The sequence below is a fragment of the Clostridium beijerinckii genome (assembly GCF_036699995.1).
GTDB lineage: Bacteria > Bacillota > Clostridia > Clostridiales > Clostridiaceae > Clostridium > Clostridium helianthi.
The window spans coordinates 142,501-200,171 of sequence record NZ_CP144906.1 but is presented as its reverse complement, the minus strand read 5'-3'; the positions used below and the strand labels follow the sequence as shown (position 1 = coordinate 200,171).

The 57,671-nt window shown below is 32.6% G+C and carries 60 protein-coding genes, 3 tRNA genes, 2 rRNA genes, 1 pseudogene and 1 other annotated feature (2 of these 67 only partly in view); of the genes and pseudogenes, 4 read left to right on the top strand and 62 right to left on the bottom strand.

Annotated elements, in window-relative coordinates; genetic code table 11:
• The 41 genes from rpsH to radA all read right to left on the bottom strand — a co-directional run.
• Window positions 1-198, bottom strand: the 5' portion of a protein-coding gene (gene rpsH / locus PZA12_RS00990; RefSeq protein WP_008426597.1) for a 30S ribosomal protein S8. Its footprint begins 201 nt before the window's first position; 198 of the gene's 399 nt are visible here — the first part of the coding sequence; the start codon lies at window positions 196-198; its stop codon lies beyond the left edge, outside the window.
• A gap of 32 nt (window positions 199-230) precedes the next feature.
• Window positions 231-416, bottom strand: a complete 186-nt coding sequence (locus PZA12_RS00985; protein ID WP_009167825.1) for a type Z 30S ribosomal protein S14 — start codon at window positions 414-416, stop codon at window positions 231-233.
• Between the two features lie 16 nt (window positions 417-432).
• The gene (gene rplE / locus PZA12_RS00980; RefSeq protein ID WP_011967520.1) at window positions 433-972 is read right to left on the bottom strand and encodes a 50S ribosomal protein L5; all 540 of its coding nucleotides are present in this window, start codon (window positions 970-972) and stop codon (window positions 433-435) included.
• Between the two features lie 22 nt (window positions 973-994).
• Window positions 995-1,309: a 50S ribosomal protein L24 gene (gene rplX, locus PZA12_RS00975; RefSeq protein WP_011967519.1), complete on the bottom strand. Its 315-nt coding sequence runs from the start codon at window positions 1,307-1,309 to the stop codon at window positions 995-997.
• Between the two features lie 15 nt (window positions 1,310-1,324).
• Entirely contained in the window at window positions 1,325-1,693 is a 369-nt protein-coding gene (gene rplN, locus PZA12_RS00970; RefSeq protein ID WP_011967518.1) for a 50S ribosomal protein L14, read from the bottom strand.
• Window positions 1,694-1,721: 28 nt separating this feature from the next.
• The gene (gene rpsQ, locus PZA12_RS00965) at window positions 1,722-1,976 is read right to left on the bottom strand and encodes a 30S ribosomal protein S17 (RefSeq protein ID WP_011967517.1); all 255 of its coding nucleotides are present in this window, start codon (window positions 1,974-1,976) and stop codon (window positions 1,722-1,724) included.
• 23 nt (window positions 1,977-1,999) lie between these two features.
• Complete coding sequence (gene rpmC, locus PZA12_RS00960; RefSeq protein WP_009167820.1) at window positions 2,000-2,212, bottom strand: 50S ribosomal protein L29; 213 nt, start codon at window positions 2,210-2,212, stop codon at window positions 2,000-2,002.
• Window positions 2,212-2,646 (bottom strand): 50S ribosomal protein L16, encoded by a 435-nt coding sequence (gene rplP / locus PZA12_RS00955; RefSeq protein WP_008426579.1) that lies wholly within the window; start codon window positions 2,644-2,646, stop codon window positions 2,212-2,214. Before rplP ends, rpmC begins: the two co-directional genes overlap by 1 nt.
• A gap of 17 nt (window positions 2,647-2,663) precedes the next feature.
• Window positions 2,664-3,329, bottom strand: coding sequence for a 30S ribosomal protein S3 (gene rpsC / locus PZA12_RS00950; RefSeq protein WP_011967516.1), 666 nt, complete (start codon window positions 3,327-3,329; stop codon window positions 2,664-2,666).
• Between the two features lie 24 nt (window positions 3,330-3,353).
• Window positions 3,354-3,689 carry a 50S ribosomal protein L22 gene (gene rplV, locus PZA12_RS00945; protein ID WP_009167817.1) on the bottom strand — a complete coding sequence of 112 codons (336 nt, stop codon included), beginning with the start codon at window positions 3,687-3,689 and terminating at the stop codon, window positions 3,354-3,356.
• Window positions 3,690-3,709: 20 nt separating this feature from the next.
• Window positions 3,710-3,982 carry a 30S ribosomal protein S19 gene (gene rpsS / locus PZA12_RS00940; RefSeq protein WP_023974821.1) on the bottom strand — a complete coding sequence of 91 codons (273 nt, stop codon included), beginning with the start codon at window positions 3,980-3,982 and terminating at the stop codon, window positions 3,710-3,712.
• Window positions 3,983-4,047: 65 nt separating this feature from the next.
• The gene (gene rplB, locus PZA12_RS00935; protein WP_017209698.1) at window positions 4,048-4,881 is read right to left on the bottom strand and encodes a 50S ribosomal protein L2; all 834 of its coding nucleotides are present in this window, start codon (window positions 4,879-4,881) and stop codon (window positions 4,048-4,050) included.
• Window positions 4,882-4,945: 64 nt separating this feature from the next.
• On the bottom strand, window positions 4,946-5,242 hold the full coding sequence (rplW, locus tag PZA12_RS00930; RefSeq protein ID WP_011967513.1) for a 50S ribosomal protein L23: 297 nt from the start codon (window positions 5,240-5,242) through the stop codon (window positions 4,946-4,948).
• Window positions 5,242-5,862 carry a 50S ribosomal protein L4 gene (rplD, locus tag PZA12_RS00925; RefSeq protein ID WP_011967512.1) on the bottom strand — a complete coding sequence of 207 codons (621 nt, stop codon included), beginning with the start codon at window positions 5,860-5,862 and terminating at the stop codon, window positions 5,242-5,244. Before rplD ends, rplW begins: the two co-directional genes overlap by 1 nt.
• Window positions 5,863-5,888: 26 nt before the next feature.
• Entirely contained in the window at window positions 5,889-6,518 is a 630-nt protein-coding gene (gene rplC, locus PZA12_RS00920) for a 50S ribosomal protein L3 (protein WP_077842562.1), read from the bottom strand.
• 72 nt (window positions 6,519-6,590) lie between these two features.
• Complete coding sequence (rpsJ, locus tag PZA12_RS00915; RefSeq protein WP_002582605.1) at window positions 6,591-6,899, bottom strand: 30S ribosomal protein S10; 309 nt, start codon at window positions 6,897-6,899, stop codon at window positions 6,591-6,593.
• A gap of 456 nt (window positions 6,900-7,355) precedes the next feature.
• On the bottom strand, window positions 7,356-8,549 hold the full coding sequence (tuf, locus tag PZA12_RS00910; protein WP_011967499.1) for an elongation factor Tu: 1,194 nt from the start codon (window positions 8,547-8,549) through the stop codon (window positions 7,356-7,358).
• 187 nt (window positions 8,550-8,736) lie between these two features.
• Window positions 8,737-10,803 (bottom strand): elongation factor G, encoded by a 2,067-nt coding sequence (gene fusA, locus PZA12_RS00905; RefSeq protein ID WP_077837288.1) that lies wholly within the window; start codon window positions 10,801-10,803, stop codon window positions 8,737-8,739.
• Between the two features lie 83 nt (window positions 10,804-10,886).
• Complete coding sequence (gene rpsG / locus PZA12_RS00900) at window positions 10,887-11,357, bottom strand: 30S ribosomal protein S7 (RefSeq protein ID WP_017210137.1); 471 nt, start codon at window positions 11,355-11,357, stop codon at window positions 10,887-10,889.
• A 149-nt stretch (window positions 11,358-11,506) separates the two neighbouring features.
• Window positions 11,507-11,884 (bottom strand): 30S ribosomal protein S12, encoded by a 378-nt coding sequence (gene rpsL / locus PZA12_RS00895; protein WP_011967508.1) that lies wholly within the window; start codon window positions 11,882-11,884, stop codon window positions 11,507-11,509.
• A gap of 256 nt (window positions 11,885-12,140) precedes the next feature.
• Window positions 12,141-15,677 carry a DNA-directed RNA polymerase subunit beta' gene (rpoC, locus tag PZA12_RS00890; protein ID WP_077837289.1) on the bottom strand — a complete coding sequence of 1,179 codons (3,537 nt, stop codon included), beginning with the start codon at window positions 15,675-15,677 and terminating at the stop codon, window positions 12,141-12,143.
• A gap of 21 nt (window positions 15,678-15,698) precedes the next feature.
• Window positions 15,699-19,409, bottom strand: a complete 3,711-nt coding sequence (locus tag PZA12_RS00885; RefSeq protein ID WP_077837290.1) for a DNA-directed RNA polymerase subunit beta — start codon at window positions 19,407-19,409, stop codon at window positions 15,699-15,701.
• Window positions 19,410-19,739: 330 nt separating this feature from the next.
• Window positions 19,740-20,105 carry a 50S ribosomal protein L7/L12 gene (gene rplL, locus PZA12_RS00880; RefSeq protein ID WP_011967505.1) on the bottom strand — a complete coding sequence of 122 codons (366 nt, stop codon included), beginning with the start codon at window positions 20,103-20,105 and terminating at the stop codon, window positions 19,740-19,742.
• 51 nt (window positions 20,106-20,156) lie between these two features.
• Window positions 20,157-20,660, bottom strand: coding sequence for a 50S ribosomal protein L10 (rplJ, locus tag PZA12_RS00875; RefSeq protein ID WP_077837291.1), 504 nt, complete (start codon window positions 20,658-20,660; stop codon window positions 20,157-20,159).
• Window positions 20,661-20,695: 35 nt separating this feature from the next.
• Window positions 20,696-20,821, bottom strand: a sequence feature (ribosomal protein L10 leader region).
• Between the two features lie 43 nt (window positions 20,822-20,864).
• On the bottom strand, window positions 20,865-21,554 hold the full coding sequence (gene rplA, locus PZA12_RS00870) for a 50S ribosomal protein L1 (protein WP_023976910.1): 690 nt from the start codon (window positions 21,552-21,554) through the stop codon (window positions 20,865-20,867).
• A gap of 54 nt (window positions 21,555-21,608) precedes the next feature.
• Window positions 21,609-22,034 carry a 50S ribosomal protein L11 gene (gene rplK, locus PZA12_RS00865; RefSeq protein WP_017210132.1) on the bottom strand — a complete coding sequence of 142 codons (426 nt, stop codon included), beginning with the start codon at window positions 22,032-22,034 and terminating at the stop codon, window positions 21,609-21,611.
• A 78-nt stretch (window positions 22,035-22,112) separates the two neighbouring features.
• Window positions 22,113-22,634, bottom strand: a complete 522-nt coding sequence (gene nusG, locus PZA12_RS00860; RefSeq protein WP_023976911.1) for a transcription termination/antitermination protein NusG — start codon at window positions 22,632-22,634, stop codon at window positions 22,113-22,115.
• Between the two features lie 37 nt (window positions 22,635-22,671).
• Window positions 22,672-22,902: a preprotein translocase subunit SecE gene (gene secE, locus PZA12_RS00855; RefSeq protein ID WP_023976912.1), complete on the bottom strand. Its 231-nt coding sequence runs from the start codon at window positions 22,900-22,902 to the stop codon at window positions 22,672-22,674.
• Between the two features lie 48 nt (window positions 22,903-22,950).
• Window positions 22,951-23,100: a 50S ribosomal protein L33 gene (gene rpmG / locus PZA12_RS00850; RefSeq protein ID WP_002583138.1), complete on the bottom strand. Its 150-nt coding sequence runs from the start codon at window positions 23,098-23,100 to the stop codon at window positions 22,951-22,953.
• Between the two features lie 177 nt (window positions 23,101-23,277).
• Window positions 23,278-24,471 carry an elongation factor Tu gene (gene tuf, locus PZA12_RS00845; protein WP_011967499.1) on the bottom strand — a complete coding sequence of 398 codons (1,194 nt, stop codon included), beginning with the start codon at window positions 24,469-24,471 and terminating at the stop codon, window positions 23,278-23,280.
• Between the two features lie 65 nt (window positions 24,472-24,536).
• Window positions 24,537-24,612: transfer RNA gene (locus PZA12_RS00840), tRNA-Thr, on the bottom strand.
• A gap of 76 nt (window positions 24,613-24,688) precedes the next feature.
• Window positions 24,689-25,336, bottom strand: coding sequence for an RNA polymerase sporulation sigma factor SigH (sigH, locus tag PZA12_RS00835; RefSeq protein WP_023976573.1), 648 nt, complete (start codon window positions 25,334-25,336; stop codon window positions 24,689-24,691).
• A 59-nt stretch (window positions 25,337-25,395) separates the two neighbouring features.
• Window positions 25,396-25,908, bottom strand: coding sequence for an NYN domain-containing protein (locus PZA12_RS00830; RefSeq protein WP_011967497.1), 513 nt, complete (start codon window positions 25,906-25,908; stop codon window positions 25,396-25,398).
• Between the two features lie 13 nt (window positions 25,909-25,921).
• The gene (gene rlmB, locus PZA12_RS00825; protein ID WP_103699160.1) at window positions 25,922-26,824 is read right to left on the bottom strand and encodes a 23S rRNA (guanosine(2251)-2'-O)-methyltransferase RlmB; all 903 of its coding nucleotides are present in this window, start codon (window positions 26,822-26,824) and stop codon (window positions 25,922-25,924) included.
• Window positions 26,825-26,854: 30 nt separating this feature from the next.
• Complete coding sequence (locus PZA12_RS00820; protein WP_077837296.1) at window positions 26,855-27,268, bottom strand: Mini-ribonuclease 3; 414 nt, start codon at window positions 27,266-27,268, stop codon at window positions 26,855-26,857.
• Between the two features lie 49 nt (window positions 27,269-27,317).
• Window positions 27,318-28,718, bottom strand: a complete 1,401-nt coding sequence (gene cysS, locus PZA12_RS00815; protein ID WP_078116888.1) for a cysteine--tRNA ligase — start codon at window positions 28,716-28,718, stop codon at window positions 27,318-27,320.
• A 17-nt stretch (window positions 28,719-28,735) separates the two neighbouring features.
• Window positions 28,736-30,448, bottom strand: coding sequence for a proline--tRNA ligase (locus PZA12_RS00810; RefSeq protein ID WP_077844674.1), 1,713 nt, complete (start codon window positions 30,446-30,448; stop codon window positions 28,736-28,738).
• A 393-nt stretch (window positions 30,449-30,841) separates the two neighbouring features.
• A complete protein-coding gene (gene ispD / locus PZA12_RS00805; RefSeq protein ID WP_078116887.1) occupies window positions 30,842-31,522 on the bottom strand; it encodes a 2-C-methyl-D-erythritol 4-phosphate cytidylyltransferase in 681 nt (226 codons plus the stop codon).
• Between the two features lie 21 nt (window positions 31,523-31,543).
• On the bottom strand, window positions 31,544-32,644 hold the full coding sequence (locus tag PZA12_RS00800; RefSeq protein ID WP_011967491.1) for a PIN/TRAM domain-containing protein: 1,101 nt from the start codon (window positions 32,642-32,644) through the stop codon (window positions 31,544-31,546).
• Between the two features lie 242 nt (window positions 32,645-32,886).
• On the bottom strand, window positions 32,887-33,951 hold the full coding sequence (gene disA, locus PZA12_RS00795) for a DNA integrity scanning diadenylate cyclase DisA (RefSeq protein ID WP_011967490.1): 1,065 nt from the start codon (window positions 33,949-33,951) through the stop codon (window positions 32,887-32,889).
• A 238-nt stretch (window positions 33,952-34,189) separates the two neighbouring features.
• Window positions 34,190-35,566 carry a DNA repair protein RadA gene (gene radA / locus PZA12_RS00790; protein ID WP_078116886.1) on the bottom strand — a complete coding sequence of 459 codons (1,377 nt, stop codon included), beginning with the start codon at window positions 35,564-35,566 and terminating at the stop codon, window positions 34,190-34,192.
• Between the two features lie 483 nt (window positions 35,567-36,049).
• Between radA and PZA12_RS00785 the strand changes: the two genes are divergently transcribed.
• Window positions 36,050-36,277, top strand: coding sequence for a glutaredoxin family protein (locus PZA12_RS00785; protein WP_077840448.1), 228 nt, complete (start codon window positions 36,050-36,052; stop codon window positions 36,275-36,277).
• A gap of 77 nt (window positions 36,278-36,354) precedes the next feature.
• Here the strand turns inward: PZA12_RS00785 and trxB are convergent, their stop codons facing one another.
• The 5 genes from trxB to PZA12_RS00760 form a co-directional block, all read right to left on the bottom strand.
• Window positions 36,355-37,290: a thioredoxin-disulfide reductase gene (gene trxB, locus PZA12_RS00780; RefSeq protein WP_078116885.1), complete on the bottom strand. Its 936-nt coding sequence runs from the start codon at window positions 37,288-37,290 to the stop codon at window positions 36,355-36,357.
• A gap of 125 nt (window positions 37,291-37,415) precedes the next feature.
• Window positions 37,416-39,890, bottom strand: a complete 2,475-nt coding sequence (locus PZA12_RS00775; protein ID WP_078116884.1) for an ATP-dependent Clp protease ATP-binding subunit — start codon at window positions 39,888-39,890, stop codon at window positions 37,416-37,418.
• A 25-nt stretch (window positions 39,891-39,915) separates the two neighbouring features.
• Window positions 39,916-40,929 carry a protein arginine kinase gene (locus PZA12_RS00770; RefSeq protein ID WP_078116883.1) on the bottom strand — a complete coding sequence of 338 codons (1,014 nt, stop codon included), beginning with the start codon at window positions 40,927-40,929 and terminating at the stop codon, window positions 39,916-39,918.
• Window positions 40,922-41,500: a UvrB/UvrC motif-containing protein gene (locus PZA12_RS00765; RefSeq protein WP_078116882.1), complete on the bottom strand. Its 579-nt coding sequence runs from the start codon at window positions 41,498-41,500 to the stop codon at window positions 40,922-40,924. The genes PZA12_RS00770 and PZA12_RS00765 overlap by 8 nt, the downstream gene beginning before the upstream one ends.
• A gap of 14 nt (window positions 41,501-41,514) precedes the next feature.
• On the bottom strand, window positions 41,515-41,970 hold the full coding sequence (locus PZA12_RS00760) for a CtsR family transcriptional regulator (RefSeq protein WP_077844667.1): 456 nt from the start codon (window positions 41,968-41,970) through the stop codon (window positions 41,515-41,517).
• A gap of 169 nt (window positions 41,971-42,139) precedes the next feature.
• Here PZA12_RS00760 and PZA12_RS00755 point away from each other — a divergent pair, with 169 nt between their 5' ends.
• Entirely contained in the window at window positions 42,140-42,790 is a 651-nt protein-coding gene (locus PZA12_RS00755) for an MBL fold metallo-hydrolase (protein ID WP_077844666.1), read from the top strand.
• Window positions 42,791-42,857: 67 nt separating this feature from the next.
• On the opposite strand, the gene PZA12_RS00750 is transcribed toward PZA12_RS00755, so the two are convergent.
• From PZA12_RS00750 to PZA12_RS00720, 7 genes are all read right to left on the bottom strand, one after another.
• The gene (locus tag PZA12_RS00750) at window positions 42,858-43,028 is read right to left on the bottom strand and encodes a DUF362 domain-containing protein (RefSeq protein ID WP_008426524.1); all 171 of its coding nucleotides are present in this window, start codon (window positions 43,026-43,028) and stop codon (window positions 42,858-42,860) included.
• Window positions 43,029-43,150: 122 nt separating this feature from the next.
• Entirely contained in the window at window positions 43,151-43,354 is a 204-nt protein-coding gene (locus tag PZA12_RS00745) for a heavy-metal-associated domain-containing protein (protein ID WP_011967481.1), read from the bottom strand.
• Between the two features lie 11 nt (window positions 43,355-43,365).
• Window positions 43,366-44,271, bottom strand: coding sequence for a PSP1 domain-containing protein (locus PZA12_RS00740; protein WP_078116881.1), 906 nt, complete (start codon window positions 44,269-44,271; stop codon window positions 43,366-43,368).
• 3 nt (window positions 44,272-44,274) lie between these two features.
• A complete protein-coding gene (locus tag PZA12_RS00735) occupies window positions 44,275-45,207 on the bottom strand; it encodes a DNA polymerase III subunit delta' (RefSeq protein WP_078116880.1) in 933 nt (310 codons plus the stop codon).
• 19 nt (window positions 45,208-45,226) lie between these two features.
• Window positions 45,227-45,559: a cyclic-di-AMP receptor gene (locus tag PZA12_RS00730; protein WP_078116879.1), complete on the bottom strand. Its 333-nt coding sequence runs from the start codon at window positions 45,557-45,559 to the stop codon at window positions 45,227-45,229.
• A gap of 73 nt (window positions 45,560-45,632) precedes the next feature.
• The gene (gene tmk, locus PZA12_RS00725) at window positions 45,633-46,274 is read right to left on the bottom strand and encodes a dTMP kinase (RefSeq protein ID WP_078116878.1); all 642 of its coding nucleotides are present in this window, start codon (window positions 46,272-46,274) and stop codon (window positions 45,633-45,635) included.
• 49 nt (window positions 46,275-46,323) lie between these two features.
• Window positions 46,324-46,506, bottom strand: a complete 183-nt coding sequence (locus PZA12_RS00720; RefSeq protein ID WP_077844661.1) for a sigma factor G inhibitor Gin — start codon at window positions 46,504-46,506, stop codon at window positions 46,324-46,326.
• Window positions 46,507-46,912: 406 nt separating this feature from the next.
• Between PZA12_RS00720 and PZA12_RS00715 the strand changes: the two genes are divergently transcribed.
• On the top strand, window positions 46,913-48,073 hold the full coding sequence (locus PZA12_RS00715) for an amidohydrolase (protein ID WP_078116877.1): 1,161 nt from the start codon (window positions 46,913-46,915) through the stop codon (window positions 48,071-48,073).
• 276 nt (window positions 48,074-48,349) lie between these two features.
• On the top strand, window positions 48,350-49,297 hold the full coding sequence (locus PZA12_RS00710) for a magnesium transporter CorA family protein (protein WP_103699161.1): 948 nt from the start codon (window positions 48,350-48,352) through the stop codon (window positions 49,295-49,297).
• Window positions 49,298-49,336: 39 nt separating this feature from the next.
• Here PZA12_RS00710 and PZA12_RS00705 read toward each other — a convergent pair whose 3' ends face one another.
• The 9 genes and pseudogenes from PZA12_RS00705 to PZA12_RS00660 form a co-directional block, all read right to left on the bottom strand.
• Window positions 49,337-50,734, bottom strand: coding sequence for a sugar porter family MFS transporter (locus PZA12_RS00705; protein WP_077844659.1), 1,398 nt, complete (start codon window positions 50,732-50,734; stop codon window positions 49,337-49,339).
• Window positions 50,735-51,449: 715 nt separating this feature from the next.
• Window positions 51,450-51,644: a hypothetical protein gene (locus tag PZA12_RS00700; RefSeq protein ID WP_078116876.1), complete on the bottom strand. Its 195-nt coding sequence runs from the start codon at window positions 51,642-51,644 to the stop codon at window positions 51,450-51,452.
• Between the two features lie 16 nt (window positions 51,645-51,660).
• Window positions 51,661-52,891 (bottom strand): annotated as a pseudogene (locus PZA12_RS00695) (IS91 family transposase).
• A gap of 318 nt (window positions 52,892-53,209) precedes the next feature.
• On the bottom strand, window positions 53,210-53,509 hold the full coding sequence (locus PZA12_RS00685; protein ID WP_103699435.1) for a hypothetical protein: 300 nt from the start codon (window positions 53,507-53,509) through the stop codon (window positions 53,210-53,212).
• Window positions 53,506-54,450 (bottom strand): IS110 family transposase, encoded by a 945-nt coding sequence (locus tag PZA12_RS00680; RefSeq protein ID WP_245160066.1) that lies wholly within the window; start codon window positions 54,448-54,450, stop codon window positions 53,506-53,508. The genes PZA12_RS00685 and PZA12_RS00680 overlap by 4 nt, the downstream gene beginning before the upstream one ends.
• 323 nt (window positions 54,451-54,773) lie before the next feature.
• Window positions 54,774-54,848, bottom strand: a tRNA-Cys gene (locus PZA12_RS00675).
• Between the two features lie 4 nt (window positions 54,849-54,852).
• A tRNA-Phe gene (locus PZA12_RS00670) sits at window positions 54,853-54,928 on the bottom strand.
• Window positions 54,929-54,933: 5 nt separating this feature from the next.
• Window positions 54,934-55,050 (bottom strand): 5S ribosomal RNA (gene rrf / locus PZA12_RS00665).
• A 71-nt stretch (window positions 55,051-55,121) separates the two neighbouring features.
• Window positions 55,122-57,671: ribosomal RNA gene (locus PZA12_RS00660) — 23S ribosomal RNA — on the bottom strand (it continues 361 nt past the right edge of the window).

The window sequence follows — 57,671 nt, the reverse complement described above, 5'->3', positions numbered from 1 at the left end:
ATACTTAAGAGATAATCTTAACATTGGAACAACTCCATCGTTATATTCATTTATTTCTTTTATATAACCCTCTTGTAATAATATATTTGCAATTTCCTTCTTTACGTTTGAAGAAGGTACTTCTACCACTTCATGTCTTACAGCATTAGCATTTCTTACACGAGTTAATAAATCTGCTATAGGATCTGTCATAACCATTTAATGTGCCTCCTTTCGTTACATCGTATATCTTACCAACTTGCTTTTCTACAACCTGGAATTTCGCCCTTATAAGCAAGTTCTCTAAAACAAATACGGCATACTCCATATTTTTTTAATACAGCATGTGGTCTTCCACATATTCTACATCTTGTATAAGCTCTTGTCTTGTATTTAGGAGTTTTGCTCCACTTTTCAATAATAGCCTTACGTGCCAATGTGTTTCCCTCCTTATTATTGAGCGAATGGCATTCCAAGGAATCTTAATAATTCCCTAGCTTCTTCGTCAGTGTTAGCTGTAGTAACGAAGATTATATCCATTCCTCTAACTTTATCTATCTTATCATATTCTATTTCTGGGAATATTAATTGTTCTTTAATTCCTAATGAATAATTTCCTCTACCATCGAAAGCTTTGCTAGAAACTCCTCTGAAATCTCTTACTCTTGGTAGTGCTATGCTCATTAGTTTATCAGCAAATTCAAACATGTTAGCTTTTCTTAGAGTAACTTTACATCCTAATGGCATATTTTCTCTAATTTTAAAGTTAGCTACAGACTTTTTAGCTCTTGTTAATACAGGCTTTTGACCTGCTATTAAAGTCAAATCATTAACTGCTGATTCTAGCACTTTTTGATTTTCCTTAGCTTCTCCAACTCCCATGTTGATTACTATCTTTTCTAGCTTTGGTACTTCCATTATGTTTTTATATCCGAACTTTTCAATCATAGCTGGAACTACTTCTTTTTGATATTTTTCTTGAAGTCTTGTCATATTAGTTACCTCCTTTCAAAATCTAGAATGTTTCTCCGCATTTTTTACATACTCTAACCTTAGTACCATCATCTAAAACTTTGTTACTAATTCTAGTCGCATTCTTACATTTGTTACAATATAACATAACTTTTGAGCTGTTGATTGCTGCTTCTTTTTCAATTATAGCGCTTTCAACTTGACCCTTATTAGCTTTTTGATGTTTTTTAACTATATTAACTCCTTGAACAAGAACTTTTCCTGTCTTTGGATACGCTTTTAACACTTCACCAGTTTTGCCTTTATCTTTTCCAGATATAACAATAACTGTATCATTCTTTCTTACATGTATCTTCAAGTTGGCCACCTCCTCTTATAGAACTTCTGGTGCTAATGATAAAATTTTAGTGAATTCTTTATCTCTTAGCTCCCTAGCAACAGGTCCAAAGATACGAGTTCCTCTTGGTTGCTTATCATCTTTGATTATAACTGCTGCGTTTTCGTCAAATTTAATATATGAACCATCAGCTCTTCTTACACCTTTTACTGATCTAACTACAACTGCCTTTACAACATCACCTTTTTTAACAACTCCACCTGGTGTTGCACTTTTAACGCTAGCAACTATAACATCGCCGATATTACCAAACTTTCTTTTAGATCCACCTAATACTCTGATACACATAATTTCCTTTGCACCTGAATTATCTGCAACCTTTAATAAGGTTTGTTGTTGTATCATTAAATTACCCTCCTTTCAGTTTTAAAGCTTATTTAGCCTTTTCAACTATTTCAACAAGTCTCCATCTCTTATCTTTAGATAAAGGTCTAGTTTCCATTATTGATACTCTATCATTAATTTTAGCTTCATTATTCTCATCATGTACTTTAAACTTTGTAGTTCTATTAACTGTCTTACCGTATAATGGGTGTCTAACCTTAGTTTCAACTGCAACTACAATAGTTTTTTCCATTTTATCAGAAACAACCCTACCAATTCTTTTCTTTCTTAATGATCTTTCCATTAGGGCTTACCTCCTTCCAACTTTTATTGTTCCAATGCTTTTAATTCTTCTTCTCTTAAGATGGTTTTTATTTGGGCTATAGATTTCTTAACTTCTCTTATTCTCATTGGATTTTCTAATTGTCCTGTAGCTAATTGAAATCTTAAATTAAATAACTCCGCTTTAAGATCGCCCAATTTAACTGTTAAATCTTGAGGATTGCTTGATTTCAATTCTTTTAATTCTCTAGCCTTCATTATTCTTCACCACCCATTTCCTCAAAATCTCTTTTTGAAACAAATTTTGTTTTTACAGGAAGTTTATGTGAAGCAAGTCTCATTGCTTCTCTTGCAGTTTCTTCTGGTACTCCTGATAATTCAAATAGTACTCTACCTGGTTTAACTACTGCAACCCAGTATTCTGGTGATCCTTTACCTGAACCCATTCTTGTTTCAGCTGGCTTTTCTGTAACTGGTTTATCTGGGAAAATCTTTATCCAAAGTTTTCCACCTCTTTTAATGTATCTATTGATAGCAATTCTGGCAGATTCAATTTGGTTACTTGTTATCCATCCACAAGTTAGCGCTTGGATTCCGTAATCACCATAAGCTAAGAAATTACCTCTTGTAGCTTTACCTTTCATTCTACCACGTTGCACCTTACGATGTTTTACCCTTTTAGGCATTAACATGATCTATTCCTCCTTTCCTATGCGTTAGCCTCTTCCTTTTCTACTTTCTTAGTTGGAAGAACTTCTCCATTATAAACCCAAACCTTAACTCCGATTTTTCCATATGTTGTATCTGCTTCAGCAAATCCATAATCGATATCAGCTCTTAATGTTTGTAGTGGAATTGTTCCTTCATGATAATGTTCAGTTCTTGCTATTTCTGCTCCACCTAATCTACCAGAACAAGCAGTTTTTACACCTTTTATTCCGTGTTTCATAGCTCTTTGCATTGTTTGCTTCATAGCTCTTCTGAATGAAATTCTTTTTTCTAATTGTGCAGCAATATTTTCAGCCATTAATTGTGCATCAGCTTCTGCACTTTTAACTTCAACTATGTTTATTAAAACATTCTTATTTTCAACGAATTGAGTTAATTTATTTTTTAAAGCCTCAATTCCAGATCCACCTTTACCTATTATAACACCAGGCTTTGCTGTATATATGTTTAATTTTACTCTTTTAGCAGCTCTTTCAATTTCAATTTTAGAAATACCTGCAGAAAAAAGTTCCTTTTTCACAAATTTTCTGATCTTGTTATCTTCTATAAGATTATCAGCAAAGTTTTTCTTGTTAGCATACCATTTTGCGTCCCATCCCTTGATAACACCTACTCTAAGGCCATGAGGATTTACTTTTTGACCCACTTGCTTTTCCCTCCTTTTATCTTATTAAGCTCTTTCTTTAACAACTACTGTTATATTGCTTGTTTTCTTTAATATTTTAAATGCTCTACCTTGAGCATGAGGTTGGAATCTCTTTAATGTTGATCCTTGACCAACGAAACACTCTGAAACATATAAGTTATCAGCATTCAATTCCAAATTGTTTTCTGCATTAGCAACAGCTGATTTTAAAACTTTATTTATAACTACCGCTGCTTCTCTTGGAGTATATTGTAAAATAGCAAAAGCTTCGTTAACTTGTTTTCCTCTTATTAAATCAAGAATTACTCCTACCTTTGTTGGAGACATTCTAATATATTTTGCTATAGCTCTAGCTTCCATTTATGATCCTCCTTTCCAGGCTATCTTTTTGATGTTTTATCGTCATGACCTTTATAAGTTCTAGTTAATACAAACTCACCTAATTTATGGCCAACCATATCTTCTGATATATATACTGGTACATGCTTTCTTCCATCATGAACAGCAATTGTATGACCTATGAATTGTGGAAAAATTGTTGAACTTCTTGACCAAGTCTTAACAACCTTTTTTTCTCCATTACCATTCATTTCTTCTATTTTCTTAAAAAGTCCCTCATGAACAAAAGGTGCTTTCTTTGTTGATCTACTCACTAATATGCCTCCCTTCATAAACACTAAGGTCTAAGTTGTGAAGAGAACTTACTATTCTCCTCAAACTACTTAGCTCTTCTATCTTTGATAATAAATTTATCTGAATATTTCTTAGTCTTTCTAGTTTTGTATCCAAGTGCTGGTTTACCCCATGGAGTAACTGGACTTGGTCTACCAACTGGAGACTTACCTTCACCACCACCATGAGGGTGATCATTAGGGTTCATTACAGATCCTCTAACTGTTGGTCTCCATCCCATATGTCTCTTTCTACCAGCTTTACCGATATTAACAATATCGTTTGTTGCATTAGAAAGTGTTCCTATTGTAGCTCTACATTCGATTCTTACATATCTCATTTCACCTGATGGTAATCTAAGAGTTGCATAATCTCCTTCTTTAGCCATTAATTGAGCTGATCCACCTGCTGCTCTAACTAATTGACCACCTTTACCTCTTTGTAACTCTATATTGTGAATAACTGTACCTACTGGTATGTTCTTTAATGGAAGTGCATTACCAGGTTTGATATCAGCATTAACTCCAGACTCTATTACATCTCCAACTTTTAATCCTGCAGGCGCAAGAATATATCTCTTTTCTCCATCGCTATATATAACAAGAGCAATATATGCTGATCTGTTTGGATCATATTCTATAGTTGCAACCTTTGCTGGGATTTCATCTTTATTTCTTTTAAAGTCTATTATTCTATATTTTCTCTTAACACCGCCGCCACGATGTCTAACAGTAATTTTACCTTGAGCATTTCTACCCGCTTTACTCTTTAATGCAACAAGAAGTGACTTTTCTGGTTCTTGTGAAGTTATTTCTTCAAAAGTTGGCATAGTCATTTGTCTTCTTGCTGGTGTAATAGGGTTAAACTTTTTAACTGCCATTTAAAATTCCCTCCTTCTTCAAGCTTCTCTGGTGTTGATCACCAATAATGGCTTTATTCTACTATTATTGCATTCCCTCGAAGAATTCAATTCCATTACTTTCTTCAGTTAATGTAACTATAGCTTTCTTGTAATCTGATCTCTTACCTACATGTACGCCCATTCTCTTAGTTTTACCTAAGCCGTTTATAGTGTTAACAGATTCAACTTTAACATTGAAAACTTCTTCCACAGCTCTCTTTATTTGAGATTTATTAGCATCAACATGAACTATGAAAGTGTACCTTTTTTCGGCCATAGACGCCATACTTTTTTCAGTTATGATTGGCTTTCTTATTATATCATGGCTTGTTAATTTCATTATGCGTACACCTCCTCAATTTTTGATACAGCATCTTTAGTTATGATTAATTTTTCATATTTTAATAAATCATATACATTGATGTTGTTTGCAGGAATAACACTTATTCCTTGAATGTTTCTTGCTGACTTATAAACAACTTCATTTGATTCAGCTGTTATAATTAATGCTTTATTAGCTTCTAAAGCCTTTAGCATTTCTATCATGCTCTTAGTTTTTGGTGCTTCAAAATTTAACGAATCAAGAACTATCATTTGATTATCTTGAACCTTGCTAGTTAAAGCAGATTTCATAGCAACCTTTCTCATACTCTTTGGAACTGAAACTCTGTAGTCTCTTGGCTTTGGTGCGAATACAATTCCACCTTTGATCCATTGTGGTGATCTGATAGAACCTTGTCTTGCTCTTCCAGTACCCTTTTGTCTCCAAGGCTTGATTCCGCCTCCTCTAACTTCAGATCTAGTTTTAGTTGATTGAGTTCCTTGTCTTTTGTTAGCTAATAATGCAACTACTACTTGGTGCAATGCATATTCATTAATTTCTGCTGCAAATACATTTTCATTTAATTCCATATCTGCAACTTTATTTCCTTCTTTATTAAATACTCCTACTGTAGGCATTTTATTTCCTCCTTTCTTCAAAGAAATTAAGCTCTAACTGTATCTTTAATTACTACTGTACCTTTATTAGGTCCTGGGATTCCACCCTTAATTAGTATTAAATTCTTTTCAGCTATTACTTTAACAACTTCTAAATTAAGTACTGTTGTATTTACAGACCCCATATGTCCTGGCATTCTCTTGTTTTTGAATGTTCTAGACGGATCTGATGAAGCTCCCATTGAACCTGGTGCTCTATGGAACTTAGAACCATGAGTCATAGGTCCTCTTTGTTGATTCCATCTTTTAATTGATCCTTGGAAACCCTTTCCCTTAGATACTGCAGATACATCAACTTTATCTCCTGCTCCAAATACATCAGCTTTTATTTCATTTCCAACTTCGTATTGACTTATATCGTCAAGTCTAAATTCTTTAAGAGTTCTTCTTAAAGTAGCTCCAGCCTTAGCAAAGTGACCTTTTCTTGGCTTGTTAGCTAATTTTTCTCTTATTTCATCGAAACCAACTTGTATTGCTTCATAACCATCATTTTCTAATGTTTTCTTTTGAACAACAACACATGGGCCAGCTTCTACTACAGTTACAGGAATCACTTTTCCTTTTTCATCAAAAACTTGTGTCATTCCTACTTTTCTTCCAATTATAGCTTTTTTCATGTATTTACACCTCCCAAACTAATTAGCGGACTGTTAACAATCATAACTAGCCGTTTTATATTATTTCCAGTACTAAAGCTTGATTTCTATATCAACACCAGCTGGAAGATTTAATCTCATTAATGCATCAACAGTTTTAGGTGATGGATTAACAATATCGATTAATCTCTTATGAGTTCTTATCTCAAATTGTTCTCTTGAATCTTTGTACTTGTGAACCGCTCTTAATATTGTAACAACATCTTTTTCAGTTGGTAGTGGCACTGGCCCTACAACCTTAGCTCCTGATGTTTTTGCAGTTTCAACAATTTTTTCAGCTGATTGATCTAAAATTGTATGATCAAAAGCCTTTAATCTAATTCTTATTTTTTGCTTTGACATTTCATTTCCCTCCTTTTATGTACGTTTTACTTCTAACGCACAACAGCGGCCATTCTGTAAACTGTTCCAGGTGTTTCGTGATATCCAAACTTAATACAGAATCCCTGTCGTCGGATTCTAGATCCAAACTTACTCATCAAGAATTACCCGGAAGTCCGGCAACCTCTTGAATCCTCGCTGTATGCTATGCAACTTCTTAATTATACTATTGTTATATTGTCTTTTCAAGCTTTTTTTTACATTTTCCTATTTTTTTTTAATTCCTGATATTTGGTGATTTTTTAATTATCTTTACTAAAACTTTTATATCATTTTGTCATAATTTATTTTCGGATAATAAATAAATATTTGTGATAACAATCTGATTTCATTATGAAATACTAACTAAATTATACAATTCATAAAATAAAAGCAAGGAAATTATACCTTGCTTTTACTGTCAAATATAAATGTATCTTATTCTACTATTTTAGTAACAACTCCAGAACCTACAGTTCTTCCGCCTTCTCTGATAGCGAATCTTAATCCTTCATCCATTGCGATTGGAGTGATTAATTCAACATTCATATCAATGTGATCTCCAGGCATTACCATTTCCATTCCGTCTGGTAATTTGATTGATCCTGTAACGTCTGTTGTTCTGAAGTAGAATTGTGGTCTGTATCCATCGAAGAATGGAGTATGTCTTCCGCCTTCTTCTTTCTTAAGTACGTATACTTGACCTACAAATTTAGTATGAGGATGTACTGAATTTGGTTTTGATAAAACTTGACCTCTTTCAATATCAGTTCTTTGAACTCCTCTTAATAATGCTCCAATGTTATCTCCTGCTTGCGCTTCATCCAATAACTTTCTGAACATTTCGATTCCAGTTACTACAACTTTCTTCTTTTCTTCTGTTAATCCAACGATTTCTACTTCATCTCCTACATGAAGTACTCCAGCTTCAACTCTTCCTGTTGCAACTGTTCCTCTTCCTGTAATTGTGAATACATCTTCGATTGGCATTAAGAATGGCTTATCTGTTGCTCTTTCTGGAGTTGGGATATAGCTATCTACTGCTTCCATTAAATCCATGATTGGCTTAATTGCTTCTTCATCTGTTGGATTTTCTAATGCTTTTAATGCTGATCCTGTTATTACTGGAATATCATCTCCTGGGAAGTCATATTCGCTTAATAATTCTCTAACTTCCATTTCTACTAATTCTAATAATTCTGGATCGTCTACCATATCTGCTTTATTTAAGAATACTACGATATATTGGATACCAACTCTTGATCCTAGTAGTATATGTTCTCTTGTTTGTGGCATTGGACCATCTGCTGCTGATACAACTAAGATAGCTCCATCCATTTGTGCTGCTCCTGTGATCATGTTCTTAACATAGTCAGCATGCCCTGGACAGTCAACGTGCGCATAGTGTCTGTTTTCTGTTTGGTACTCAACGTGTGCTGTATTGATTGTGATTCCTCTTTCTTTTTCTTCTGGAGCCTTATCAATATCTGCATAGTTAAATGCTTCTGCAAATCCTTTATTTGCTAATACTGTTGTGATTGCTGCTGTTAATGTTGTCTTACCATGGTCTACGTGACCTATTGTTCCAATATTAACGTGTGGCTTACTTCTTTCATACTTTGCTTTTGCCATTATAATTTTCCTCCCTTGATAGACATAATTTAAAGAATCTTTTCGTAAATATTATAACTTATAGATATTTTAATATCTATATTTATTATTCAAGTTTTTTACCATATTATATAAAAATTATTAAAACACATTATATGTTCCATAAAATAATTTAATATACAATATGATAAAAACTTTATATTACTCTTTATTTAGCTCTGCTACCTGCAATTTGTTCTTGAATATTCTTTGGAACTTCATCATAGTGATCAAATACCATTGAGTAAACTCCTCTACCTTGAGTTCTAGATCTTAAAGTAGTAGCATATCCAAACATTTCTGATAATGGAACAAACGCTCTGATAACTTGCGCTCCATTAAGAGCTTCCATACCTTCCATTATACCTCTTCTTGAATTGATATCTCCGATAACATCTCCCATGTATTCTTCTGGAACTGTTACTTCAACTTTCATCATTGGTTCAAGAAGTACAGGGCTTGCTTTAGACATTGCATTCTTGAATGCCATAGAACCTGCTATTTTAAATGCCATTTCAGATGAGTCAACTTCATGGTATGAACCGTGTACTAACTTAACTTTAAAGTTAATAACATTATAACCTGCAATTATACCATTTTTAGATGCCTCTTGAATACCTGCATCGATTGCTGGAATATATTCCTTAGGAATAGCTCCTCCCACGATAGCATTTTCAAATACATATTCACCTTCAGTTGGTTCCATTTCAATTACAGCATGACCGTATTGTCCTTTACCACCTGATTGTTTAGCATATTTAGCTTCTGCTTTAACAGCTGATCTAATTGTTTCCTTATAAGCAACCTGAGGTGCTCCAACATTACATTCAACTTTAAATTCTCTTTGAAGTCTATCAACAATTATTTCTAAGTGAAGTTCTCCCATACCTGCAATAATTGTTTGACCTGTTTCTGTATCAGTCCAAGTCTTGAAAGTAGGATCTTCTTCTGCTAGTTTAGCTAATGCCAATCCCATCTTTTCTTGAGCATCTTTTGTCTTTGGCTCAATAGCTACTCTTATAACTGGTTCTGGGAATTCCATTGCTTCAAGAATTATTGGACTATTTTCTGCACATAAAGTATCACCTGTTGTAGTGTTCTTTAAACCAATTACAGCACCAATTTCTCCTGCTTCTAACGATTCAACTTCTGATCTTGAATTTGAATGCATCTTAACAAGTCTACCAATTCTTTCCTTCTTACCTTTTGTTGAGTTAAGAACATAAGAACCACTTTGCATTACACCAGAATATATTCTTGTAAATGCTAACTTACCAACAAATGGATCAGTTGCTATTTTAAATGCTAAAGCTGATAATGGTTCAGAGTCTGAAGAATTTCTATGATCATCTTCTCCATCTAATGTTGTTCCTTTTATTGCTGGAACATCTAATGGTGATGGTAAATAATCTACAACTCCATCAATCATTTCTTGAACACCTTTGTTTTTGTATGAAGAACCACAAATACAAGGATATATTTCATTAGCAATTGTAGCTTTTCTTAAGGCAGTCTTTAATTCTTCAACTGTAAGCTCTTCGCCTTCTAAATATTTTTCCATTAATTCTTCATCTGTTTCAGCAATAGCTTCTATCATTGCTGCTCTGTATTCTTCAGCTTGATCAGCATATTCAGCTGGTATAGCTTCTTCTCTCATATCTTTTCCAAGATCATCATAGAATATAAAAGCAACATTCTTTATAAGATCAACCATTCCTTTAAAGTCTTGTTCGCTACCTATTGGAATTTGAATCGGAACTGCATTTGCTTTTAATCTATCTTTAACTGTTTGAATACATCTAAAGAAATCAGCACCTGTTGCATCCATTTTATTTACATAAATCATTCTTGGCACGCCATACTTATCTGCCTGTCTCCAAACAGTTTCAGTTTGTGGTTCAACACCGCTCTTTGCATCAAGAACTGTAACAGCTCCATCAAGTACTCTTAATGATCTTTCAACTTCAACTGTGAAGTCTACGTGACCAGGAGTATCTATAATATTAAGTTCATGTTCTTTCCAGAAACATGAAGTTGCTGCAGAAGTAATTGTTATACCTCTTTCTTGTTCTTGAACCATCCAGTCCATTGTAGCTTCACCATCATGAACTTCCCCTATTTTGTGACTCACGCCTGTATAGAACAATATACGTTCAGTAGTTGTTGTCTTACCAGCATCTATATGAGCCATTATACCGAAGTTACGGAATTTATCTAAAGGATATTTTCTAGCCATTTATTTGTCCTCCTCTCAATGAGTAAAATATAATTTAATTTGACAAAACTGCCTTAGCATAAGCCAAAACAGTTTTATAGATATTAGTATCTGTAATGAGCAAATGCCTTATTAGCTTCTGCCATTTTATGAGTATCTTCTCTCTTCTTAACAGCTGCTCCTGTATTATTAGATGCATCTAATAATTCACCAGCAACTCTTTCACTCATTAGCTTTTCGCCTCTTTTTCTAGCTGCTATTAACATCCATCTTATTCCTAATGTCTGTCTTCTTTCTGGTCTAACTTCGATTGGAACTTGATAAGTAGCACCACCTATTCTTCTAGCTTTAACTTCTAGTAATGGCATTACATTGTTCATAGCTTCTTCAAATACTTCTAAAGCTTCTTTTCCACTTCTTTTTGCTATTAATTCAAATGCTTCATAGCATATCTTTTGGGCTACACCCTTCTTACCATCTTCCATTATACTATTTATAAATTTAGTAACAACCTTTGAATTGTATACTGGATCTGGTAATACGTCTCTTTTTGCGATATGTCCTTTTCTTGGCACTTTTCTTCCCTCCTTAACATTTTAAATTTAAGTTCATCGGTACTCGGTATTTTTCATACCGTAAAGTGCTACATCTTTTACATCTATATAAACTCAAAATAAAATCTATAATTTCTGTTGAAGATAAGCACTATTCTTTGTTAAAATCCCTATTTTTTCTTAGGTCTCTTAGCACCGTACTTTGATCTTCCTTGTAATCTGTTAGCTACTCCAGCGCAGTCTAGTGCACCTCTTACGATATGGTATCTAACACCAGGAAGGTCTTTAACTCTTCCACCTCTTATAAGAACAACACTATGTTCTTGTAAGTTGTGACCTACTCCACCAATATATGCAGTTACTTCAAATCCATTTGTTAATCTAACTCTGGCAATTTTTCTTAACGCTGAGTTAGGTTTTTTAGGAGTTGTTGTTTTAACTACTGTACATACACCTCTTTTTTGAGGACACTCTTTAAGTGCTGGTGCAGTTGATTTAACTACTGCTGTTTTTCTGCCTTTTCTTACTAATTGGCTAATAGTTGGCATTTTTTCACCTCCTGAAATTTATTTATCTATTTTAAAATTAAGATAAACACTAATTTATCAAGTTATATGAGTTAGTATATCATACAACTTATCAAATATACCTAAATTTTACACAATAAATCAATATCCTATGTATTAAGCTATAAATTTACTTTTATAAAATGATATATTGACATTAATTTGTGTGATTTCACATTTAAAATCACACAAATTGTATTTTATCATTTAATTTTGCACATGTCAATATAATACATGCTTATTCTTCAACAGTTTCTCCAATAGTTTCTTCAACTAATTCACTATCTGTTTCCACCTTTAAAGATCTATATCTCATCATTCCAGTACCAGCTGGAATAAGCTTACCAATTATTACATTTTCTTTTAATCCAACTAAAGGATCAACTTTTCCTTTAATTGCTGCTTCTGTTAGAACTCTTGTCGTTTCTTGGAACGAAGCTGCTGATAGGAAACTATCAGTTGCTAATGCTGCTTTAGTTATACCTAGTAGAGTTTGTTCTCCTTTTGCTTCTTCTCCACCAAATTCTCTTACTCTAGCATTTTCTTCATAGAAATCAAACATATCAATCATAGTTCCTGGTAATAGATCCGTGTCACCTGAATCAACAATTTTTATCTTTCTAGTCATTTGTCTAACAACAACTTCTAAGTGTTTATCATTAATATCAACACCTTGTAGTCTATAAACTTTTTGAACCTCTGAAAGTAAGTATCTTCTCGCTCCATCTATTCCTTTTATGCTCATTATATCATGAGGATTTACTGAACCTTCTGTGATTTCATCTCCAGCTTCAACATAATCACTTTCATTAACTCTCAATCTTGATCCAAAAGGTATATCGTAGCTACGTTCTTCTCCATCGGCACCCATAACTATTACTGTTCTTTTCTTTTTAGTTTCTTCTATTCTCGCAGTACCAGCAATTTCACTTACTATTGCAAGCCCCTTCGGTTTTCTAGCCTCAAATAGCTCCTCAACTCTAGGTAAACCTTGAGTAATATCTGCTCCTGCAACTCCACCAGTATGGAATGTTCTCATTGTAAGCTGTGTTCCTGGTTCTCCAATTGACTGAGCCGCTATTATTCCAACAGCTTCTCCAATATCAATCTTTTTAGCTGTCGCCATATTCATACCATAACACCTAGCACATACACCAACTTTACACTTACAAGTGAATACGGATCTAATCTTCACTTTCTTAATTCCTGCAGAAACTATCTTGTCAGCGGCATATGGATCCATATATTCATTCTTTGGATGTAATACATCCCCAGTTTCTGGATCAACAATATCTTCTGCTGTATATCTACCAATTAATCTTTCTCTTAATTCCTCGATAACTTCGTTACCTTCTTTAATTTCACTTACAAATATTCCTTCATCTGTACCACAATCTTCTTCTCTTACGATAACATCTTGTGAAACATCAACAAGTCTTCTAGTTAAATATCCAGAATCCGCAGTCTTTAAGGCTGTATCCGCATTACCCTTTCTAGCTCCATGTGTTGACAAGAAATATTCTATTACATCTAATCCTTCTTTAAATGATGCCCTTATAGGTAACTCTATAATCTTACCTGATGGACTAGCCATAAGACCTCTCATACCAGCTAGCTGCTTGATCTGAGATTTCGATCCTCTGGCTCCTGAATCAGCCATCATGTATATCGGATTAAATTTATCAAGACTATCCATTAATGCATTAGCTACATCTTCAGTCGTCTGAGTCCATTTTTCTATAACTCTTTCATATCTTTCCTCATCGGATATGAAGCCTCTCTTATACATCTTTTCAATTTTTTCTACTGTTTCATCTGCTTCCTTAAGTAAATCATATTTTACTTTAGGAACTATTATATCTGAAGAAGCAACTGTTACAGCTCCAATTGATGAATAATGGTATCCTAATGCCTTAATATTATCAAGCATTATTGATGTCTTTACTGGACCATGTTTCATATAACATTGATCGATAATCTTTCCTAGCGATTTCTTAGTAATTAAGAAATCAACTTCAAGATTAAATGATTCTTCTTCATTTTCTCTATTTACTAATCCAAGATTTTGTGGAATTGATTCATTAAATATAATCTTTCCAACAGTAGTTTTAATAATCCTAGATTTTATTTCCCCATCGACTTCTCTAAACATTCTAACATTTATTTGAGCATGTATGTCAATTTCTTTAACTTCATATGCCATTATAGCTTCATCTTTGCTTGAGAATGTCATTCCATCGCCTTTAGCTCCATTTTTATCCATTGTTAAATAGTATGATCCAAGAATCATATCTTGTGTAGGTACACAAACCGGCTTACCATCTGATGGTTTTAAAATATTTGTTGCAGCTAACATTAAAAATCTAGCTTCAGCTTGAGCCTCTACTGATAATGGAAGATGGACAGCCATTTGGTCTCCATCGAAGTCAGCATTATAAGCTGTACATGCTAATGGATGAAGTTTTATTGCTCTACCTTCTACTAATACAGGTTGGAACGCTTGAATACCAAGTCTATGTAGAGTAGGTGCACGGTTAAGTAATACTGGATGATCCGCAATGACTTCTTCCAATACATCCCATACTTGTGGTAATACTCTCTCAACCATTCTCTTGGCACTCTTTATATTATGAGCTATTCCATCTTGTACAAGCTTTTTCATAACAAATGGTTTAAATAATTCTATTGCCATTTCCTTAGGAAGTCCGCATTGATACATTTTAAGTTCTGGACCAACAACAATAACTGATCTACCTGAGTAGTCAACTCTCTTACCAAGTAAGTTTTGTCTAAATCTACCTTGTTTACCTTTTAACATATCCGAAAGAGATTTTAAAGGTCTATTTCCTGGTCCAGTTACCGGTCTGCCTCTTCTACCATTGTCAATAAGAGCATCTACTGCTTCTTGAAGCATTCTTTTTTCATTTCTTACAATTATATCTGGAGCACCTAAATCTAATAACTTCTTTAATCTGTTATTTCTGTTTATTACTCTTCTATATAAATCATTTAAATCAGATGTTGCAAATCTTCCTCCATCTAATTGAACCATAGGTCTTAAATCCGGTGGAATTACTGGTATAACATTTATAACCATCCACTGTGGATCATTACCTGATTTTCTAAATGACTCTACAACTTCTAGTCTTCTAATTATTCTAACTTTCTTTTGTCCTGAACTTTGTTTTAATTCTTCTTTAAGTTCTTTTGAAGAAGTTTCTAAGTCAATTTCATTTAGCAAATCTTGAATTGCCTCTGCTCCCATACCTGCTACAAAGCTTTCATCACCATATTTATCTACAGCTTCTCTATATTCCTTTTCATTAAGAAGTTGTTTCTTTAATAATGGTGTTTCCTTAGGATCTATCACTATATAAGATGCAAAATACAGAACTTTTTCCAAAGCTCTTGGCGACATATCTAAAATCAATCCCATTCTTGATGGAATCCCCTTAAAATACCAAATATGAGATACTGGGGCAGCTAATTCTATATGCCCCATTCTTTCTCTTCTTACTTTAGCTTTTGTGACTTCAACTCCACATCTATCACAAACTATCCCTTTATATCTAACTCTCTTATACTTTCCACAGTGACATTCCCAATCTTTCATTGGTCCAAAAATTCTTTCACAGAATAAACCATCTCTCTCTGGTTTTAAAGTCCTATAGTTAATAGTTTCTGGTTTTTTAACTTCTCCTCTTGACCACTGTCTTATTTGCTCTGGAGATGCTAAACCAATTTGTATTGCATCAAAATTATTTAATTCAAACAAGGGTAAATCCTCCCTTCAAAATTAGTGTTCATCATTAAAATCATCTAGTTCTAATTCAGTCTCAAGATCAGCTATATCGACACTTTCATCATAATCAATTTCATCCATGTCTTCATCATTATTTTGATCATAACTGTCATCATCTAATACATCTGGTTCTGGCACCATAATCTCTTCAGTGCCTTCTATATTAACTTCTAGATTTGCCATATCTTCATCAACAAATTCCTTTAAAGTTACTTCTTCATGTGCATCATTTAATACCTTAATATCTAAGCATAATGCTTGTAGTTCCTTAATAAGAACTTTGAATGATTCTGGAACCCCTGGTTCAGGTATATTTTCGCCTTTTACTATAGCTTCATATGTTTTAACTCTACCTACAACATCATCTGACTTAACAGTTAATATTTCCTGAAGTGTATGTGCTGCTCCATATGCTTCTAATGCCCAAACTTCCATTTCACCAAATCTTTGACCACCAAATTGAGCTTTACCTCCCAATGGTTGTTGAGTAACCAATGAATATGGTCCTGTAGATCTAGCATGAATCTTATCATCTACTAAATGGTGAAGTTTCAAAATATACATTATTCCAACAGTAACCGGATTATCAAATGGCTCTCCAGTTCTACCATCATATAATATGGTTTTAGCATCTTCTCTAAATCCTGCCTTTACCATGCACTCTGTGATTTCAGGCTGAGTTGCGCCATCAAATACAGGTGTAGCTATATGCCATCCTAAATGACTAGCTGCCCATCCTAAGTGAACTTCAAGTACTTGCCCTATGTTCATACGCGAAGGTACTCCTAATGGGTTTAAGCATATTTGAAGAGGTCTACCGTCTGGCAAGAATGGCATATCTTCTTCTGGTAATATTCTAGAGATAACCCCCTTATTACCATGACGTCCTGCCATTTTATCTCCAACTGAAATTTTTCTTTTTTGTGCAATATAGCATCTTACAAGTTCATTTACTCCAGGATTCAATTCATCTCCATTTTCTCTTGTAAATACTTTTATATCAACTATTATTCCAGCTTCTCCGTGAGGCACTCTTAATGAAGTATCTCTTACTTCTCTTGCCTTTTCACCAAATATTGCTCTTAGCAATCTTTCTTCTGCTGTAAGCTCAGTTTCACCTTTAGGAGTTACTTTTCCAACCAATATGTCTCCTGATCTTACTTCTGCACCAATTCTTATAATTCCTCTATCATCTACATCTTTAAGTGCATCATCACTTACATTTGGTATGTCTCTTGTAATTTCTTCTGGCCCTAACTTAGTGTCCCTAGCTTCACATTCATATTCTTCTATATGCATAGATGTAAATATATCTTCTCTTACTAATTCTTCTGAAATTAGCATAGCATCTTCGTAATTATAACCTTCCCAAGTTATAAATCCCATTCTGATGTTCTTACCTAACGCTATTTCTCCTAAATCTGTAGATGGACCATCTGCAATAACTTGATTCTTGTATACTATTTCTCCCGTATCTACTATAGGCCTTTGATTTATACAAGTTCCAGAGTTACTTCTCTTAAACTTCAATAATTTATATATATCTGTACCGCCATCTGAATCTCTCTTAATTCTAATTTCACTACCTGATACATATGAAACTACTCCAGCATTTTTTGCTTTAGGCAATACTCCCGAATCAACAGCAGCTTTATATTCTATTCCTGTTCCAACTATTGGTGCTTGTGGACTTAATAACGGAACTGCTTGACGTTGCATGTTAGATCCCATAAGTGCTCTCGAAGCATCATCATTTTCAAGGAACGGTATCATTGCTGTAGCTACAGAAACAATTTGTCTTGCAGATACATCTATCAAATCAACTTCAGTTGCTGGAACAACTAATATATCTTCTAAATGCCTTACTCTAACTTTTTTATTTGTAAAGTTTCCATCTTCATCCATAGGCTCTTTTGCTTCCGCAATTAAACATTGATCTTCTTCATCAGCCGTAAAGTATCTTATTTCATCTGTAGCTCTTGCGTTCTCTTTGTCTACAATTCTATACGGAGTTTCAATAAAGCCATACTCATTAACTTTTGCGAAAGTTGCCAAAGAATTTATAAGCCCTATATTTGGACCTTCTGGTGTTTCAATAGGACACATCCTACCATAATGTGAATGGTGAACATCTCTTACTTCGAAACCGGCTCTTTCTCTCGAAAGACCACCTGGTCCCAATGCTGACAATCTTCTTTTATGTGTAAGTTCTGATAATGGATTTGTTTGATCCATGAATTGCGATAATTGCGAACTACCAAAGAATTCTTTAATAGCTGCTGCTACTGGTCTTATATTAATTAACATTTGAGGAGTTATAGCTTCTTGATCTTGAATAGTCATTCTTTCCTTTACTACTCTTTCCATTCTAGATAGACCAATTCTAAATTGGTTCTGCAATAATTCCCCTACAGATCTCAATCTTCTATTACCTAAATGATCTATATCATCAACATAACCTATTCCATAAGTTAATCCTAGCTCATAGCTTATAGTTGCAAATATATCATCTCTTATAATATGTTTAGGAATAAGTTTACTAATATTCTTCTTGATTTCCTCTTTAATACTTGCTTCATCAGAAAAATTATCTAATATTTCTTTCAAAGTAGGATAATGAACTAATTCTTTTATCCCTAGGTCTGAAATATCAAAAGAAACTTGTTTCTTCAAATCTACAAAGTTATTACTAATTACTCTAATAACTTTATCTTCTATTAATACATCAACAGATTTAACACCTGCATTCTGAATTTCTTCAGCTACTAATCTACTTATTTTTTGACCCTTCTCCACCATTATTTCTCCAGTTTGTGGATTAACAATATCAGCGGCTGCTACTTGGTTAGCTATTCTTAGATTTAATGCAAGTTTTTTATTAAATTTGTATCTTCCTACTCTAGATAAATCATATCTTTTTGCGTCAAAGAATAATGTATCTATTAAAGATATAGCACTATCTACTGTTGGTGGTTCACCAGGTCTCAATCTTTTATATATTTCAAGTAGTGCTTCCTCTTTAGTTTTAGTATTGTCTTTTTCTATTGAAGCTCTAAATCTTTCTTCTTCGCCGAAGAAATCTAACAACTCCTGATCACTGCCTAATCCCATAGCTCTTGCTAATATACTAATTGATAATTTTCTAGTTTTATCAATTCTTACATAAATTACATCATTAGAATCTGTTTCGTATTCCAACCATGCTCCTCTATTAGGGATAACAGTTGATGAATATAACTTTTTACCACTCTTATCTATAGAGTAGTTATAATATACACCCGGTGATCTTACTAATTGACTAACTATAACTCTTTCAGCACCATTAATTACAAAGGTACCTTGCTCTGTCATTAATGGGAAGTCACCCATAAATACTTCTTGTTCTTTAATTTCACCAGTTTCATTATTTTGCAATCTGATTGAAACTTTTAATGGTGCAGCATAAGTCGCGTCTCTTTCCTTACATTCTTCGACAGAATACTTGATATTTTCCATATCAAGTTTATAGTCTACGAACTCAAGTACTAAATTCCCCGTGAAGTTTGTGATAGGATTAATATCATCAAAAACTTCATGCAGCCCTTCTCTTAAAAACCATTCATATGAATCTAATTGAACTTCAATTAAATTCGGCATTTCAGTAACATCATTAACCTTACCGAAACTCATTCTTGTTCTTTTTCCAACTTGGACAGGATGTACCATGAATTTTCACCCCTTGTATAAAATAAACTAAAATAGCCAAAAGCATACTTTCCCTAAGGACTTTGCTTTCGGACAGCGTCTTTCTATAGTATAACCATTATTCACCAGATTATACTCCTTATTTCCACTATAAATATATAGTATTCCATAGAGAATAATACATTACATTATAATATCATAGGATATTTTTCTTGTCAATAAATATTATTAAAGAATCCTTTTCAGTTATAAAGCTATATAAAATACCTATTTACCTAACAAGCATTTTATATAGCTTTATAAATTTAGTTTAAAAAAGGTGCTATAAAGCACCTTTTTCTTTAAAACAAACTACTTAACTTCTGCAGTAGCTCCTACTTCAGCTAATTTAGCTTTCATATCTTCAGCTTCGTCTTTAGAAACGCCTTCTTTTAATGTCTTAGGAGCTCCATCAACTATTTCCTTAGCTTCTTTTAATCCTAATCCTGTTATTTCTCTAACTACTTTGATAACTTTAATCTTGTTATCTCCTGCGCTTGCTAATACTACGTCGAATTCAGTTTTTTCTTCAGCAGCAGCTCCACCAGCTACAGCTCCACCAGCTACAACAGCAGCAGCAGCACTTACTCCAAATTCTTCTTCACAAGCCTTTACTAATTCATTTAAATCTAAAACGCTCATTTCTTTTATTGCTTGAATTATTTCTTCTCTTGTCATTTTTAATAGCACCTCCGAATTTTTTTCTTAAAATTTTAATTAATCTTTAAATTATTCTGCAGATTCAGTTCCCTTGCTATCAGCAATAGCACTTAATACACGTGCAAAGCTTGATATTGGAGACTTGATACTTCCAAGAAGTTTTGCAATAAGAACTTCTTTTGATGGTATTGTTGCAAGCTGTTTAATTTTAGCTTCATCATAGATTTCTCCTTCTATAATACCAGCTTTTAATTCCAACTTCTTATGATCTTTAGCAAAGTCATTTAAAAGTCTTGCAGCTAATGTTACATCTTCATAACTAAATGCAACAGATACTGGTCCTTCTAAATATTCTGCTATACCATCTAAGCCTAATTCTTTAGCTGCTAAAGCTACTAAAGTATTTTTATATACTTTGTATTCAACTCCAGCTTCTCTTAAACTTTTTCTAAGAGCTGTATCTTCTTCAACATTTAGACCTTGATACTTACTAAGAACAACAGCTTTTGATTTTTCTAATTTTTCCTTAATTTCAGCAACTTTTGCTTCTTTAAGTTGTCTGTTTTTATTCATTACTGTAGTCCACCTCCTCACAGTTATAAACTGCTTCTTTTATTAAAAAAGACCTTCCGCAGACATGGAAGGTCTATAATATAATCTATTATATACACCTAGGCGGGCAGTTATCTTTACGCTTTCGCACCCACTGTCTACGGAAAAAATATTTTCTTTTTACAACATTTGAAATTATACTACATAATTTCACTTAAGTCAATACTAATCTAAAGCTCTTGTAGGATTAACTTTTGCACTTGGTCCCATTGTACTTGAAACAGATACTGATTTTAAGTATTGCCCTTTTGCTGCTGCTGGTTTAGCCTTAACTAAAGCTTCCATTAATGCAGTAAAGTTTTCTTTTAATTTTTCAGTTCCAAATGATTTTTTTCCAATTGGACAGTGAACTATTGCTGTTTTATCTACTCTATATTCAACTTTACCAGCTTTAATTTCTTCAATTGCCTTAGCAACATCAAATGTTACTGTTCCTGACTTTGGATTTGGCATTAGTCCTTTAGGTCCTAACACTCTACCAATTCTACCTACAACTCCCATCATATCTGGTGTTGCAACAACTACATCATAATCAAACCAGTTTTCGCTTTGGATTTTTTGAACTAGTTCATCTGCTCCAACGAAATCTGCTCCTGCTTGTTGTGCTTCTGCAGCCTTATCTCCTTTAGCAAAAACAAGTACTCTAACTGTTTTACCTGTTCCGTTTGGTAATACAACTGCACCTCTAACTTGTTGATCTGCATGTCTTGGATCTACTCCAAGTCTTACATGTAATTCAATAGTTTCATCGAAGTTTGCCTTTGCAGTCTTTAATGTAAGATCTAATGCTTCTACTGGATTATATAATGCACTCTTGTCTATAAGCTTTGCACTTTCAATGTATTTTTTTCCCATAATTTGCCTCCTCTGTGGTATTAACGGTTTTGACCTCCCACTTATTTTTACGAATTACTCTTCAATAGTTACGCCCATACTTCTAGCTGTTCCTGCTATCATTCTCATAGCTGATTCAACACTTGCAGCATTTAAGTCTGGCATCTTAGTTTCAGCAATCTTTCTAAGTTGATCTTGAGTTAATTTACCAACCTTTGTTTTATTAGGTACTCCAGAACCACTTTCTAATCCTATTTCTTTCTTAATTAGAACTGCAGCTGGAGGAGTCTTTAATATAAAACTAAAAGATCTGTCTTGGTAAACTGTAATAACTACTGGTATTATATACCCAGCTTGATTTGCAGTTTTTGCATTAAACTCCTTACAGAATCCCATTATATTTACACCGTGTTGACCTAAAGCTGGACCTACAGGTGGAGCTGGTGTTGCCTTACCTGCTTGAAGTTGAAGTTTAATCATTCCAGTTACTTTCTTAGCCATTTTTGTTATTCCTCCTATTACTGTGGTATAACGAACTCTTTTTAGTTCTCCCACTTAATTAAAATTAGTTCATTATAGTTAAACTAATTTTTCAACTTGATTAAAGTCTAATTCGGCAAGTGTTTCTCTGCCAAACATCTCCACTAAAGCTTTCACTTTGCGTTTATCTGGAATTATCTCTTGTATTGTGGCTACTGAATCTCTCAATGGCCCAGAGATAATTCTTATACTTTCCCCTACCTCTAAGTCAATCTCAACAGGAACTTCTAACACTCCCATCGATTCCACTTCTTCATCAGAAAGAGGAACTGGTTTAGATCCTGGGCCTACAAATCCTGTTACGCCTCTAGTATTTCTAACAACGTACCAAGCTTCATCACCCATTAACATTTTTACAAGCACATATCCAGGAAATTTCTTCTTTAATGAGACTTTTTGCTTTCCATCTTTTTCTTCAACCACTTCTTCCATGGGTACTTGTATATCATGGATTAATGCTTCAAGATTTCTATTTTCAATTGCTTTTTCTAAGTTTGCTTTTACTTTATTTTCATATCCTGAGTATGTATGAACTACATACCATCGTGCTCTATCACTCATATTCGTCAGGCGATATAAAATCACCCAAACCTCCCTTTTACTTGAAATTTAAAATCATTTTAAAGAGGTTATTGAAAATAGAATCCAATCCACCAACTAATATAGTATACATTAGTGTGAACACAATAACTGCAACAAATGCTTTCTTTGTCTCATCTTTTGAAGGCCAAGTTATCTTCTTAACCTCTACCTTAACCTCTCGAAAAAAACCAAACAAACCATTACTTTTAATAGCTTTTTCAGTTTTTACACTGTTCTTTGCTGACATATCTTCACATCCTTAAATTTAATAACTATATGTCATTACTTCGGCTAATTACTTTGTTTCTCTATGAAGAGTGTGCTTTTTACAGAATTTACAATACTTTTTCATTTCTAATCTATCTGGATCATTCTTTTTGTTTTTCATTGAATCATAATTTCTTTGTTTACACTCTGTGCATGCTAAAGTTACTTTTGTTCTCATGACTGCACCTCCAGTTTTCTTATATATTAAATAGGAATCTTGAGTTCCTATTCACTTCTAAAATTTACGTTGCTTAAAATGTCACTTTTATACAATATCATAGAATATTTGACTTGTCAATCATCCTTTAAATAGGACTAAGTTATACAACTTAGTCCTATTAGTAATAAATGTATCTTATTCTACTATTTTAGTAACAACTCCAGAACCTACAGTTCTTCCGCCTTCTCTGATAGCGAATCTTAATCCTTCATCCATTGCGATTGGAGTGATTAATTCAACATTCATATCAATGTGATCTCCAGGCATTACCATTTCCATTCCGTCTGGTAATTTGATTGATCCTGTAACGTCTGTTGTTCTGAAGTAGAATTGTGGTCTGTATCCATCGAAGAATGGAGTATGTCTTCCGCCTTCTTCTTTCTTAAGTACGTATACTTGACCTACAAATTTAGTATGAGGATGTACTGAATTTGGTTTTGATAAAACTTGACCTCTTTCAATATCAGTTCTTTGAACTCCTCTTAATAATGCTCCAATGTTATCTCCTGCTTGCGCTTCATCCAATAACTTTCTGAACATTTCGATTCCAGTTACTACAACTTTCTTCTTTTCTTCTGTTAATCCAACGATTTCTACTTCATCTCCTACATGAAGTACTCCAGCTTCAACTCTTCCTGTTGCAACTGTTCCTCTTCCTGTAATTGTGAATACATCTTCGATTGGCATTAAGAATGGCTTATCTGTTGCTCTTTCTGGAGTTGGGATATAGCTATCTACTGCTTCCATTAAATCCATGATTGGCTTAATTGCTTCTTCATCTGTTGGATTTTCTAATGCTTTTAATGCTGATCCTGTTATTACTGGAATATCATCTCCTGGGAAGTCATATTCGCTTAATAATTCTCTAACTTCCATTTCTACTAATTCTAATAATTCTGGATCGTCTACCATATCTGCTTTATTTAAGAATACTACGATATATTGGATACCAACTCTTGATCCTAGTAGTATATGTTCTCTTGTTTGTGGCATTGGACCATCTGCTGCTGATACAACTAAGATAGCTCCATCCATTTGTGCTGCTCCTGTGATCATGTTCTTAACATAGTCAGCATGCCCTGGACAGTCAACGTGCGCATAGTGTCTGTTTTCTGTTTGGTACTCAACGTGTGCTGTATTGATTGTGATTCCTCTTTCTTTTTCTTCTGGAGCCTTATCAATATCTGCATAGTTAAATGCTTCTGCAAATCCTTTATTTGCTAATACTGTTGTGATTGCTGCTGTTAATGTTGTCTTACCATGGTCTACGTGACCTATTGTTCCAATATTAACGTGTGGCTTACTTCTTTCATACTTTGCTTTTGCCATTATAATTTTCCTCCCTTATTATCTTCTAATAAACTTGGCCTAGTGTTTTTTTATTTTTTATTATTTGGAGCTCACAATCGGAATCGAACCGACGACCTCCACCTTACCAAGGTGACGCTCTGCCGACTGAGCTATGTGAGCGTTCAAAATTGCTATCTTCTTTGATATACCAATTATAAAGTTTACTATTATTCTTTTTATTTGTCAATATAAATTATCACTTTAAATCTAAGCATTTTTCTAATTTTCTCTTTACTCTTTGTAATGCATTATCTATGGACTTCGAATGTCGTTCTAAATCACTTGCAATCTCCTGATAAGATTTTCCATCTAGGTATGAAGTAAGAACCTCTAATTCCAAATCTGATAACACTTTCGAAATCTTTTTCTCGATATAATCCATTTGTTCCTTACTAATCATTAGCTCTTCAGGATCTGAAATTTTCAATCCTGCCAAAACATCAAGCAGAGTTCTCTCTGATTCCTCTTCATATATTGGCTTATTTAAAGAGACATAAGTATTTAACGGAATATGTTTCTGCCTAGTAGCTGTTTTTATTGCAGTTATTATTTGTCTGATTACACATATTTCTGCAAAGGCTTTAAATGATGTTGATTTTTCTGCATTAAAATCTCTGATAGCCTTATATAAACCTATCATCCCTTCTTGATAAATGTCTTCCTTGTCGGCTCCAATTAAAAAATATGATTTAGCCTTTGACTTCACAAAGTTCTCATATTTTGAAATTAAATATTCTTGCGCCCTACTATTACCACTCTTAGCTTTCGCAACAATTTCTTCGTCTGATTTATCTTTGAAATCTAAAAAACCTTTCAACTGCTTATTCTCAACTCTCTTCTGCATTAAACTAACCACTCGTTTAGACAATTATACCCCAGTAAAATTATGTTAGTCAACTGAATTTACTTACTTCTTCTGATTTCTTCTAATATTTTGACTATCCTATCATCTATATTATCACTTATTATATTTTTTTGTGAAATTCTGTTCTTATCTGCTTTATTTTTTATAGACTTCTCTATCCTTAGAACCTCATTATAAAATTCTAAAGATGACATTCTAACTGCACCTCTTTGAAAAATTGTTTGCTGCTCTAGGCTATCAGATGTTACAACAACTATTTCATGTTTCCTTCCTAGAGCATTTACTTGTTTCTCAATATAACTATCCGCAGTTTCTCCATCCTTTGTAAATACTACCGATATATTTCTATTTACCTCTTCTTTCTTTTCAATGCTCCCAGTAACTTTATGAGCATCAAATACTAATATTATTCTACAAGCATTAAAAACTCCATAATTATGTAAAGTATCTATAAGAGTTTGTCTTGCACCCTCAAAGCTAGAATCTTTTTTTTGTTTTAAATTAGGCCAACTATTTATAACATTATATCCATCTACAAAAATAGTTTTCACGATATACCTCTCTCTATTTCAATCGTCCTTTTAAAACTTCATACATAATTATACCACCAGCTACAGATGCGTTTAAAGAATTAATCTTTCCGACCATTGGTATTTTTATTAGCTTATCACACTTTTCCACCGTTAATTTTGAAATACCTCTCCCTTCATTTCCAATTATAACCGCACAAGGTCCTCCAAAATCTACTTGGTAGCTATATTCTTCTGCTCTTATGTCTGCCCCATAAATCCAGATCCCCTTTTCTTTTAGTTCCTCTATTGTCGAATTTAAATTTGTTACCTTAGCTATTTTTACATGTTCTATTGCTCCAACCGAAGATTTATAAACGGTTGTACTTACAGATGCACTTCTTCTCTTTGGGAGTATAATTCCATGAACTCCAAATAATTCCGCAGTCCTTACTATTGATCCTAAATTATGCGGATCCTCAATCTCATCTAATATAACTATGAACGGAGCTTCCCCTCTTTTCTCTGCTAAATCCAATATATCCGATACTTCTGAATATTTATATGGAGTAACTTTTGCTATTACCCCTTGATGTACTTCTCCACCACACATTGAATCAAGTTTTCTTTTATCAACTTCTTTTATTAATATCCTATTTTCTTTTGCCAAACCAACAATAGTTTTTATTGAACCTTCTAATTTACTATTAGATATATATAGCGTTTCGATCGTTCTTTCTCCTTTTAGAGCTTCAATTACGGCATTTCTTCCAATAACTATATCTTCTCTCTCTTCAATAGCGCCCGTTGATTTATCATTTCCTACTATATTATCTTTCTTCGTTTTATTTTTTGCCTCATTATAGCTTTTAACTTTACCTTTTGATTGATTTACAGATTTATCTTTGCTTTCCATAAACTTGACATTTGAAATATTTTTTTTCGGCTTACTATTCATTATAAACCCTCCTTTTTTTAATTTTATAAACTAATTAATAATTTCAATACTTCTGTTAAATATAAATTCTAATCTTTCCTTATCACCTACTAAGTATAGATAACCAATTAACGCTTCAAACCCAGTTGCCATTCTATAATCTCTTATCTCTGCATTCTTAGGAACAGTAGGTGATTTCGCATTTCTTCCCCTTTTGTAAACTGCTTCTTCCTCCTCATTTAGGAGATTTTCAATTTCATGCATTATACACGCCTGACTTTTTGCTTTTACATATCCAATTGCCTTCACATGTATCTTATTTGCAGATAATGCTGTATTTTGAGTCAAAATATAATTTCTAATAAAAACCTCAAATACACCATCACCTATTAATGCCAATTGTAATGAATTCAACATTCTTGCTTCATCTTTTGAAAATTTTCTAATTCTTAAGTCATCTAACATTATAATTCTCCTTTAAATAAGGGTTGCAAAAATGCAACCCTTTCTTTAATTAATCAATCTTCTTCCATCTAACACCTTGTGGTGTATCTTCTAAAATTATATTTCTGCTTTTTAAATCATCTCTTATTTTATCCGCAAGTGCAAAATCTTTATTTTTTCTGGCTTGCTGTCTCTTTTCAATAAGCTCTTGAATTTCTGTTTCCAAATCCTTCTCAATACGATCTTGAAGTATACCTAGCGGATTTCCTAGTTCTCTAACTACTGATTCCGCTTTCTCACATAATTCAGAGGATGAATTAATATTCACATTATTGTTAATATCTTTAGTCAAATCAAACAATACCGAAATAGCGTCTGCTGTATTAAAATCATCATCCATCTTCTCAATAAATTTTTCTCTATATTTATCTAAAGACTTTAGATATTTTTCTTCCTCTTCATCCATTAATTTTTTAGTGACTTCATCTTTCAAATTTTCAAGATTATTTATGCAATTATATAATCTTTCTATTGATGATTTTGCTGAATCTAAAAGTTCTTTAGTAAAATTTATTTGTATTCTATAGTGTCCAGACAACATCAAAAACCTTATTGCATCGGAACTATATTCCTCAAGAACTTCTCTTGCTGTAAAGAAGTTATTTAATGATTTTGACATTTTCTTATTATCTACATTAACAAATGCTGCATGAAGCCAATAATTTGCAAATGGTTTTCCTGTTAGAGCTTCACTTTGAGCTATTTCATTTTCATGATGCGGGAATCTTAAATCCATGCCACCTGCATGAATATCTATTGTATCTCCCAACAATTTCTTCGCCATGCACGAACACTCTATATGCCACCCAGGCCTTCCAGGTCCCCAAGGACTTTCCCAAGCAGGTTCACCTGGCTTTTGTGCTTTCCATACTGCAAAATCCATAGGATCTTTCTTTCTTTCATCAACAGATATTCTTGCGCCAACCTGCAAATCATCTAAATTCTGCCCTACCAATCTTCCATAATTATTAAATTTTTTTGTGCTATAATAAACATCACCATCAACTTCATAAGCAAATCCTGCTTCAATCAACTCTTCAACAAATTTGATTATATCATGAATATATTCTGTTGCTCTAGGATTTACAGTAGCTCTTTCTATCTTTAATGAATCGGCATCTTGGTAGTATTCTTTTATATATTTATCTCCAAGCTCTTTTACTGTAATTCCCTCATCATTAGCTTTATTAATCATTTTATCGTCTATGTCAGTAAAGTTTTGGATAAATCTAACCTTGTATCCTCTATACTCCAAATATCTTCTTATAGTGTCAAAGACAATAAATGTTCTTCCGTTACCTATGTGAAAGAAATTATATACAGTCGGCCCACAGACATACATTTTAACTTCGCCTGGACTAATAGGGATAAACTCTTCTTTTTGTCTTGTTAAAGTATTAAATACCTTCATTAATTTACCTCCTAAAATTATTTTAGTTTTATATTGTTTTTCTCAAATTCACCTTTTATTATATTATAAACATCTTCTATTTTGATTACTTCCATTTCTCCATCTCTAAGTTTAAATTCAATTTCTCCATCATTAATCTTTTTACCTACTGTTATTCTCATTGGTATTCCCATTAATTCTGAATCTTTGAATTTCACTCCTGCTCTTTCATTTCTATCATCTAAAAGAACTTCTATTCCGGCACTTGTTAATTTTTCATAAATTTCATTTGCAATTCTAGCTTGTTCCTCATCTTTTACATTAACAGGAATTACAGAAACATGGTATGGTGCAACAGACAATGGCCATACTATTCCATTTTCATCATGATGTTGCTCAATTATAGATGCCATTGTTCTTGTAACTCCAATTCCATAGCATCCCATTATAAATGGCTTTTCTTTTCCATCTTCATCTATAAACTTAGCATTCATGGCTTCTGAATATTTAGTACCAAGTTTAAATATATGACCCACTTCTGTTCCTCTTGCAATAGTCACCTTACCACCGCAAACCGGGCACTTCTCACCTTCAGTTACGTTTCTATAATCTCCTATTACACCTTCAAAGTCTCTTCCATAATTTACATTATTAATATGGTAACCTGTTTCATTAGCACCCACAATAAAGTTATACATATTAGCTACTTCTTCATCAACTAATAGCATATCTACTTTTATACCTATTGGTCCCGCAAATCCTATTTCTGCTCCCGTTGCCTTTTTTACATCTTCTGAACTAGCAAGATCTAGGTTAATCACTTCACCAATTGCATTGCTAACCTTAACCTCATTAATTTCTCTATCACCCCTAACCATAACTGCTACTATTTTGCCATCTGCATTAAACAAGATAGTCTTTGCGAATTTTTTTTCATTAGTACCGAAAAACTTAACCAATTCATCTATAGTTTTTGTATTAGGTGTCTCAACTTTATTTATTTCCTTGAATTCCTCTTTTAACTCTTTCTCTGCTGGTGATGAAGCTTTCTCGATATTTGCTGCATAGTTACATTCACTGCAAAATACCACATCATCCTCTCCAACTTCCGATTTAACCATAAACTCTGCTGAATTTGAACCACCAATAGCACCAGAATCAGCAGCAACACATTTTGCATCTAAACCACATCTATTAAATATTTTTACATATGCATCATGCATTTTATCATAAGCTAAATCTAGCCCAACTTGATCTTTATCAAAGCTATAAGCATCTTTCATTACAAATTCCCTAGATCTCATCACCCCAAACCTAGGCCTACGCTCATCTCTATACTTTGTTTGGATCTGATATAAATTAAGAGGTAATTGCTTGTAAGACTTAATTTCATTTCTCGCTATATCTGTAAATACTTCTTCATGAGTTGGCCCTAAACAGAAATCTCTATCACCTCTATCCTTTAATCTAAACATTTCTGCTCCATATGCATCCCATCTACCAGATTCCTGCCATAATTCTGCTGGAATAATAGCTGATGCTAGAAATTCCTGTGCACCTGCCGCATTCATTTCTTCCCTAATTATATCCTCAACTTTTTTTAAAACTTTTAATCCAAGAGGCATATAATTATATACTCCTGCAGCCATTTTCCTTATCATTCCAGCTCTTAACATAAGCTTATGGCTGTCAATCTCTGCTTCAGCTGGTACTTCTCTTAATGTTGATATTAACATATTAGACATTTTCATTTGGTGTTCCTCCTAAATAATATTGGTTAGATTGCAAATAATATTTTATATATGATGTAATAAAATCTGAATATTAGATTTTATAAATAATTAATAGATTAAAAATATATAATTGGATAAATAAAAAAGCCCGCCTAATAATATATATTAGGGCGAACTTTATATCGCGGTACCACCTAAATTTGTTCTCTAGCAATGATAACGGTTTTAGACCGATAGTTTTTCCCTATACTCAAAAGCTGGTTCAAAGCCTGTTTAAAAGTCTTTCAGCCCACGGACTTTTTCTCTTATATAATCGACTTCTACTATTCTTCATCAACGTTTTACAATCTTAATTAAATTTTATTTTAATATATTATAACTTCCTGAATTTAGCCTGTCAATACATTATCACTATACTATATTTTTCACAAAATACTCTGCAAGTATTAAATCTTCCGGTGTAGTTATTTTTATATTTTTATAATCACCCTCATAAATATAAACTTTATGTCCCAAAAGTTCTACTACACTAGTATCATCAGTAACCGATATACATCTTTTCTTTATTTCTTTATGGCATTCATATATTAGATTGAAATCAAAAGCTTGTGGCGTTTGAATTGCAACAAGTTCACTTCTAACTAAAGTATCTACTGAAAAATTATTACTATCTTTAATTTTTATAGTATCCTTTGGCATAACTCCAGGCGCTGCAGCTTTATAACGCTTAGCATATTCAACCGCATCATTTATTATTTTCTGAGATACAAATGGCCTAGCTCCATCATGAATTAATACTATATCAGATTTTTCTAATTTCTCCAAAGCATTATATACTGATTCTTGTCTTTCATTCCCACCAGATACTAAATCATCTATTTTTAATCCATATTTATTTAATACTTCTCTTTCACAATAATCTTTTTCATCTTCAGGCACTACTAAAATGATCTTATCTATCAAATCATTTTCTATAAACTGCTTTAACGTGTAATAAAGAATGGGCGCACCATTCAAATCAATATATTGCTTGCTTTGAATATAGCCCATTCTCTTACCTCTGCCTCCAGCTAATACTATCGCACTAACCATACAGAAAACTCTCCTTAACTTTTAATTATCTTTTGGTTTTGCAAAAATCATTCGTCCAGCTGCTGTCTGAAGAACTGATGTAACTATAACACTTGTTGTTTGTCCTATATATTTTCTTCCACCTTCAACAACAATCATAGTTCCATCTTCTAAATACGCAACACCTTGGCTTGATTCTTTTCCATCTTTTACTATATCAATCGTCATTTCTTCACCAGGTAACACTACTGGTTTTATTGCATTCGATAATTCATTTATATTTAATACTGGTACCCCTTGAAACTCAGCCACTTTATTTAGATTATAATCATTAGTTATAACCTTTCCTTCCATTTTTTGTGCAAGCTTAAGCAGCTTTGCATCAACTTCTGCGATTTTAGGAAAATCATCTTCTACAATTTGAGTTTCTATGGCTAGCTCTTTTTGTATTTTATTTAATATATCTAGACCTCTTCTTCCTCTATTTCTTTTTAGCGAATCAGAAGAATCGGATATATGTCTTAATTCATCCAGTACAAAGTTAGGTATAACCAGTGGTCCTTCAACAAATCCAGTCTCACAAATATCAAATATTCTCCCATCAATTATAACTGATGTATCTAATACTTTTGGAATTCCTTTTATAGATTCTTTTATTACCTCTTTAACTTTTTTCTCTTTAATTACAGGCTTTTTCATATTAACAAGAAGAGCTGTTATATCTTCCTTTTTTTTAATCATTATTTCTGCACCTATTATAGCAGCTAACACATTTAATAAAATTAATAAAATTGGCCCAATTATATTTATATCATTTATCGGTTTTGCAATAAACGTCATAAGAATTAAAGCAATTACAGCTCCAAAAGTTCCATAAATGATTTCAGTTATGCTCATTTTTTGCATACTCTTTTCAATATACTCAATTAAATTAGAAATTCCTTTGTATATAATAGGAGAAATAATATAAAATATAAGTCCAAAAATAAAAGATATGATAATAATAAATAAAACTCTAGTAATAGTGGTTGAAATGTAAGTTAAATTATCAACCTGAGGGATTGTAAGTAATATTTCAGATATGAAATATCCCAGTATCAATCCAATTACAGAAAAAATTCCCCTTAATAGTCTTTTTAACACATACTTCACCTCCTTCTAATTATTTACAATTAGATAGTATTTTAATCATATTTTCAATATTTCTCTAAATCATATTAATTATATCATACAATAAGTACCTCTAAAATGAATAAATTATTAAGTTTACTAATAATTTCATTCAAGTTTAAAAAATCAGATTAAATCTTATATCAATAAATCAAAATAAATGCCTTTTTCTCTGTATAAACTAAATTCAATTTAATTTAACACAAATTAAATTATCATATTTCCTTTTTTAATGAGACTTGCTCTTTTATACGTTTCAATCCATCTTTAATGGCAGTAGCTCTCGCTTCTCCTATTCCTTCAACATTATCTAAGTCATTTATATCAGCATCAATTATATTACTTAATTCTTCAAATTCTTTTATAAGATTATCAATAACATTAGATGGTATTCTTGGCACCTTACTCAACATTCTATATCCCTTTGGAGATATTAATGTATCCATAAGCGGAATTCCTCCACGACCTAATGTTCTTGCAACTGCGTCTAATTCTAATAATTCTGAAGAATTTAGTTTTTGAATGTGTTCATATACCTCGTTATATTGAAGTCCATCTTTACAATAATCTCTAATTAGCAATATTCCATCTCTTTCTATATGCTTAACTAATTCATTTAATTGCATTGATATTAATCGTCCTTCATTCCCCAACTCTAGTATATACATATTAATTTCTTCCACTATTCTCATTACCATTTCAGTTCTTTGAATTGCTGTAACTACATCGAATAGTGTTGTTAAGTCTTGAAACTCCAATAAATTCAAGTTATTAATAACACGTTCAAGTACTGCAACATATTTTTCTAGTGTTTGAAGCGCTTGATTTGCCTTTCCAAGAATTACACTACTTTCTCTTAATACATACTTTATATCACCCTTGTACATAGTTATTATATTTCTTCTTTGAGAAATTGCAATTACTATGTTATTCGTTTGCTTAGCTACCCTATGCGCTGTTCTATGCCTAGTTCCTGTTTCATATGTTGGAATAGATGAATCCGGTATTAATTGCGCATTAGCACAAACGATTTTCTTTAAATCTCCAGTTATGACTATAGCTCCATCCATTTTAGCTAATTCGTATGCATATGATGGTGTATACTCTGAATTAATATAAAAACCACCATCAACGAGTTTCATAACTTCTTCATCGTCACCAATCACTAATAAGCCACCTGTTTTAGCTCTTAATATATTTTCAAGACCTTCCCTTAGTTGAGTGCCTGGGCACATTATCTTTAAGACATTCTTTATTCCTATTCCCTTTTCTATTCTCATACACTCACCCATTTTCTTTAAAAATCATTTTGATACTTTTCTAGATTTATTTAAAATCAAATATTAAACATTTTGACTGATATTATTTTCGGAGTAAATTTAACCTACGCCCTAGAAACTATAATACTATAATAAATATAATCCCTCAACAACATTTGTAAAATTTAAGTTATAATATATTTATTTGTAAGAAATGCCTCTATTCTCTTCATATTTAATATGTCATTTCTATAGTGTTCTAACTTCTATAAACATTATTTATTACATCCATCAAGGTCTTTAATTCAATTATATCTATTTTCTTCAAGCTGCTGCTTTTTCCTATAGAATCCTTTGGAACATAAACCTTTTTAAATCCCATTCTCTCAAGTTCCCTAATTCTACTTTCTAATGATGGTACTTTTTTAAGTTCCCCAGTCAGTCCTACATCTGCTATAAACGCTATATTTGATTCTATCCCCTGCTGCTTTACTGAGGATACTATACTCATTATTACAGCTAAATTAATGCCCTGTTCTCTTATTTTTATACCACCTGTAGTTTTAATAATTACATTCTTATCGTATAAATTAATTCCTCCACGTTGTTCAAGTATAGATATCAAAGTGTTTAATTTATCCTTTCCTAATGTTTCTCCTATTCTTGTAGGATATGGAGTAAAACTCTTGGATACTAAACTTTCTATTTCAGTTATTATTGCTCTTGTTCCTTCTTTAATTACGGTTAATGCACTTCCTGATACAATTTCTCCTTCTTCACGCTTTGTCATAAAAAATTCTGATGGATTATCTATTGAAATAATCCCCCTCTCTCCCATTTGAAAGAAGCCATTTTCAATACCACCAAATCTATTTTTAGAGCTTACAAGTACTCTTAACTCTTCATCACTATCATCTTCTATTATAAGCACCGTATCAACTAAATGCTCTAAGGCTCTTAACCCTGCAAGTTCATCACTTTTAGTCATCTGCCCAACTATTATAACCGCTCTTGGCCTTTTATCGTTTTTAGCCACTTGAAGCAATGCATTAGCACATTCCATAGTTTGTGTAGGTGACCCTGCTCTCGCTGGCAAAGATGATTCCATAGTAAATGTTTGTATACTATCTATTATTATAATATCTGGATCTATTTCTTCAACCGCATCTAAAACATTATCAAGACTTGTTTCTTGTAGTACCCATATATCTTCGTGGATTTTATTAAGAATTCTATCTGCTCTATTTTTTATCTGACTATCACTTTCCTCCCCTGACGCATAAATTACTTTATATCCCTTTTGGGCGACAGCATCGGAAATTTCAAGAAGAAGTGTTGATTTTCCCGCTCCTGGTCTTGCTGTTATAATCGAAATTGAATCCTTTACGATTCCTCCACCCATAACTCTATCAAATTCATTTATCCCTGTTACTATTCTATCGCTTTTATTGGAAACTATCTCAAAAAGTTTTTTTAACGGCTTTTTTGCTATCTGTCTTGATCTGGTCTCTAAATTTTTTGCTTCAATAGTAATTTCCTCTAATGTATTCCAACTATTGCATGTGGGGCATTTACCAAGCCACTTTATACTTTCAAAACCACAACTATTACATCTATATAATGTTTTTTTCTTCATAAACCTCTCCCTTCGTTTCTAGATCTTTATTACATCTTACTTTTTTAATAAAAATCTTAATTATATTATAGCATATTACTTTCTTACTCATATATTTTGAATTAAATATAGCTAGCTTTTAACCTCCATCCAATCATTATATATAATACTTTATGGCTATTTTATTTTTTGTTCTTAGAATATTTAATAAATTATTGCAAAAGCTATTATAAAATAGATTAGTAAAGAACAAATATATAATAAAAAGAAATTATAATATTAATATCAACACTAGAAAATAAATATAAAATATAATTCACTAGTTATGTATTAACGAAATTACTCTATAATGATTATTCTAATAATGAGACAACAATATATAACCAAATTATAATTTAATTTATAATAAACTCATTATTTTCTAGTTATATTGAATGATTATAAAATCTATATTATAATATTAATTACAATATAATAATAATTATTAAGGAGGCGTATTCATTTATGGTAAAAGTATATACTACCAATACTTGTCCTTGGTGCGTTAAAGCAAAAAGTTTTCTTAAATCAGAAAATATTGAATTTCAAGAATTAAATGTTCAAGATGATATGGAAGCTAGAGAAGAAATGATAAAAAAGTCTAATCAAATGGGTGTACCAGTATTAGATATTAATGATAATATTATTATAGGCTTTGATAAGCCTGCTATTTTAAAGGCTTTAGGTAAATAATTAAGAGGCGTATATGCGCCTCTTAATTATTTTGGCATATATCAATTAATATCTGACTTATATTTCCATGCTTAATGCTATTTTCTTTTTCGTAATATATACTTTTCCGCATTTAAAAGCGCAATCGTGCCATCTGATACAGCAGTTGTTATTTGCCTATACTTCTTTTGTCTTACATCCCCTGCTGCATATACTCCTTGAATATTTGTCTGTAAATCTTCATCAGTAATTATATATCCTTGCTCATTCAATTTTATATAATCCTTTACTTCTTTTGTTCTAGGCTCTGTTCCTATATACCCAAAAACTGCATTAACATCTAAGCTACTAGTTTCTTGAGTCTTAGTGTCTTTTATGATAACTGATTCCAAAAATTCCTTACCATTAGCCTGAATTAAATCCTTATTTAATAGAACCTCTATTTTAGGGTTATTGAAAACTTCATCAATTAATGACTGTTCCCCTTTAAAATAATCATATCTTCTGATTAGGTACACTTTTTCAGCAAATCTAGTTAAAAATATAGACTCTTCTAGTGCAGAATTTCCACCGCCTACAACAGCAACTTTTTTGCCTTGATAAAGTGCTCCATCACAAATAGCACAGTAATGAATTCCTCTTCCTGAAAATTGTTCTTCTTGAGGAATAGGCAGTTTTCTTGGTGCCGCTCCTGTAGCAATTATTACAGCTTTAGGTTGGTATATATATGATTCAGTTTCTATAATCTTTTCATCATCTGATATATATATTTTTTCAATTGAATCAAATTCATCAATATTTGCTCCAAGATCTCTAGCTTGCTCTTGAAATATATCAGCTAAATCTCCTCCACCTATACTTTTAAATCCTGGATAATTCTCTATAGTATAACTATTTCTAACTTGACCTCCCACAAGTTCATTTTCTAACAACAAAGTATTCAACTTTGCCCTTCCTGCATACATTGCTGCTGTAAGACCTGCTGGTCCACCCCCAATTATAATTAAATCCAATTCCTTTTTTTCTTTACTCATATCTATTTTCTCCTACTATTTAATACATTTTAAACTACTCAATACCCAAATATTAATCTTTAAGCTAAACGGACTATTTCAATGTATAAATAATTTATAGCGTTGAAATAGCCCATTAACATAAATTAATTCTTATTGAGCTCCAAATTGCTTTCAGCCAATCTTTTGAAAATAAGTTTGTTTTCTAACTCACTTACCTTTACCCTATCTCCGATTCTTATATTTCCTTGTAATATTTCCTCACTTAATTTATCTTCTACCTCTTTTATTATCAATCTTCTAAGTGGCCTTGCACCATAATCAAGGTCAATTCCTTTGTTTAGTAGGAACTTTTTACTATTATCTTCAAAGTTTAAGTATATATCTCTGTCCTCAAGCCTTTTTCTTATTGATGCAAGCATTAAATCTATAATTTGATTTAAATCTTCATCACTCAATTTGTGGAATACTATTGTATCATCTATTCTATTTAAAAATTCTGGCCTAAATTTTTGCTTTAGTTCCCCTAATATATTTTCCTTCATCTTTTCATATTCAGTTTCATTTTCGTTTTTAGAAGTAACGCTACTAAATCCTATGCTTTTCTGCTTTTTAATTTGATGAGCACCAACATTTGAAGTCATTATAATTATTGTATTCTTAAAATTAACTATTTTTCCTTTACCATCAGTAAGTCTTCCATCTTCCATAATTTGAAGCAATATATTGAATACCTCTGGATTTGCCTTTTCTATCTCATCTAAAAGAACTATTGAATAAGGTTTTCTTCTAACAGCTTCTGTAAGTTGACCACCTTCTTCATGTCCTACATATCCTGGAGGCGATCCTATTAATCTAGATACCGAATGACTTTCCATGTATTCTGACATATCAATTCTTATAATATTATTTTCATCACCAAACATAGCTTCTGCAAGTGCTTTAGAAAGCTCAGTCTTTCCAACTCCAGTTGGTCCTAAGAATATAAAACTTCCTATTGGTCTATTAGGATCCTTTATTCCAACTCTTGCCCGTCTCACAGCCCTTGCTATAGATTTAACCGCCTCATTTTGCCCAACGACTCTCTTGTGTAATATTTCCTCTAATTTTAATAACCTTTCACTTTCCGATTCAGTTAATTTTTGAATTGGAATCTTAGTCCAAGATGATACTACACTCGCTATCTTTTCTGCATCTACAACTAGTGTCTTTATAGAATTCTGAGTATCCCAACTATCTTTCATATTACCTAACTGCTCTTTTAAAATTCTCTCTTTATCCCTTAAATTAGCAGCTCTCTCAAAGTCTTGAACTCGTATAGCTTCTTCCTTTTCTTTACCTATATTTTCAATTTTTTCTTCTAGATCTTTTAAATCCGGAGGGGCTGTTAAGCTTTGGATTCTCACTTTAGCAGCTCCTTCATCAATCAAATCAATGGCTTTGTCCGGCATAAATCTATCTGTTATATACCTATCTGCCAAATTAACGGCCGCTTCTAAAGCTTCATCTGTTATTTCAACTCTGTGATGAGCTTCATATTTATCTCTTAATCCTTTAAGAATTTTTAGCGTTTCTTCCTTTGAAGGCTCTCCCACTGTTACAGGTTGAAATCTTCTTTCTAATGCAGAATCCTTTTCAATATACTTTCTATATTCATCTATAGTTGTGGCTCCTATACATTGAATCTCTCCTCTTGCTAAAGCAGGCTTTAATATATTAGATGCATCGATAGCACCTTCTGCTCCTCCTGCTCCTATAATAGTATGAATCTCATCTATAAAAATAATTATATCTTTATCTTTAATTATTTCATCCATAGTTTTCTTAAGTCTTTCCTCAAATTCACCTCTATACTTAGCTCCTGCAATCATAGATGTTAAATCTAAAGAAACAACTCTTTTATTTCTAAGTATCTCTGGAATATTTCCCTCCACTATTCTCTGTGCTAGTCCTTCAACTACAGCAGTTTTACCAACACCTGGTTCCCCAATCAGACACGGGTTATTTTTAATTCTCCTACAAAGAATTTCTAATAACCTTTGAGTTTCATTATCCCTTCCAATTACAGGATCTAGTCCTTGTTCCTTAGATAGTACTGTTAAATCCCTTCCATACTTATCAAGCATTGGAGTATTAGCTTTCTTATTATCAATTATATTTTTATCGCTAGCTTTATCTTCATAAGTACCAGATAAGAATACAAGTAATTCTTCACTTATAATGGTGAAGTTAAGATTCAAGCTTTTTAATATAGTGTATGCCATTCCTTCTTCTTGATTAAGTAAGGCTAATAAAATATGTTCAGGGCTAACATATTTATGATTTAATCTTTTTGCTGCTGCGAAACTTTCATCTATTAACCTTTTGGTACGAGGGGTCAGTAAAATATTATCGTCTGTTTTCTTGATATCCCCATAACCCAAGTATCTTTGTATCATATTTCTAATATTCTCACTATTAACCCCATATTTTTTTAATAACTTAGCAGAATATCCATCTTCTTTTAATATGCCAAGTAATATATGCTCAGTTCCAACATACCCATGTTTAAATTTTTCTGATTCATTTTCAGCTTCTAAAATTACTGCTTGTGCCCTTTCTGTTAATTTATTATATTCCATATACTTTAAACCTCCTATCTTCTCCTTAGGTTAACATTTCTTTCACTAATTTAGCTCTTTCATACTTAATTTCCTTATCATCTAGTGATTTTTTTAAATAATTTTGAAGGGATGAATTAGTAATTAGAATAAATAGTTTATCTAACTTACCCTTATCAATATTTATAATTGATAATTCCGCTCCTAATCTAACATTTGATAATAGTTCAATAGACTCTTTAAAATCCAAAATCATTGCATATTTCAGTATTCCATATGCTCTATATATCTTATCCTCTAATTCATGTCTACATTTACTAAGTAATATTTCTCGGAATTTATTTTCCTCTATTATTATGCTCCAAACTGCTTCTTTTAATTTATTTATAATATTCTCCTCTGTCAAACCTAATGACACTTTATTAAATATTCTGTATAAATTTCCAAAAACTTTTGTACCATCTAAATGGACTCCTTTTATAGCAATCCCTAGCTTACCAAGTTTTTTGGATATATTACTAATTTCTTCACTCATACTAAGAGCTGGCAAATGTAATACTACTGATGCCTTCATTCCTGTTCCGATATTCTCTGGTGATGCTGTTAAATAACCTAATGTTTCATCAAAGGCATAGTCAAAATTTTCTTCTATCTTATCATCAATAACTGTTGCTCTCTCAAAAATTTCTTCTAATTTCAATCCGTCACTTACACATTGAAGATTTATATGATCTTTTTCATTTATCATAATGCTAAGATCTTCTTCTTTATTCAATATAAATGAGCCCTTATCAGAATTTTTCAAAAGTTCTTTGCTAATTAGATCCCTTTCTAAATATTGTTTACTAAATTCCTCTTTTGTATTCCAAATCTCATATAACGTAATTTCTTCATTATCTAATTCGTTCCTAAGAACGTTATATACTTCTTTACCATTTTCTCTACCCTTAATATAGTTTAGTTTATTAGGAAAAGGTAAATTACTAAAGTTTCTAGCTAACAACACTTTGCTACTTAATACTGCTCCAAGTCTTTCATTATCATCTTCCCAGCTATTCATCACAATTGCCCTCCTTTCTATTTATAATCTCCTTAGTGTTACTTTCTAATATATATAATTCTAGTTTTTTAATTTCATCTCTTACTATTGCTGCTCTCTCATATTCCTCGGCTACTATCAATTTTTGCATCTCTTCTTTTAAATCCTTAAGATTTTTTCTTTGAACCAATTCCTTTCCCTTAACCTTAGGAATCTTACCAATATGTTTAGTTCCAACTTGTAAGCTCTTTATCCTTGGCTCAAGTACAATATTAAATTCTTTATAACAATCAGCACATCCCAATCTTCCTGATTTCTTAAATTCCTGATAAGTTAACCCACAATTTGGACAAATAATTTCTTTTACTTTATTGCTATCTATATTTGATTTACCATTATCTACATTAGATAATATTTCTGTAAGTATGCCTTGAAATGGAACATTTATATTTTGCATTATTGGACTGAAGAACGGAATATTAGCTATATCTTTTGCACAATTTTCACACAACCAAATTTCCTGTTTCTGACCATTCATCACTGTAATTAAATTTATCTTTGCTTCATTTTTTTTACATTTTTCACATAACATATATATCCCCACCTTTAAGATAAAATTATCATAATCATAGCTTTTAAAATATCAGCTCTTACTTTATTTTTATTATCTACTGAAGTTAAACTTCTATCATTTATTGCTATCTTCATTATTTCACATTCTCTTTCTTCAATAACTCCAGATTCTAATAAGTGATTAAGCAATGCGTTTGCATTATGATATGTTATTGTTTCTCCTATGCTTTGGTTAATTAGCTCTTCCCTTCTATTGGAGTTATCCTCATCCAACTGCTTGATCGCTATATGACCTCCGCCGCCTCTCTTGCTCTCAATTAAATATCCTCTTTCATAGGTAAATCGAGTTGTTAATACATAGTTTATTTGGGACGGCGCGCATCTAAACTGATCTGCTAACTCATTTCTTTGTATAAAAATCACATTATCTCTATTCTCATTAAACATTTGTTTTATAAACTCTTCTATTATATCTGAAAGTCTTGCCATAACATCACCTGCTTAAACCTTTATTTAATTATTTGTTTTTGACTTACTTTGACTTTATAATATTATACTATACTTCTTTTACTTTTTGAAGTATCAATATAAATTTATGATTATTTATAATACTGTATGTTAATAATATCTAATATATTTCAATTTATGGAGGTTTTATATGCAAATTATTTGGTATGGACATTCTTGTTTCCTTATGAAAACATCCATTGGTAAAAGAATTCTAATTGATCCGTTTAGCAACAATTTAGGTTATGATAATAATTTCCCTAAATCTGATTTAATTACCATTAGTCATAACCATTTTGATAGTTCATATATTAATGATATAAATAATACAACCAAGATTATTAATGAGAGCGGAAACTTTAACTTAAGCTTCCTTAACATAGAAGGACTTGACTCCTTTCATGATAAGTGCAATGGACTAAAAAGAGGCTCAAATATTATTTATATATTTAAGGATGATAAACTTTCTATATGCCATTTAGGACATTTAGGCCATATACCTTGTTCATTGATTTTAGAAAAGCTTAAAAATATTGATATTTTACTTATCCCTATTGGTGGACATTTCACTCTGGACGGTTTTGAGTCTGCGAAACTTTGTAACCTTATTTCCCCAAAATACATAGTTCCTATGCATTATAAAACTAATACAACATCTTTATACTTAGACGACCCTAAGAATTTTATAATATCTATGAAGAGCATAAAAAAAATAAATTCTAATATATTAGATACTTCTGACTTGGATATAAATTCTAACCTTAAGTCTGAATGTATCTTGTTAACACCTCCATATAAATAGTGAAAATAACTATTTCAACTATTTTTTAAATAAAAAAAAAGACCGCCTAAAGACGATCTCTCTTTTATTACTCTTGGTTTGGAGCTCCCACTGGGCAAACATTAGCACAGTTTCCGCAATCGATACAAGTATCTGCATCAATAACGAATTGAGTATCTCCTTGAGTTATAGCACTAACTGGACATTCTCCAGCGCATGCTCCACAGCTAACACATGAATCATTAATAACAAATGCCATCTAGAACACCTCCTAATAAATTGTGGTAATTAACCTCTTACATTTTAACACGTATTCGTATGTTTTAAAAGTGTTTTGTATTCTAGACTTCTTATTTTTTAATATTGTTGTATTATTTACGATTACAAAACAACATATCCTAAATCCTCTATGGAATTTATAATCCTTTCGAGTTTTAAAAAGATATCATTATATATTACTGTTATCTCCCTTTTTGCAAGCGAAATTTCAGTAGCTATTACCCCCGAATTCTTAACAACTGTATCTTGAATTATCTTGGCATCGTCATTAGACTCCATATTACAAATCTTAATAACAGATTTCATAGAAATTCCTCCTATTTTTCATTAATAAGATTTTTTATTAATGTTTTATCTTCTTCTGACTCAACAATCAATTTTATATTATTTTCATCAATTGTATCTTCATATTTTCCTGAAACGAGCTCTACATCAGTTATTTTGAATTCCTCAACAACTTCCTCGTCTCCTCTTCTAACCTTAACCTTTACCATCTCTTTAACTATTGAATTACCAACAACTTCTCCATTCCCAGCATCTGTCTTAACAATAGAGCCGACCTTAGGCAATCTCTTTCTTATACCTTCATATGTAGTTTGTTCATAGTTCAAACAGCACATCAATCTTCCACATATTCCAGATATCTTGGTTGGATTCAAAGAAAGATTCTGTTCCTTTGCCATTTTTATTGATACAGATGCAAAGTCTCCTAAGAATGTAGAGCAGCACATAGGTCTACCACATGGTCCAAGTCCTCCAACCATTTTAGCCTCATCTCTTACTCCTATTTGTCTTAATTCTATTCTAGTTTTAAATATAGTAGCTAAATCCTTAACTAACTCTCTGAAATCTACTCTACCATCTGCTGTAAAGTAGAATATAACCTTATGATTATCAAATGTATATTCAACATCTATTAATTTCATATTTAATTTATGTTCTTGAATTTTCGCTAAGCATATATCTAAGGCTTCTTTTTCTTTTTCTTTATTTTCTTTATGTTTTCTAATATCATCCTCATCAGCAATTCTAATAACATTCTTTAAAGGTGATACTATATCTTCCTCTTTTATCTCCTTAATTCCTATAACGCATTCGCCAAATTCTATACCTCTAGCTGTCTCTACTATTACATAATTGCCCTTTTTTATATCTAATTCTAGTGGACTAAAGTAGTAAATCTTTCCCGCTTTCTTGAATCTTACGCCTATAACTTTTATCATTAATTATACCTCCGCAAAGCCCATAAGCAAAACACTTATGACCATTGAATAGTTCGTATTACTATTAAAATTTATTCTAGCTTCTTTTATGTATTCTAACATACTATTTAATTTCTTATAAGACATTCCTCTTGATATATTTTTTATCTTATATATTTTATCAAAATTAACAACGAGTTCACTATCATTAAGCTCTTTAAGAAGTAAGATATCTCTTATATATGATAGAAGTATATTTAGTAACTCTAATTTATCTTCTTTTGCACTTTTTAATAATTCCTCATACTTTAATATAATACCTTTTTGTCTACTTACGATATCTTCAAATAATTCTATACATATATCTCTCAAATTTCTCAACTTATCATCGCTAAAAAATCTATCTACATTTCCAGGTATTCCAGCACTATAAGCTAGTGCTGCTTTTTTATCATCTTCACTTAAATTATTATATTTTTCCTCAAGGTAACTCAAAATTTCTTCTTTATTTAATGGTGTTAACCTATATATTTGGCAACGCGATTTTATGGTATCCAAAATTACTTCTAAAGAATCACTTAACAATATTAAATGTACACCTCTTGGCGGTTCTTCAATAGTTTTTAATAATGCATTTTGAGCTTGAACTGTTAGCTTGTCACATTTATATAATATTAATACCTTTTTATCACCTTCATAAGGCTTTTTATTGACTTCACTTATAATGTTTCTCACATCATCAACACCAAATGAATTGGAATTAGGAGAATACCTTACAATATCTACACTCTCCACACTATTTCTCTCTTTAATAATTTGATTTGAAAGGTACTTAGCTACTATACTTTTTCCTATTCCATCATTACCAATTATTAGATTTGCATGAGAAAATGAATCCTTTTGTCTTCTATTATTTATATTATCGATAATATTTTTATGTCCGATTATCTTTCTCAATGCTTATCTCTCCTTGATATCATATTTTTACGAACTTATCCACATCAATTACGAATACAGTAGCACCTCCCACGCTAATTTGCACTGGGTATTGTTGCATATATCCACTTTCACTTCCCCCAAGGGTAGTTGGTGTAACTACTGTCTCATTCCGCTTTCTACATACATTCCTAATAACTTCAATAACAAGTTCAACTTTTTCCTCTTCAATTCCTACCAATAATGTAGTATTACCAGATTTAAGAAATCCTCCTGTAGTTGCTAATTTTGTAACTCTATAATCCTCTTCTGTTAAAGCCTCTATGACATCTGCTGAATCTTCATCCTGAACAATTGCAATTATCAATTTCATTTTAATTCCCACCCTTAAACTAATAATAATTTACTACATATTATTTTACCACAAATAGGTGGCTTTTTATTACTTAGTTTATATTTGTCCATATTTTAGGCCTTAGTATATTTTTTATTTGATTAATTACATTTTCTTTCGTATTATTTGCATCTATCTTAACAATTCTATGATTATTATTTTTATAAACAATATCATATCCTTCTCTAACTCTTTCATGAAACTCTAACTTTTCTATATCTAATCTATTTACTTCTCTGCAATCATTATTAGCTATTCTAGCCAATCCTATTTTAGGATCAAGATCAAATAGCACTGATATATCCGGCATGTACTCACCAATAGCAAATTTATTTATGCTTAAAACTTCTTCCATTCCTAAATTTCTCGCATAACCCTGATATGCCAAAGAAGAATCTATAAACCTATCACAAAGAACTATTACACCTTGATTCAATGCTGGTATCACTTTTTCTACAAGGTGTTGTCTTCTCGCAGCTGCATATAATAGTGCTTCTGTTTTAGCATCCATCTCCTTGTTATCTTTGCTTAAAATAACTTGTCTTATTTGCTCTGATATTTTAATTCCGCCTGGCTCTCTCGTCTTTATACATTCAAAATTATTTTCTGTAATCCAATCATATATTGCATCAATCGCCGTTGTTTTTCCGGTTCCCTCGCCACCTTCAAAAACTATAAATAAACCTTTTTCCATCTTAAAGTACCCCTCTATATATTAGCGTTTAAATGTAAGAATTTAATTTCTAAGCATGTTCGCTAAATAAGATTATCCTAACATTATCCTTATAATAATCATAATCTGGATCCTCTACATTTGTATTAACAATTTTCTCTTCACATGCTTTACAAATCTTTTCTCCATTTAATATTATACCATCGCAATCACTTGCTCCACATAAAAAACATGATTTATTTGTATTCTCCATCAGTAATTCCCCCTTAATTTTATGATTCTTATAAAATTATTACCAATTATGTAGACTTTATACACCCTATGGATGTTAATAACTTCTATATAGATATTTTTTAAATTTCTGGTAATACTAATAAAGAGAATTATATATTTACACAATTACTACTGAATTTAATACAAATTACATAATGTAAATATAGCTTGCAAAAATAGCTTATATTATTAAATTTTCAAATAATAATTTGCTCATAATATTTAAAGTGATAGCTATATTAAGCTTATATTTAATACCGCTATTATCATGTTAACAATAAAAACATTAATATGAAAGGAGAACTTACTGTAAAACAAAGCAAAACCTGTACTATATACAAGATCTAGTAATTTATTTTGCAAGTTTTAAGTAAGAAATTGCGCTTATGAAAAACAAAATTATTTCATTTCTATCTACTTGTGCTGACGATATTAAAAATCTCTGTACCTATTTATATGAGAATCCAGAAAAAAGTTATAATGAAGTTAACGCATCTAATTGCATATGCAATTTATTAAATAAATACAAATTTGAAGTTGATAGAAATTTTTTAAACATTAACAATTCATTTATAGCAAAGAAAGGCCAAGGTCATCCTAAAATATGTTATCTATGTGAATATGACGCTATCGAAAATGACGGTCATATTACCGGGCATAATATGGTTACTGCAATGTCAGTATCCGCTACATTAGCTTTAGGAAGTGTTATAGATGACATCGGAGGTTCTGTAATACTGGTAGGTTGCCCCGGTGAATACTTTGGCGGGACTAAAGGGACAATGGTAAAACAAGGACTATTTGATGACATAGATGTTGTAATGGTAGCTCACCCTGACACATGTACATGTGAAAGTGGCTCTTCATCAGCAATTATCCCATTAGGACTTAAGTTTGAAAGCGAAAGCAAGTTGAGTTTTTTAAATCAGAATTCTTATACATCGTTAGATGCCGTTTTACTAACTCTTAATATTTTAAACTCTATAAAAAAAGGATTTCCAGATAATTTAGAAATAAATTCGGTTATATCTAATGGTGGGTATACAACATTGCTATTACCAGCAGATTCTGAAATTAAATTTTGCATTCGTGCATCTAACACAAAAACTGCTAACGAAGCTTATGATAAAATAAGAAAAATCGCAAATAATGTGACAGCATTAATAGATATTCCTAATAAATTTTTCTTATATGAGTCTCCTAATAAGGAGTTAATAACCAATAGAACGCTAAATAGGCTATTTAGTCATAACCTTAAAGAAAGTGGAATAATAAATATTAATCCACCAAAAGATATATATGCTGGATTAAGCATTGGAGATGTAAGTCATAAGGTTCCTTGCATACATCCATATATATCTATAATAGATGATGAAAATATTAAATATGGAAGCCTAGATTTCGCAAAAGCAACTACATCTGAGTTTGCTTTAAAACAATGCAATATAGCAGCTACAGCCCTTGCATTAACTGCTATTGACTTAATACAAAACGAAACTTTACTCTCTGAAGTTAAATCTGAATTCTTTAATAATAGAAATTGCTAATAAAAAAAATTTAAGATATGGTATCTTAAAAATAATATAATATATGCTTTTGATAATAATAAACTCCATATATTATATCGATTTATATTTTAAGGTACCATATTTCACTTCATAGATTCTGGCATAATAAAAAATCAAACGTAAAATCCTTTGATGTATTTTCACATTAAACTTACAGAATAATAAAATAATAGTATATTACAAGAAATGCTATGTGTTTACAAACCATCTTATAATAGTATAATATTAGTTGTACTGCTTAGGAGGTGTTATAAATTGATTCAAATCTATAAAAGCGAAAGTGAATTTGATCCTTCCCTAAAATTAATAGATACGATAGAAAATGGTGCTTGGATAAATCTTATTGCGCCATCTGCTGAAGAACTAATATTAATATCAAAGAAAACAGGTGTCCCTTTGGAATTCTTAAAAGCAGCCCTAGATGATGAAGAAACCTCACGTATTGATATTGAAGAGGATTCATTATTAATAATAGTGGATATACCGTTTACCGAAATGGAAGATAACTCTCTTACTTATGATACATACCCATTATCAATAATACATACTAATAAACAATTGATAACTGTATGCTTAAAAAAAAGTAAAATCCTAACGGATTTTGCTAATAACAAAATTAAATCTTTTTATACATTTAAAAAATCAAGATTTACATTACAAATACTAAATAGAATATCAACATACTATTTACTTTATTTGCGTCAAATAGATAAAAAAAGTTTAATGATTGAAAAAAGGCTTCATAAATCTATGAAAAATAGAGAGCTTATACAATTACATTCTCTGGAAAAATCACTTGTTTATTTTTCAACTTCACTAAAGGCTAATGAAATTACTTTAGAGAAAATGCTGAAATTAGAGCTTATGCAAAAATATGAAGAAGATAAAGATGTTTTAGAAGATGTAATTATAGAAAATAAACAAGCTATAGAAATGACTGAAATCTATAGTAATATATTAGCTAGTACAATGGATTTTTTTGCTTCTGTAATATCTAATAATTTAAATATTGTTATGAAAGTACTTGCATCAGTTACAATTCTTATGGCAATACCGACCATAATAGGTGGAATATTTGGTATGAATATAGCATTACCATTATCTGCAGATAATCCACATGCATTCTCTATCGTTATGGGCGTAACTGTTGGCATTTGCGGACTTGTTGCCTTTATATTATATAAAAAAGATATGTTTAATTAACATATCTTTTTTATAGCATCTTATAACTACTCTTATCACCTAAGCCTTAGTTGTAGCATCTTGTGTGCAGATATCCTTTTGGAGTTTTTCTACTCCTTTATATGATCTAAGTTCAGCTTCTATATCTTCAAGTGAACGATTACGAGTTTCAAATACTTTAAATTGAACAAACCAAATTGCCGCAAAACAGATTATACCATAACCTATAAATAAACTACCTGTACCAAAGTAATTCAATAATGCTGGAAATGTCAATGATACCATCATATTAGCACTCCAATTAATTACACTACTAAATGAATTACCTAATCCACGAATATTTAGTGGAAATACTTCTCCTACCATAACCCACATTACAGGTCCCCAAGTAGCTGAGAAAAAAGCAATGTAGATAGTTAATGCGATAACACATATAATCGAAGCAACAGATGAACCATTAGAAAATTTCATTGAGATGCTCATAATCATTAGCGAAACTCCCATTCCAATAGCTCCATAAATAAGCATTTTTTTACGGTCAATCTTATCCATAATGGCTACAGCTATAGCAGTAATTATTATATTAAAGACTCCAATTCCAATATGGGCAAGTAAAGCTGCTTGTACACCAAATCCGACATCTGTAAATATAGTTGGTGCATAATAAAGAACTGTATTGCATCCCATAATTTGTTGAAAAATAGCTAGACCAAAGCCTATGATTAATGCAGGGCGTACAAATTCGCTAAATAGTTCTTTAACTCCACCACTTTTAATCTCAGCTTGTTTTTTTATTTGAGCTAATTCATAATTAACAGCGCTTTTATCATGTTTATTCATATGTTCTAGTATACTTCTTGCTTCGTCTACTCGTCCATCTTTTACTAAAAATCTAGGACTTTCTGGTAACACAAGTGCGCCTATTAAAAGAACTGCTGCTGGAATAGCTGCGAACCCTAACATCACTCGCCAACCAGTATATAAATCTGAAAATGCATAATTTGTAATATAAGCCAATAGAATTCCGCTCATAACCATTAGCTGAAACAAACTTGATATGGTTCCACGTTTTTCAGATGGTGATAATTCAGCTAAATAAGTTGGAATTAGAGCTGAAGACGCACCAACTGCGACACCAAGAATGATTCTAAATATAATTAATGACCAAATTTCTGGAGCAAATGCTGATCCAAGTGCGCCGACAAAGAAGATAACAGCCGATGTAAGAATTAGCTTTATACGGCCATATTTATCAGACATAGGACCAATGATCGCAGCCCCAAGAATAGCTCCTAATAATACAGAACTTACAACCCATCCTTGCTGCCATGAATCAAGGTGCATTTGTTCTTGAATAAATAAAATAGCTCCTGAAATAACTCCAGTATCATAACCAAACAAAAGCCCACTAAGTGCAGCGAAAATATATATTACAGAGTTACTAATTTTTATTTTCATTAAAATCATCTCCCATTTTTTATTTCATTTGATTTAAATTCGTATATTCCTAGTGCGTTTATAATATTCCTAAAATTTCTTCGTTCGGAAGACTATTTTTATCGTTTACAAAAGATACATTAATTGCCCAGTATATTTATAATTTGACTTCCATGAAATTTCGGTAAGAATAACTAGCAATGCTAATTTTCTCTTACATTCTCTAAATAATGCTGTACTAGTTTTTATTCATATTTATCATATCAATAAATATACCTTCTATTAATAATCTAATGATGCATGCATGTCTATTAGCTTTTAGAAAAATAGGTACCCAATATTTATTTTCCTTAAATTTAGTATAACACTCTTTGAAACCTTTTTCAATAAACTTTAAAAAGTAATTTAAAAAGTAATTTAAAAATTTATTTAATATATGGTTATAATAATGGCTGACATTTGTGATTATAATAAATGAATTTACCCAATACAATCCTATTAAATATAAAAACTCAATCACCGCAACACATGCCATGTGATATATGATTCATTAATTCACTCTATTAGTAGCTCACTAACTATAGTATTTCTATATAACTAATTTAATTTTAAGTTATAGATTTCCATAAAACTTATTATATACAGAACAAAAGTGGCTGCGCCACGCTCCTTCGGAGAAATATATTAAAATATAAATCAAAACCATAGAGATTTACTTTTCTCTATGGTTTTAATTCTATAATTTATATTCTTTTCCGTGTATACCACTATATTTTTGAGGTCTCATGACTCCGCCGCATTTTTCGCATGAAAAACAAGGTGGTTCATTTATGTTACTTTGATCCATTTCATCAAAGTATTCTACAACCTCCTTAGGTATATTTTCTTCAGTTTTACATTCCATACAAATATATAGTATCTCTTCGTTCAATTTTTCTGCCCTCCAACTACGTTGTTGTCGGATTTATTCTACCATATATAAGACCTTTTGTAATTGCATATAATTCAATAGTTTTTTCTAAATTTTCTTTCCCTTCACTAATAATCTTCTTTTTAAAATATTCCCTCATAGAACCGTTATCCCCATAAACTATGTCATTAAATTTCATTAACTCCCCACATCTGGGGCACTTACAAGGGTTAATTCCAAATGAAGCCAGTATTCTATATTCCCATTTAGATATTGCTTTTCGTAGTTTTATCATTTTATCATCCAACATTTTTATAAAATTGTCTTTCTTCTTACTTCTCCTAGAATAAATACCAAAGTATCTGATCATCTTAAAATGCTTTTCTGGAATATGTATTATGACTTTCTTTATAAACTCATGCGCATTTAAAGTTTCTATTATGGTTTTATTATCTTCATGTCTAGTATATTTAAATGTGATATTTCTGCCATCATACTTTATAATTCTAGATTCTGCTATCGCAGGTCGTCCAACATATCTTCCAATATACTTTGCCGCTATTTTAGCTGATTTTATTTGTGTTTTTGCGTGTACATAAAATCCTTTATCCTTATCTCTATATAATTTATTCTTCAGCTTTTTAGCTTCGCTTTTCTTTCCTACTAATTCTTCTAAATGATCCAGCAATAATTTTTGCCATCGCTTTCCCAGTGATAAATATGATATATGTCTTATATGTCTCCACTCAGTATTATTTCCTGTTCCGCCCTCTGTAACCATCATGTGTACATGTGGATTCCACTTTAAATCACGGCCAAATGTATGTATCACAGTTACTATTCCTGGAGTAAATTCCTCACTTTTATTTAAATCTCTCATCCAAGTCGTAACAGCTTTTGCTGCGCATTGCGGAAGTATTTTTAATTTGTTTCTGTTTTTGCCGAAGTATATCCTTAATTCTTCTGGCATAGTGAATACAATATGTCTATGTCTAACGTTTATTAGTTTTAATAACATACTATCAATCCAGTTATCAACATAAACTTTGCCGCAAGATGTGCAAAATCTACTCTTACAAGTAAACCCTATCTTCTTGATTTAATTACACTTTTTACACTTCAACTCAATGTAACCATACTTAGTATCCTTACATCTTAAAACTTTATCAACTTCAGCCTTTACATTAGGTCTAATTTTTTTTACCATACAATTTTACAAAGCTATGCCAATGGTCTTCTAATATCTTATTCATCTTCCCTTTTTTCATCTGTATACCTCTTAATTTTATAGTTACATCTTAACATACCGAAGAGTCTAAAGCTAGATTCCATCTAGCTTTAGACTCTTCGAAATTCTATAATTTCCTATACAAGAACAAAAGTGGCTGCGCCACGCTCTTTCTTGATACCATTTTTTACAGGCCAATATCCTTATAACCATTGATATCACTCACTTTCAAAATCAAAAAATTCTATACTTTCCTACGAAAATTAAATTCACAGCACTTTCTCTAAATTTGACAATAGGAAACTAAACTAGCCTATTTTAGGCTAGTCCAAGCCTTATATTAAATTATTTGTTTCTTTTACTTATTGATTTTTTCTATATTATAGCCTTTTGACTTTAGAATTTTTATCATACTTTCTTCTCTTTTTTCTCTAAGTTTATCTAAATAAATAGTACCATATTCTATATAGTTTTTTCTTTCCTTTAACAATTGATAGCATATTCTTAACATTAAACTTGCTAATGCTATTGTGGCTTTTTTCTTTCCCATTCTTTTCACCCATCGCTTATAGCATATTGATAATCTAGTATCCTTACTCATGCTTGCTGCCCAAGCACATTCACACATTACACTTTTTAATGCTTTATCTCCATTCATTGTTTTACTTCTTTTTTTTTACCTGCGCTTTCACAATTTCCAGGACTTAGGCCTGCCCATGATGTTAGATGCTTATCTGTTGGGAAATAACTCATATCAGTTCCAATCTCTGCTATTATTACTGATGCTGCATTCTTGTTTATACCTGGTATAGTATCTATTATCTCTACTTCTTCAAAATATGGCTCTATATATTCACCTATTTCTTTTTCTATATGGACTACTTGTTCTTCTAAAAACCTAATGTGATCATAGCTGTATTTTATCATTGTCAAATGATGGTTTCTTATTTTTCCGTTTACAGCCTCTTTTATTTCTCCTAGTTTCTTTCTTATACTTGCTTTACCTCTACCATTTGATATCTCAATTAAGTCTGTCATTCTAATTTCTTCTTGATTAATGATTTTATTTAATATTTTTCGTCCTGTATCTCCAAATATATCTGAAATATAACTTGAAATCTTTATATTACAATCCTCTAGAATTTTATGAATCCTATTCTTCTCTCTATTAAGTTCGTATAGTATTTTCTTCCTATATCTTGTTATATCTCTAAGATCTCTTATATGTGCATCTGGTACAAAACTCTTATTAATTAATCCACTTCTCAATAATTGAGCTATCCATTCTGCGTCTTTCACGTCGGTCTTTCTTCCTGGAAGATTCTTTATATGTCTAGCATTTGCAAGTATAATTTCAAAATCACCTGATTCTAATACATTCCAGACAGGCTTCCAGTATACGCCTGTGCTTTCCATTGCTACTTGCGTACAGCCTCTTTCTTCAATCCAATCTAAAAGTTTTAACAAATCTGTAGTCGTAGTATTAAATGTCTCTATTTCCTTTTCCGGTTTTTTCTTTAAATCACCCTTTAAAACACATACTACTACTGTTCTTTCGTGCACATCTATACCTGCACACCTTTCAATTATTGCTTCCATTCCTACCTTCTCCATAATAAATTCAGTGAGTTCAACAGTAATTACTTATCAAAAAAAAATTTCCTACACGTGCTCTAGACACAATACTTTGTGCTCAAAATTACCGTAGCCAGTTTCCTAAAAGGAGTTCTTGCTACCAGAAAGTACAACGGCTTACTTCCTCACCTTTCTATATTATTGACAAGGTTATCCATTTGTTAACAGAAACCACTTAATTTTCATTATACTTTGTGAAGGCTTTGCCTTCATGGGCGGTTCCTAAACAATAAAAAATAGCTCATGTATCAACCATTTAGTTAATACATAAGCTATCTTAAATAAATTGGAGGCGCCACCCAGATTTGAACTGGGGAATAAAGGTTTTGCAGACCTCTGCCTTACCACTTGGCTATAGCGCCATTATGGTGGCTCGAACTGGAATCGAACCAGTGACACGAGGATTTTCAGTCCTCTGCTCTACCGACTGAGCTATCGAGCCATCTTACCTCGCGACTTCCTACTCTCCCACATAGTCTCCCATGCAGTACCATCAGCGTAATAGACCTTAACTTTCCTGTTCGGAATGGGAAGGAGTGTTACCTCTATGCCATCATCACGAGATTTTCTTTTGAAAGAAATACTATTCTTTCAAAATTGCATATAATTTTAATGTATATTACAACTTGATTATATTGGTCAAGCCCTCGACCTATTAGTATCAGTCAGCTAAATATGTTACCATACTTACACCTCTGACCTATCAACCTTGTAGTCTTCAAGGGGTCTTACTAGCTTATGCTATGGGAAATCTCATCTTGAGGTGGGCTTCACACTTAGATGCTTTCAGCGTTTATCCCTTCCCGACTTAGCTACCCAGCTATGCTTCTGGCGAAACAACTGGTACACCATAGGTCAGTCCATCCCGGTCCTCTCGTACTAAGGACAGCTCCTCTCAAATTTCCTACGCCCGCGACGGATAGGGACCGAACTGTCTCACGACGTTCTGAACCCAGCTCGCGTGCCGCTTTAATGGGCGAACAGCCCAACCCTTGGGACCTACTTCAGCCCCAGGATGCGACGAGCCGACATCGAGGTGCCAAACCTCCCCGTCGATGTGAACTCTTGGGGGAGATCAGCCTGTTATCCCCGAGGTAGCTTTTATCCGTTGAGCGATGGCCCTCCCACGAGGTACCACCGGATCACTAAGCCCGACTTTCGTCCCTGCTCCACTTGTAGGTGTCGCAGTCAGGCTCCCTTCTGCCTTTACACTCTTCGAACGATTTCCGACCGTTCTGAGGGAACCTTTGGGCGCCTCCGTTACATTTTAGGAGGCGACCGCCCCAGTCAAACTGCCCACCTAACAATGTCCTGTCACCAGTTTCATGGCATCCAGTTAGAACTTCAATACTATCAGGGTGGTATCCCAACAACGACTCCACCAAGGCTGACGCCCTAGTTTCCCAGTCTCCCACCTATCCTGTACAGACAATACCGAAATTCAATGCTAAGCTACAGTAAAGCTCTACGGGGTCTTTCCGTCCAATCGCGGGTAGCGAGCATCTTCACTCGCACTACAACTTCGCCGGATTTGCAGTTGAGACAGTGCACAAGTCATTACGCCATTCGTGCGGGTCAGAACTTACCTGACAAGGAATTTCGCTACCTTAGGACCGTTATAGTTACGGCCGCCGTTTACTGGGGCTTAAGTTCACACCTTCGCGATATTTCGCTAAGTGTTCCCCTTAACCTTCCAGCACCGGGCAGGCGTCAGCCCCTATACATCAGCTTTCGCTTTAGCAGAGACCTGTGTTTTTGTTAAACAGTTGCTTGTGCCTATTCTCTGCGGCCTGATTTCTCAGGCACCCCTTCTCCCGAAGTTACGGGGTCAATTTGCCTAGTTCCTTAACTGCAATTCTTCCGTCGGCCTTAGGATTCTCTCCTCATCTACCTGTGTCGGTTTGCGGTACGGGCACTACTTCTCTCTCTAGATGCTTTTCTTGGAAGCATGGAATCAGATACTTCGGTTCCGTAGAACCTTCCCCATCACGCCTCAGAATTGTTGGAACGGATTTGCCAATCCCAACTCCCTAAACGCTTAGACTAGCATCCAATAGCTAGCACATCCTATCCTTCTCCGTCACACCATCGATAATAACGATTATAGTGGTATTGGAATATCAACCAATTGTCCATCGACTACGCCTTTCGGCCTCGCCTTAGGTCCCGACTAACCCTGAGAAGACAAACTTTACTCAGGAAACCTTAGATATTCGGCCTGTAGGATTCTCGCCTACATCTCGCTACTAATGCCAACATTCTCACTCGTAATCAGTCCACCGCTCCTTACGGTACGACTTCAGCCCGATTACGACGCTCCTCTACCGCTCACGTAAAACGTGAACCCGTAGCTTCGGTGGTAAGTTTGAGCCCCGGACATTTTCGGCGCAGGATCTCTTGACTAGTGAGCTATTACGCACTCTTTTAATGAGTGGCTGCTTCTAAGCCAACATCCTAGTTGTCTTAGAAATCCCACATCCTTTTCCACTTAACTTACACTTTGGGACCTTAGCTGACGATCTGGGCTGTTTCCCTTTTGACCATGGAACTTATCTTTCATAGTCTGACTGCCGGACTGATAGTATGTGGCATTCGGAGTTTGATAAGGTTCGGTAAGCGCTATGCCCCCTAGCCTATTCAGTGCTCTACCTCCACTACTCACATTTTCCGACGCTAGCCCTAAAGCTATTTCGAGGAGAACCAGCTATATCCGAGTTCGATTGGAATTTCTCCGCTATCCACAGCTCATCCCATGCTTTTTCAACAGCAACGTGGTTCGGTCCTCCACGAGGTTTTACCCTCGCTTCAACCTGGCCATGGATAGGTCACCCGGTTTCGGGTCTACAGCATGCAACTAGTCGCCCTATTAAGACTCGGTTTCCCTTCGGCTCCGTACCTTAAGTACTTAACCTCGCTACATACCGTAACTCGTTGGCTCGTTCTACAAAAAGCACATCATCACACACATAAGGTGCTCTGATCGGTTGTAGGCACATGGTTTCAGGTTCTATTTCACTCCCCTCCCGGGGTTCTTTTCACCTTTCCCTCACGGTACTGCTTCACTATCGGTCATCAGGTAGTATTTAGCCTTGGGAGGTGGTCCTCCCTGCTTCCCACAAGGTTTCACGTGTCTCGTGGTACTCTGGTGCAGAACTGATTATCATAGTTTTCACTTACGGGACTAT

Coding starts and splice junctions, on each gene's coding strand:
- rplE (WP_011967520.1), bottom strand. CDS start 972: ATGACAAGACTTCAAGAAAAATATCAAAAAGAAGTAGTTCCAGCTATG.
- rplN (WP_011967518.1), bottom strand. CDS start 1,693: ATGATACAACAACAAACCTTATTAAAGGTTGCAGATAATTCAGGTGCA.
- rpsQ (WP_011967517.1), bottom strand. CDS start 1,976: ATGGAAAGATCATTAAGAAAGAAAAGAATTGGTAGGGTTGTTTCTGAT.
- rpmC (WP_009167820.1), bottom strand. CDS start 2,212: ATGAAGGCTAGAGAATTAAAAGAATTGAAATCAAGCAATCCTCAAGAT.
- rplP (WP_008426579.1), bottom strand. CDS start 2,646: ATGTTAATGCCTAAAAGGGTAAAACATCGTAAGGTGCAACGTGGTAGA.
- rplV (WP_009167817.1), bottom strand. CDS start 3,689: ATGGAAGCTAGAGCTATAGCAAAATATATTAGAATGTCTCCAACAAAG.
- rplB (WP_017209698.1), bottom strand. CDS start 4,881: ATGGCAGTTAAAAAGTTTAACCCTATTACACCAGCAAGAAGACAAATG.
- rplW (WP_011967513.1), bottom strand. CDS start 5,242: ATGAAATTAACAAGCCATGATATAATAAGAAAGCCAATCATAACTGAA.
- rplD (WP_011967512.1), bottom strand. CDS start 5,862: ATGCCTACAGTAGGAGTATTTAATAAAGAAGGAAATAAAGTTGCAGAT.
- rplC (WP_077842562.1), bottom strand. CDS start 6,518: ATGAAAAAAGCTATAATTGGAAGAAAAGTAGGAATGACACAAGTTTTT.
- rpsJ (WP_002582605.1), bottom strand. CDS start 6,899: ATGTCAAAGCAAAAAATAAGAATTAGATTAAAGGCTTTTGATCATACA.
- tuf (WP_011967499.1), bottom strand. CDS start 8,549: ATGGCAAAAGCAAAGTATGAAAGAAGTAAGCCACACGTTAATATTGGA.
- fusA (WP_077837288.1), bottom strand. CDS start 10,803: ATGGCTAGAAAATATCCTTTAGATAAATTCCGTAACTTCGGTATAATG.
- rpsL (WP_011967508.1), bottom strand. CDS start 11,884: ATGCCAACTATTAGCCAATTAGTAAGAAAAGGCAGAAAAACAGCAGTA.
- PZA12_RS00885 (WP_077837290.1), bottom strand. CDS start 19,409: ATGGTACATCCTGTCCAAGTTGGAAAAAGAACAAGAATGAGTTTCGGT.
- rplL (WP_011967505.1), bottom strand. CDS start 20,105: ATGACAAGAGAAGAAATAATTCAAGCAATAAAAGAAATGAGCGTTTTA.
- rplJ (WP_077837291.1), bottom strand. CDS start 20,660: ATGAATAAAAACAGACAACTTAAAGAAGCAAAAGTTGCTGAAATTAAG.
- rplA (WP_023976910.1), bottom strand. CDS start 21,554: ATGGGAAAAAAATACATTGAAAGTGCAAAGCTTATAGACAAGAGTGCA.
- rplK (WP_017210132.1), bottom strand. CDS start 22,034: ATGGCTAAGAAAGTAACTGGAATGATTAAACTTCAACTTCAAGCAGGT.
- nusG (WP_023976911.1), bottom strand. CDS start 22,634: ATGAGTGATAGAGCACGATGGTATGTAGTTCATACATACTCAGGATAT.
- secE (WP_023976912.1), bottom strand. CDS start 22,902: ATGTCAGCAAAGAACAGTGTAAAAACTGAAAAAGCTATTAAAAGTAAT.
- rpmG (WP_002583138.1), bottom strand. CDS start 23,100: ATGAGAACAAAAGTAACTTTAGCATGCACAGAGTGTAAACAAAGAAAT.
- tuf (WP_011967499.1), bottom strand. CDS start 24,471: ATGGCAAAAGCAAAGTATGAAAGAAGTAAGCCACACGTTAATATTGGA.
- sigH (WP_023976573.1), bottom strand. CDS start 25,336: ATGCAGAAGAGAGTTGAGAATAAGCAGTTGAAAGGTTTTTTAGATTTC.
- rlmB (WP_103699160.1), bottom strand. CDS start 26,824: ATGAATAGTAAGCCGAAAAAAAATATTTCAAATGTCAAGTTTATGGAA.
- PZA12_RS00820 (WP_077837296.1), bottom strand. CDS start 27,268: ATGTTAGATGACTTAAGAATTAGAAAATTTTCAAAAGATGAAGCAAGA.
- cysS (WP_078116888.1), bottom strand. CDS start 28,718: ATGAAGGTATTTAATACTTTAACAAGACAAAAAGAAGAGTTTATCCCT.
- PZA12_RS00810 (WP_077844674.1), bottom strand. CDS start 30,448: ATGAAAATGTCTAATATGTTAATATCAACATTAAGAGAAGTACCAGCT.
- ispD (WP_078116887.1), bottom strand. CDS start 31,522: ATGGTTAGTGCGATAGTATTAGCTGGAGGCAGAGGTAAGAGAATGGGC.
- disA (WP_011967490.1), bottom strand. CDS start 33,951: ATGAGAATAGAAAAGGGAATAGGAATAAAGAATGTCTTAAAGATAATG.
- radA (WP_078116886.1), bottom strand. CDS start 35,566: ATGAAGAAAAAAACATTATATAGATGTAATAGTTGTGGTTTTGAAAGT.
- PZA12_RS00785 (WP_077840448.1), top strand. CDS start 36,050: ATGGTAAAAGTATATACTACCAATACTTGTCCTTGGTGCGTTAAAGCA.
- trxB (WP_078116885.1), bottom strand. CDS start 37,290: ATGAGTAAAGAAAAAAAGGAATTGGATTTAATTATAATTGGGGGTGGA.
- PZA12_RS00775 (WP_078116884.1), bottom strand. CDS start 39,890: ATGGAATATAATAAATTAACAGAAAGGGCACAAGCAGTAATTTTAGAA.
- PZA12_RS00770 (WP_078116883.1), bottom strand. CDS start 40,929: ATGAATAGCTGGGAAGATGATAATGAAAGACTTGGAGCAGTATTAAGT.
- PZA12_RS00765 (WP_078116882.1), bottom strand. CDS start 41,500: ATGTTATGTGAAAAATGTAAAAAAAATGAAGCAAAGATAAATTTAATT.
- PZA12_RS00760 (WP_077844667.1), bottom strand. CDS start 41,970: ATGGCAAGACTTTCAGATATAATAGAAGAGTTTATAAAACAAATGTTT.
- PZA12_RS00755 (WP_077844666.1), top strand. CDS start 42,140: ATGCAAATTATTTGGTATGGACATTCTTGTTTCCTTATGAAAACATCC.
- PZA12_RS00750 (WP_008426524.1), bottom strand. CDS start 43,028: ATGGCATTTGTTATTAATGATTCATGTGTTAGCTGTGGAGCATGCGCT.
- PZA12_RS00745 (WP_011967481.1), bottom strand. CDS start 43,354: ATGAAATCTGTTATTAAGATTTGTAATATGGAGTCTAATGACGATGCC.
- PZA12_RS00740 (WP_078116881.1), bottom strand. CDS start 44,271: ATGATAAAAGTTATAGGCGTAAGATTCAAGAAAGCGGGAAAGATTTAC.
- PZA12_RS00730 (WP_078116879.1), bottom strand. CDS start 45,559: ATGAAATTGATAATTGCAATTGTTCAGGATGAAGATTCAGCAGATGTC.
- tmk (WP_078116878.1), bottom strand. CDS start 46,274: ATGGAAAAAGGTTTATTTATAGTTTTTGAAGGTGGCGAGGGAACCGGA.
- PZA12_RS00720 (WP_077844661.1), bottom strand. CDS start 46,506: ATGGAGAATACAAATAAATCATGTTTTTTATGTGGAGCAAGTGATTGC.
- PZA12_RS00715 (WP_078116877.1), top strand. CDS start 46,913: ATGAAAAACAAAATTATTTCATTTCTATCTACTTGTGCTGACGATATT.
- PZA12_RS00705 (WP_077844659.1), bottom strand. CDS start 50,734: ATGAAAATAAAAATTAGTAACTCTGTAATATATATTTTCGCTGCACTT.
- PZA12_RS00685 (WP_103699435.1), bottom strand. CDS start 53,509: ATGAATGGAGATAAAGCATTAAAAAGTGTAATGTGTGAATGTGCTTGG.
- PZA12_RS00680 (WP_245160066.1), bottom strand. CDS start 54,450: ATGGAAGCAATAATTGAAAGGTGTGCAGGTATAGATGTGCACGAAAGA.